Source organism: Flagellimonas halotolerans (assembly GCF_035818535.1).
Classification (GTDB): domain Bacteria; phylum Bacteroidota; class Bacteroidia; order Flavobacteriales; family Flavobacteriaceae; genus Flagellimonas; species Flagellimonas halotolerans.
Genome location: NZ_JAYKYV010000018.1, coordinates 494 through 50,699, shown reverse-complemented (window position 1 = coordinate 50,699; position 50,206 = coordinate 494). Strand labels below are relative to the sequence as shown.

Below are 50,206 nucleotides of genomic sequence, written 5' to 3'. Positions count from 1 at the left end.
ACAAAAAATCCAGCGAAGCTAGCTTCGCTGGATTGATTTAATTATTAAAAACTGTCAACCTATTTTAGGACGACTCAATTGCTATGTGGCAACTACATTTTTGCCCACTCTTTCAAAGAGTCCTTGTTCAATTTCACATAATCTTGGTTGCCTGCGGCTTGGGCAGCGGCCAATGACCTTTTGGCTGCTTCAATAGCTGCATCTTTATCGCCCAATTTTGCATAGATCAAAGACTGTGTGCGCATCATCCAATAAGCTTTTCCGTCACCCATTTCAACAGCTTTGTCCACCCATTCCTTAGCTTGTTCCATGTTCATGCCCTCAGAAAAATAATAAGAACCCGCTGCAAAATAGTCATTGGCTTTTAAATCCTCTTTGTTCGCCATGGTCTCTTCAATACTTTTGATGGCTTTTTTGGCTGTAGGGACTATAAAATCAACACCAACATAAGTGTTCTCCCACATAATGCCAAGGGTCCCTCCATTGTTATGAAGGTCATCTATGGTAATGGTAAAAGATTCAATTGGCATCGGTATTTCCATTGTTTCCACTTTTACCGTTGCCGCAACTTTGGATGCATCCCACTCTTGTGGTATACCCCAATTATCGGTATCAGTATAAAAGAAAACATCCCAAACGGCCTCATTGGGTCTTGTATAAATAGCGTAGGTACCTGCTTTTAGCGGCTTATCCTGTACGGTAACATCGTCACTAAAAGTAATGGTAGTGTTTTCATTGGCTCCTGTTCTCCAAATAGCATCAAAAGGAACCAAGTCTCCGAATATTTTTCTTCCCTTCATTGCAGGGCGCGAATATTTTACGGTAACATCGGTCAATCCCACCTTTTGCTCCAATGTTGAAGCTGGGCTGGGCGCTGGCGTCTGTATTTGTGCTTCCAAAGAAAAACACATGGACACCGCAAATAATAAGAGTGCAAATTTTTTCATAGTTGTTATTTATATTAATAGTTCAGCATAACAAAGCTAAATATAAAGCCTCCCTCAAACGTTAAGGAAACCTTAAAATAATAGCGTTAAAATCAATCAAATATACACATTTGTTTAATCTTTTTAATTTTTAATTAAACATTATCGTCTTATCTTTGTACAAAATGATTTTAATGCAGCTGTATCAACTAAAGTCCAAACAACTACTCCCCATAACTATAAAAGAAGCTTGGGATTTCCTTTCCAATCCAAAAAATCTGGCCCTAATCACTCCGAAACACATGGGTTTCCATATTTTGGCGGGTGCCGATAGACCCATGTTCCAAGGTCAAATAATACAATACATCGTAAAACCATTTCCCTTGGTTTCCACGAAATGGGTCACAGAAATAACCCATGTTCGGGAAGGTAAATATTTTGTTGATGAACAACGCTTTGGCCCATACGCTCTATGGCACCATAAGCATTTTTTAAAAGAAGTACCCGAAGGGGTCGAGATGGAAGATGTTATCGACTACAAATTACCCTTTGGGTTTTTAGGTCAACTAACCCATCCTATTCTAGTGAAAAAACAATTGCACAAGATTTTTGAGTTTCGGGAAAAAAAGCTAGCCGAGCTATTTGGTACAGTAGATGGGAAAGAAAACTTTTTAAGCATTAGAAAAATATAACATGAAAAAGAACATATTATTGATTGGCGGCTCCTACGGCATTGGGTTGGAAATGGCCAAAAAACTATCTACTGATCACAATGTATATGTAGCCAGCCGAAGTAGCGAACAACTTTCAAATTTGGATGTAACCCATATCCCTTTTGATGTTTTAACCGAGGACATCTCCGAAAAAGCAATTCCGGAAAAATTGGATAGCTTTGTATATTGTCCGGGTAGCATCAACCTGAAGCCATTTAAGACCATGAGTGTTGATACCATCCAAACGGACATGGAAATCAACTTTATCGGTTTGGTAAAAACGGTCAAATCCATCATAAACAGCATGAACGAAGGTTCGAGCATGGTATTTTTCAGCACGGTGGCCGTTGGAACGGGAATGCCTTTCCATACGAGCGTTTCTGCTGCAAAAGGAGCTATCGAGGGCTTCGCACGTGCGCTGGCGGCGGAATATGCCCCAAAAGTAAGGGTCAACGTGATTGCGCCATCCTTGGTGGACACCCCGTTGTCCGAAAGGTTGTTGAGCAACGATAAGAAAAAAGAAATGATGTCCGAAAGGCATCCCATGAAAAGAGTGGGCGTTCCAAAAGATATCGCAAACATGGCACTGTTTTTACTTGATTCCAATAACTCATGGATTACTGGACAGGTAATAGGCGTTGATGGAGGAATGTCAAGTTTAAATGTGAGTTAATGAAAGACAAAGTCATGCTTTTTTGGTTCAGGCGCGATTTAAGATTGGATGACAACGTTGGCTTTTATCAAGCACTTCAAAATAATGCTCCAGTATTACCGCTATTTATTTTTGATACCGAAATACTGGAAAATCTGCCCAAAACCGATGCGAGGGTAACTTTTATCCACGAACAGATTCAAAAAATAAACCATCAGCTAAGTGCCAGTTATGGCAGTGGCATTGTACAATTTCATGGTGCCCCAAAAGCTGTCTTCAAAAAATTGATGAAGGACTACGACATTGAAGCTGTATACGCTAATCACGATTACGAACCCTATGCCAAAAAACGTGACGCCCAAATAAAAGTGCTCCTAAACGAAAACGGTATCCCCTTCAACACTTTTAAAGACCAAGTTATTTTTGAAAAAGAAGAGGTTGTCAAGGACGATGGAGACCCATACGTGGTGTACACCCCGTACATGCGAAAATGGAAAGAAAACCTTGATCCATCCGTCCATTTGGTGGAATGCGATACCCTGAGTGACCTTAGCAAAAACCTGTATCGGACCAAGTCTTTACCACAACTTTCTTTGGAAGATATGGGTTTCGAAGAATCTTCCATTAAAGTTCCGGATTTCACGGTTTCTTCTGAGCTGATCCAAAAATACAAGGACACACGGGACTATCCTGCCAAAGAAAAAGGCACATCCCGATTGGGACCACATTTGCGTTTTGGCACCGTTTCAATCCGTAGGATGATTAAAAAAGCCATTGGTGAAAAGAACGAAACCTTTTGGAACGAGCTTATCTGGCGAGAATTCTTTATGCAGATTCTCTGGCATTTTCCGCATACCGTAAACGCATCTTTTCGACCTAAATACGATAGAATTGAATGGCGCAACAATCAAGATGAATTCGAAAAATGGAAAGCAGGAGAAACAGGTTACCCCTTAGTAGATGCAGGAATGCGCGAATTGAACGAGACGGGCTATATGCACAATAGGGTTCGTATGTTGGTGGCCAGTTTTTTATGCAAACACTTATTGATCGATTGGCGTTGGGGCGAAGCCTATTTTGCCGAAAAGTTGTTGGATTATGAGTTGGCCAGTAATGTGGGGAACTGGCAATGGGCGGCAGGTAGCGGTGTAGATGCGGCGCCATACTTCAGGATATTCAATCCTACCACCCAAATCAAGAAATTCGACAAAGACAAAAAATACATCAACATATGGGTGCCCGATTTACAAGAGTTAAGTTATCCAGAACCCATGGTCGATCATAAAATGGCTCGCGAACGATGCTTAAAAACTTACAAAGAAGCGGTAAGTTGATGCTTTTTCGTTAATTTTAGTTCCTGTTGATGCTGTTTTGCTTTATCCAAAAACAGAAAAAATCAATATCATTTAACTAACTCAAAACCTTTACAATGAAAAAACTTTCAACCTTACTCATTTTGGGCTTGGTATCGCTTAACCTATCCGCCCAAAAGATGACCAAGGACAAAAAAGCCGTTGTCGCTTCGGTAGAAAAGCACAAAGAAAACCTTATCAAAATCAGTGATTCCATTTGGGCACTGGCCGAAACTGCCTTTGAAGAATCCGTTTCCTCCAAATTACTAGCTGATTATGCAGAGGAAAACGGAATGACCGTGACTCGGGGCGTTGCAGATATCCCAACTGCATTTACTGCCACTTATGGGTCAGGTTCGCCCGTTATTAGTGTATTGGGCGAATTTGATGCACTTCCTGGACTTTCTCAGAACACAGTACCCACTAAAGACCCTAGAATTGAAGGCGAACCAGGTCACGGCTGCGGACACAATATGTTCGGTGCCGCTAGTTTAGGTGCTGCCATTGCCATTAAAGAGCAAATAGAAGCCGGAAACATAAAAGGAACCGTAAAATTCTTCGGAACCCCTGCAGAAGAAAAGTTTTTTGGCAAAGTGTGGATGGTAGAAGCAGGTCTTTGGGACGATGTAGATGTGAATGTAAGCTGGCACCCATCCGCAGAAATTGAGGCCGATGTACAGAGTGGACTGTCTTTAATTGACTTTATGATCGAGTTTTATGGTCAAGCCGCTCATGCTTCTTCCGATCCTTGGAATGGTCGTAGCGCTTCCGATGCATTGGAATTATATACTACTGGAATCAATTACTATCGTGAACACATCAAACCAACGTCGCGTATCCATTATCATATCCAAGATGGTGGGCAAGTGGTGAATGTTGTTCCCGATTATGCCCGCTTGTGGGTCAGGGTCCGCGATCCAAAAAGAGAAGTGATGCTTCCCACTTTTGAACGCGTAAAAGCCATGGCAGAAGGAGCTGCCATTATGGCCAATGTAGATTACAAATATTCATTGATTTCTGGTATTTATGAGACCTTGGTGAACCGTGAAGGAGGTAAAATCATGCAAAACAATTTAGAGCTTTTAGGTCCAATTACCTACACCGAAGAAGAAATTACCTATGGTAAAGCCATTCAAGAAGCTACAGGAAAACCACAGGTGGGCATGGACGGTGAGATACATCCATTGAAAGAAACCGAAGAGCTTCCAGGTGGAGGTTCCACGGATGTTGGCGATGTAAGCTGGAACGTTCCAAACATCAACCTTGGAGTAACCGTAGCACCAAAAGGCACTCCATGGCACTCTTGGGCCGTTGTTGCCTGTGGCGGAATGAGCATTGGACATAAAGGAATGATCTATGCATCCAAGGCAATGGGAATGACCATGTTGGACCTTTTTGACGACCCTAAATTGGTAGAAAAAGTAAAAGAAGAATATAACACCAGAAAAGGTGATGTAAAATATGAGGCCATGATTGATGGTCCACCACCAATTCCTGGTAAATAATTTTAATTATTGTTTGATTGAAAAGCCTGCCAAGAGCAGGCTTTTTGAACTACAAAAAGCACATGTCATTCCTGCGAAAGCAGGAATCCAATGTTAATTAAATATAAAACTTACATCGTGTGAGGAATGACAATAATAACTATTGAATAATGAAAAATCCCGTTCTACAAACCTTTCCATTAAGCACTCCATGGCAAACCTTGGACCCTTTTTTATTTAGTGTATACCATTTGGACCACTTCCCAAAAGGCAATGGGGAAATGGGACCGGATGAATCTTTACTAAAAGGAAGAAACTTGGGAAGTGATTTCAACCCCAACGAAAAATGGCGCATGTACCATGGACAGACCATTCCTGGATTTCCATCGCATCCCCATTGTGGCTTTGAGACCATCACCATTGTAAACAAAGGGTTTTGCGATCATTCCGATTCTTTGGGAGCTGCTGGTAGATTTGGTCAAGGCGATGTGCAATGGATGACAGCCGGAAGAGGTGTGCAACACTCCGAAATGTTTCCGTTATTAAAAGATGAGGAGGAGAATCCTTTGGAATTGTTCCAGATTTGGTTGAATCTGCCCAAAGCTGGAAAATTTGTAGCCCCTCATTTTAAAATGCTTTGGAATGAAGATATCCCGATCGTTGAAGAAGAAAACGCTAAAATTAAGGTAGTGGCGGGTACTTATAAAAATGTAGCACCAATTTCACCCGCTCCTGATTCTTGGGCTGCATCTCCTGAAAACGAAGTGGCCGTTTGGAACCTTCATGTCCATAAAGGTTCGGAATATATGTTGCCAAAAGCAAACAAATCGGTTAATCGTGTGCTATACTTTTATGAGGGCAGTGAAATTCATATTGGTGACAATAAAATCAATCCTAACTTTGGGATTGTGTTGGATCCTAGCGAAGCAGTGGGCATTAAAACTGGTTCGGAAACTGCTCATTTTATGTTATTACAAGGTAAACCCATTGGTGATCCTGTTGCCAAATACGGTCCATTCGTCATGAATACGCAAGCCGAAATCCAAAAAGTGATGGAGGAATACCGTCTTACCCAATTTGGTGGATGGCCATGGCCACACCCAGACAATGTCCATGATAAAAATAGAGGACGTTTTGCTCTTTATCCAGATGGAAAATTGGTAGAGAAATAATCTTCCTAAACATTTTCAAGATTACTTAATTACTCCATGAACGGCGTATTACTTGTACAATAACCAATTCAGCTCTTAGATTTTTTTACACATAAATTTGCGTAGCCATTTAACTACACTTATATTTGTAGCCATATACCTTCATATCTTATGAAATTACGACGAGATCCTTTCCAGGCAATTGCAGACCCTACCAGAAGGGCCATTTTAATGTTATTGGCTTCACAGGCCATGACAGCTGGGACTATAGCAGAAAATTTCGATGCTGCGCGCCCTACAATTTCAAAACATCTCAAAATACTTCACGAATGTGATTTGGTCTCTTATACCCAAAAAGGTCGTGAAGTCCGCTATGAATTAAAAATGGATAAAGTGAAGGAAATTGATCAATGGCTCTCGCAGTTTAAGAAGATATGGGAAGATCGTTTTAGTAAGCTCGACAATTATTTTACACAAATTCAGAATAAGCAAAAACAATAAAGATGAAACCTAGCCTATTATTTAATTTCACAGTAAACAAAGAAAACAATACAGTATTGGTGGAACGTGAATTTGTCGCCAAAAAAGACTTGGTCTGGGATGCCTTTACAAAGGCAGAAATCTTGGATCAATGGTGGGCTCCAAGCCCATGGGTCTCCAAAACAAAATCCATGGATTTTATAGTTGGTGGTTCCAGGTTTTATGCTATGTGCGGTCCCAATGGCGAGGAACATTGGTCCTTGATGCACTTTACGTCCATTTCTCCAAAGAACAACTTTAAATTTAAAGATGCCTTTTGCGACGAAAACAGGATTGTCAACAATGATTTCCCTCAATCTGAATGGAATTTGGATTTTGAGGACTTAGAAGATACCACCAAAGTAAATATTACCATTAAGCACAAAACATTGAACGATCTTGAAAAAATAATTGAAATGGGTTTCAAAGAAGGATTCACCATTGCATTAAACGGATTGAACACACTTTTAAACAAATAAATAACCAAAAAAATCAGTATGGAAACAATAAGCGTAGCATCCTCAATTTTCGTACCTGTCAAGAAAGTTTGGAACTACTACACTACTCCAGAGCATATAATCAAATGGAACTTTGCCGACCCCAGTTGGCATTGTCCCAAAGCTGAAAACGACTTACGTGTAGGGGGCAGTTACTTGGCCCGTATGGAAGCTAAAGATGGTAGTTTCGGATTTGATTTTGAAGCAGTTTACGATGATATAATCAAAGAAAAGAAAATTTCTTATACCATGGGAGATGGTAGAAAAGCTACTATCCTTTTTGATGGAAACGATAAAGTGACCAAAGTGACCATAACCTTTGATGCCGAAAGTAATAACTCTTTGGAAATGCAAAAAAATGGCTGGCAAGCCATTTTAAACAATTTTGCAAGCTATACAGAAGCCAATTAGTTAAACCCTAACAATATTGGCACCGATGGCACGCAAGCGTTCATCGATGTTTTCATAACCACGATCGATCTGCTCTATGTTGTGGATAGTGGAAGTACCCTTGGCTGAAAGTGCTGCTATTAAAAGGGATACCCCTGCCCTAATATCGGGAGATACCATGGTGGTGGCCTTTAATGTTGATTTAAAGTCGTGCCCAATAACTGTGGCCCGGTGTGGGTCGCAAAGAATAATTTTTGCCCCCATGTCAATGAGTTTGTCCACAAAGAACAAACGGCTTTCGAACATTTTTTGATGGATGAGAACTTCTCCCTTAGCCTGAGTGGCAACCACTAATATGATGCTCAATAAATCCGGTGTCAATCCAGGCCATGGTGCATCGGCAATGGTTAGTATAGAGCCATCTATAAAATTCTGGATCTCGTAGCCATCTTCGTGCTTCGGGATAAAGATGTCATCATCCCTTCGCTCCAAGTTTATTCCCAACTTTCGGAAAACCGTCGGAATTTGACCCAAATCGTCCCAACTTACATTTTTGATGGTAAGTTCGCTTTGTGTCATCGCAGCCAAACCAATCCAACTACCGATTTCAATCATATCGGGCAACATAGTATGTTCGGTTCCACCCAAGGAATCCACACCTTCAATAGTCAACAAATTTGAACCGATTCCAGAGATTTTGGCTCCCATTCGGTTCAACATTTTGCATAATTGCTGTAAATAAGGCTCGCAAGCGGCATTGTAAATGGTAGTCGTGCCTTCGGCCAAAACAGCAGCCATTACAATGTTGGCCGTACCGGTTACCGATGCTTCATCCAAAAGCATGTAAGTACCCTTCAGTTTATCGGCTTCTACTCCGTAGAAATACTCTTCTTTATTGTATCGAAACTTTGCCCCGAGCTTAATAAAGCCTTCAAAATGGGTGTCCAACCTTCTTCGGCCAATCTTGTCACCGCCTGGCTTTGGAATGTATCCCTTGCCAAATCTTGCCAATAATGGACCAACTAGCATAATGGAACCCCGAAGCCCCCTTCCATCTTCTTTGAACTTGGCAGATTGTAAATAATCCAAGTTGATATCGTCTGCCTTAAAGGTATAAGTGCCTTTGCCTTTTTTCTGGATTTTTACACCCAAATCTTCGAGAAGGGCAATCAGTTTATTGACATCGACAATGTCCGGTATATTGTTTATGGTAATTTTCTCTTCTGAAAGTAATACGGCGCAAAGAATCTGAAGTGCCTCGTTCTTTGCTCCTTGGGGAGTAATTTCACCATGTAGTTGGTGTCCGCCCTCTATTCGAAATGTACCCATCTATTCCCTTGGAATTTAATATCTTTTTTTGCGACTTCTTTGCCCTTTTTTACCTCTGTTATTGTTGCTGCTGGATCTAGTGCTGGGTCTATTTTTAAGGAACTGTCCACTTTCCGTTAAGCTTTCCTCACTTTTGGCCAAATCTATTTGTCCGTCACTAAGTTCTTTTAGGTGATTGAAGATTACGGAGTCTTCCACGGTATCCTTGTTCCAAACCAAGTAACATTTTTTCATGTGGTTGGCAATGGCGTATTCCAAACCAGACCTCATATCCCCTTCATCCCATTTCACAGCAACATCAATCATTCTTTTGATATTATTACCATAAAAACGGTATTTTGGGTGGTTTTGCGGGTATTCCAAAGGTTCTGGTCGTTGTTGCAAAACTTCTTTTGAAGTAATCGGGAAAGGTGAATCCACGTCCAATTTAAAATCGGCCATGATAAACAATTGGTCCCATAGTTTGTGCTGAAAATCCGGGACATCCCTTAAATGGGGCTGTAAATTCCCCATTACGCTAATAATGGATTTCGCCACTTTATTGCGTTCGTCTCGGTCTTCAATGGCAACAGCGTGATCTACCATTTTCTGAAAATGGCGACCATACTCGGGTATAAAGAGTTTTGGACGCTCTGTATTGTATTCTAAGTTGTATACTTCGTTCAAATTAATGTATTTAGAAACTTGATTATTGGAAAGTCAATCTGTTAACGACTGCAAATTAAGAAAATTATCGCAAACAATGGGCTTACAGGGAAATTACACCTTCTACCACGGAAACTTCTTTGTATTTTTTTATTACCTCGTCGGGGTTTTTTAAATGCACCATAACGGAAAGACTGGTGTACGTACCCTTTTTTGACTTTTTGGATTCAATAACCGCACCAGTGTTATCAAAAATCTTATTTATCTGGGCTATGCGCTTTTCATCCGTAGGCACTATAAATTTATAGAGATAATCGGATGGCCAATTTGTGGTCTCCAATAATTTTTCCCTAAGCTTTGTATAGAACTCCTCTGTACTCTTTTTATCCATGCCGCATTTTTCTACAAATATATGGCTTAACCTAGAATTTTTTTTCCTTCTGGCGTTTTCATTACTTTGTATAATTAATTTTAAGGTCTTTGGGCAAGAATAAGGTAGTTATCACGGGAGCACCCGGAACGGGCAAAACATCCATAGTAAATGGATTGGAAAGCAAGGGTTTTTATTGTTTTCACGAAATTATTCGGGATATGACCTCCAAAGCCAAGCAAGAAGGGCAGTCCGAGGAATATATTTCCAACCCTTTGGTGTTTGTTGACGATGCCATGCAGTTCAACAAAGATTTGCTTCAGGGCAGAACCGCACATTTCCAACAGTCCTTAAAAATAGATGTTCCCGTAAGTTTTTTTGATCGGGGCATCCCAGATGTGCTCGCTTATATGGACTTTTTTGGTCAGACCTACGACCAACACTTTATTTCCCATTGCGAGAACCACAGATATGATTCTGTTTTTATTGTTCCCCCATGGCAAGAGATATATGTTTCCGACAACGAAAGATTGGAAACCTTTGAGGAAGCCGAAAGCATCCATCATTCCTTGATGAAAACATACACCCAATTTGGCTATAACCCCATCGAAGTGCCAAAAGATGCAGTCCCAAATCGGATTGATTTTATTTTGGAAACACTTAATGAATTATAGTGCATAAGGACACCACAAGCATTTTAAAAAAATTTTGGGGTTATGATGATTTCAGAGGACCCCAAAAGGAAATTATAGATAACGTACTTTCGGGCAAAGACGTTTTGGCCTTAATGCCCACAGGTGGTGGTAAATCCATTTGCTACCAAGTTCCTTCATTGGCCATGGAAGGCATCTGTATTGTAATCTCACCTTTGGTGGCCCTAATTCAAGATCAAGTGGCGCAACTAAAGAAAAGGAACATTAAAGCTGTTGCCCTAACTGGCGGCATTCCCCCAGATGAGCTAAATGACCTTTTGGACAATTGCCTTTATGGCAACTACAAATTCCTGTACCTGTCGCCGGAAAGGTTACAACAACCCATTGTACAGGAGCGCATCCCACAAATGAATATCAACCTTATTGCTATTGATGAGGCCCATTGTATATCGCAATGGGGAAACGATTTTAGACCTGCCTATCTCGAATGTGCCATTTTAAAGGAACTGGTGCCCAATAAACCGATTATCGCCTTAACGGCAACGGCTACCCCACGAGTGGTAAACGACATTGTGGAAAACTTGGAATTGGAAAATGTGGTGATTTTCAAAGATTCTTTCTCCCGCTCCAACATTAATTTTAGGGTAAAGCGTTCCGAGGACAAATTGTATCAGCTTAAAAAATACATGGCCAAAGTCCCTGGAAGTGCCATTGTTTATGTTCGCTCCAGAAAAATGTCCATTTCCTTGGTCAATTTTTTAGTCAAGAATGGTATTTCTGCTTCATTCTTTCATGGTGGAATTCCAAAATCCGATAAAGAAGAAAAACTTAACCTTTGGTTAAGCTTTAAAGTAAGGGCCATGGTGGCCACCAATGCTTTTGGCATGGGGGTGGACAAACCCGATGTTCGTTTGGTAGTCCATTATCATATACCCGATAGTTTGGAAAGCTATTTTCAAGAAGCGGGAAGAGCGGGACGGGACGGTAAACCATCCACAGCCATTATTTTAACTTCAAAAGAGGACAAGGATAAAGCAAAGCAACAGTTCTTGTCCACCTTGCCCGATGTGGCCTTCGTTAAAAAAGTATATTCCAAACTCAACAACTATTTCCAAATATCTTATGGTGAATTGGTCTCGGAGCCTTTGGCCTTCGAATTCAATGCGTTTTGCAAACGGTACGAGTTTAACCCAAACTTGACCTTTAATGCCATCCGCATTTTGGATCAGAATTCCGTTTTATCGCTTGCTGAAAATTTTAAGGAGAAAACCACCCTTCAGTTTGTAGCCTCCAAATCCGGGATATTTGAATATTTGGACAAAAACAGGAAAACTGCCCCGATAATACAGACCATTTTGCGCACATACGGGGGCATTACCGAATACGATACAAAAATTAACCTGTACATGTTGTCCAAAAAAACTGGGGCGAGCGAGGAGTACTTAAAAAAAATTCTCCAACAACTCGCCGACGATGGCATTGTGGAATATCAAAACAATACAAGCGATTTAGAAGTTACTTTTTTGGTACCTAGGGAAGATGATCATACCATTAACCTATTTGCCAAAAAAATCAAGGATTTCAATCAGGTGAAGCAGAACAACATGGCGGCTATGCTAGGCTATGTTTCCAATAAAAAGGTATGCCGTAATATTTACTTACTGAATTATTTTGGAGAAAAGACTGCAGAAAAGTGCGGTACATGCGATATTTGTACCAAGAAAGAAAAGGTAGCATCTCCTTATGATTTGGAGAAAAGAATTATGGAGCTTTTGGAAATTCGCCCCCACAGTTCCCGGCAGTTGGAAAAAGCAATTGGGGCAAACGAAAAAGAACTTTTAAAAACATTGGAAAGACTGCTGGAAGATGAGCTGGTCTCCCTAAATTTTAAGAATGAGTACATCAAAAAATAATTCCCTGCGCATTGTATTTATGGGCACTCCGGATTTTGCCGTGGGTACCCTCAAAAAGATTTTGGAAGCCGATTTTAATGTAGTTGGTGTCATTACCGCACCGGACAGGCCCGCAGGCCGTGGCCGTAAGGTTCAAGAATCTGCCGTAAAGCAATTTGCGGTGCAACATAATTTAAAGGTATTGCAGCCCACCAACTTAAAGGACGCAGCTTTTTTGGATGAACTCAAAAGCCTCGACGCCAATTTGCAGGTGGTCGTGGCCTTTAGGATGCTGCCCAAAGCAGTTTGGCAAATGCCAGAGCACGGTACCTTTAACCTTCATGCCTCCCTCCTGCCCCAATATCGCGGTGCGGCGCCAATCAATTGGGCGATAATAAACGGAGAAACGGAAACAGGTGTCACTACCTTTTTTATTGATGAAAAAATTGACACGGGAAACATCGTACTTCAAAAAACAGAAAAAATACTGCCCAATGACAGTGCAGGAACCTTGCATGATAGGTTAATGGAGCTCGGTGCCGATTTAGTGGTGGATACTTGCAAACAGATTGAAGCCGGAACCGTAACAAGGCAAGCACAAGATGAAAGCTTGGAACTTAAACCTGCACCAAAAATCCATAAGGATACCTGCCGAATTGATTGGAATGCACCTATAAAGGATATTTATAATCATATTCGAGGATTGAGTCCCTATCCTGGAGCTTGGACACAATTTGTAAATGATGGAAAGGCCGACCAAATGAAGATTTTTAAAACCAAAACGGAACAGGCCGAACACGACTACAACGTTGGAAAGCTAGTGGTAGCGAAAAAATCGTTGAAAGTTGCCGTAAAAGAAGGCTATATTTCTTTATTGCAATTGCAACTTCCGGGAAAGCGAAGAATGCAAATAATGGAGGTTTTGAACGGGTTGAATCTTGATAAAGAAGCACATCTTCGCTAAAGCCTTGCCACGATTGGGCTGGGAAAAGTTGTCATTTTTTTCCGACTTTATCAACAAACGTTTCAAGTTATCAACAAAAACCCCTATTTCCCTTGGTTTTACTTGCGTGACTGGCAAATCCATATAAATTTGTTCAGCATTAAAATTATATTAACAACAATTAATTTAATTCCATTATGAACAAAACAGAATTAATCGATGCTATGGCAGCTGATGCTGGCATCACTAAGGCAGCAGCAAAAAAAGCATTGGAATCTTTCTTGGGAAATGTAGAAGGAACGCTTAAAAAAGGAGACAGAGTTTCCTTGGTAGGTTTTGGTTCTTGGTCAGTTTCCAAAAGAAGTGCTAGAGAAGGTAGAAATCCACAAACTGGAGCTACCATTAAGATTGCCGCTAAGAACGTTGTAAAGTTCAAAGCAGGTGCTGAATTGAGCGGTGCAGTAAACTAATCAATTATTTATTTAATATACGAAAGCACTCCTTTTTGGGGTGCTTTTTTAGTTTATATGGTATCTGTTTTTTTTGTATATGTTAAATAATATGTTAAATTTAAATACAAGAAATTACAAGAATGGTAAGTCAAAAGCCAAAAAAAGGAAATTTGCTTGTTGCGGAACCTTCACTTACGGGTGATATTTCTTTCAATAGGTCGGTAGTACTTATTGCTGAGCACAATAACGAAGGCTCGGTGGGCTTTATTTTAAACAAACCTTTAGACTATACCATTTGCGACCTTATTTCTGACATTACAATCCCTTTTCAAGTATTTAATGGCGGTCCAGTGGAGCAGGATAACCTATACTTTATTCATAAAGTACCAGAACTTATTGAAAACAGTATTGAGATTTCTGATGGTATTTTTTGGGGCGGTAATTTTGAAATGACCGTAGAACTTATCAATAGTGGAACAATTACCGAACAGGATATCCGGTTTTTCTTGGGATATTCCGGCTGGGGCACCAGTCAATTGGACCAAGAACTTTCTTCCAAATCGTGGGTAGTGCTCCCAAATGAGTACGAAAGCAATATTCTGGAAAAATCTGCCTATGCTTTTTGGAAAGAGAAAATGGTAGAATTGGGGGGAGATTATCTTCTGTGGTCGAATGCTCCTGAAAATCCCTCGCTCAACTAAACTATCCAATCCGAGCTTTGGCATTTAACTTTCCAACCAAACTCGTGGCCACTTTGGTATCAAATTTCTTTTTCCTGTATTTGCTGATAGGCTGTATGCCCACAATGGAATTGGTGATAAACAGTTCATCCACTTTTTGAAGTTCGAAAGGGGAAATGGATGCTTCTACCAAATCAAGTTCCTCGGTACCGGCGATGATTTTCATAAGGTTTTTTCGGATAATGCCATCCAAGCAACCATCGCTCAAAGGCGGTGTTTTTATCTCCTTGCCCTTCACTGAAAAAAGGTTTCCATTTATAGCCTCGACCACCTTTTTGTCGGTATTGACCAATAAACAGTTGGCATACCCATTTTCTTGGGCATAAACTCCTGCCACCACATTCAATATTTTGTTAGTGGATTTTAGATTGGAGAGCATGTCCTTGTTTACATAATAATCCTTGAACAATTCAACCTCGTAGTCTCCCTCTTCAATAATGTAAAAAGGGGACTCCATAGGGCTGGTCTCAATAAGGTAGGAAACATCATTGGTGCTTGGGGTATACAAGCCTCCCTCGTTTCTAAAAACCGTTAAGCGAACGCGAACCGCACCATTTTCCTGTGCGTTGGCTTTAATGGTATTCTTAATTTCCTCCTCCAAAAACTCCAAGGTAAATTCCATAGGAATTTCCATACGCAGGATACGCATGGAAGCCATTAACCTAAAGTAGTGATCTTCCCAAAAAAAAAGGGTTCCGTTCACATAACGAACCGTTTCAAAAAGGGCATCGCCATATTTGAGGGCTCTGTTGTTGTGGGTGAAAATTGCCTTGTCTTCCGCTAAAAGTGCTCCGTTATAATTGACCATAAAAAAGTCCCGAATTTTATCGGGACCAAAGATACGGTTTAGTTGAGAATCGGACTAGGTAGATCCAAGGACCTGTTTAAGGTCGGATACTTGGTTTTCCCACAGCATTTTAGATTCATCTACTTCGTCTTCCTCTGCAAAATCTGTTATAAATAGGGATACATCCTTTGTAATCTCATCAACTATTATACGCATTTCAAAAAAGGAATCATCCTCACTTTCTTCCCATGCCAATTTCACAAATTCCTCACTTTTACGCTTGAGCATTTTTGCTCTCTCTTCTGCACCATCCCAAATAAATGTGAACATTTCCCCACGGGAATTAACATTGTCGGCATACCATTCAGATAGTCCCGAGGGTGTGGAAATATATTGGTAAAGCAACTGAGGTGAAGCCTGGATCACAAACTCCAGTTCAAATTTAACCTTATCACTCATTGTCGTGTTCTTTAAATCGTTTTTCAACTTTAGTATAGTTTGGGAAGATATAAAAATAAATGTCAAATAATAAATTAATCCTGAATTTTGATTCAGCGAAAATTTAAACATATATTTGCACCCGCTTAGCAAAACCATGGCGAGGTAGCTCAGCTGGTTAGAGCGTCGGATTCATAACCCGGAGGCCGGGGGTTCAAGTCCCCCTCTCGCTACAAATTTCAAAGTCATTTAACTGTATTTCAGTTGGATGACTTTCTTTTTTTTTCCAATACTCTTTTTTTCCTAACTTCATCCATTTAAACCAACCTTGTAATGAATTACTTCAAAAAGTTAGGAACGGCCAATCTGTTGATGCTAATTTTATGCGCATTGATCATTTTTGTAGCAGAATACTTGTTCCTTAGTGGAAATCCCAAACATGGCCTATTTGTTGGCCTTTGGGCACCGACCCTTTTAGGGGTCATGATTTACTTAAAACTTGTGGACAATGACAGCAAATGATATCGTTTTATGGTTTTCCGTTGTTGTTATTGTACTTGTTGCTGTTTGGGCCATACTTATGATACGGGCTTATAACAAGGCTAGCGATAGGAAATAAAGGTGTTGGGGGTAACCAGTGTTAATTTATCTTGGACAGTATAATTGTTCCGATTATCCTTAATTTAAGCCTATCATGAAAAACACCATCTCCGAGCGCATTGCCGATTTTCTAAAAAACTATCCTCCTTTCAACGCTATGGAGGCAAAACAACTGGAGCAGTTGTCCGTAGAAGTGGTAATTGTCCATAAGGAAACCAATACCCTCGTGTTTTCACAGAATGAAAGTCCACACGCCCATTTTTATGTGGTAAACAAAGGTGCTGTGGCATTGTCCAAAGCTGGGTCCAGTCAAATTTTGGATATATGTGACGAAGGTGATGTTTTTGGACTTCGCCCCCTTTTGGCCAACGAAAGCTACAAATTGGAGGCAAAAGCTTATGAAGAGACCATTCTCTACGCCATTCCCATCAAGGATTTTAAGCCCTTGGCACTCGAAAACAAGCGTATCGGAAATTTTTTGATCGAAAGCTTTGCTTCCAATACAGGCAACCCCTACTCTATTAAACATCGTGGAAAATTGTATGGTGCCAGTAGCGATTCCAATCAATACTCTAGTGATAAAATATTGGATCTACAGCCCATAAAATATTCCACGGATTTAATCACTTGCAAAAAAGGCACAAAAATAAAGACCATAGCCAACAAAATGACCAAGCACAACGTGAGCAGTATTTTGGTGGAAAAGGATAACCTGCCCGTTGGTATCATAACCGATAAGGACATTCGCAAAAAAGTAGCCACGGGACTCTTTCCCATCACCGCTTCGGCGAAAAAAATCATGTCCTCCCCCATTATCACCTATCCTAAAGGGCTTACGTTGGCACAATCGCAAATGGCCATGATGAAGAGCAATATCAGTCACTTGGTGCTTACGGAAGATGGCACTACTGATACAAAATCAGTTGGAATCTTATCCAAACATGATATTATGGTGGCGGTCGGAAACAATCCTGCTGTGCTGATGCGAGCCATTAAAAGAGCAACCAGTGCCAAAAGACTGCGGGGTATTCGCCATGGCATCATGAATTTATTACAAGGGTATTTAGATCAAAATATACCTTTGGGATTGGTATCCAAAATAATTTCCGAACTCAATGATGCATCAACCAAGCAGGCAATACAAATTGCCTTGACCAAAATGGAAGAAGAACCTCCCGTAAAATTTGCGTGGCTCAGTATGGGTAGCCAGGGGCGTGGTGAGCAATTGTTGAACACCGACCAAGACAATGCCATTATTTTTGAAGATGTTTCCGAAGAACAGTTGGAATCTACCCGAAAATATTTTTTAAAACTGGGTGAACGCATTTCCAAAGGGCTGAACACCATCGGTTTTGAGTATTGCCCAGCCGATATGATGGCTTTTAATCCCTCCTGGTGTCATAGTTTGAATGAATGGAAAGAGGTTACCTCCCATTGGATTCATAATCCAGGCCCGGACGAGATACTGTTGTCATCCATCTTTTTTGATTATAATGTAACCTACGGCGATAAATCACTCGCGGATGAGCTTTCCATAAGTATTTTTGACCAAGCCAACCATTATCCGCAATTCTTTACCCATTTGGCCAGTGGTGCCTTGCAAAATCCTTCGCCATCAGGTTTTTTTAGGGATTTTTTGGTGGAACAGGATGGAGCACACAAAGATTTTTTTGATTTAAAATTACGTGTCCTTATGCCCATTATTGATGCCGCTAGGGTACTTATATTGTCACATTCCATCAAATCCATAAACAACACTGCTGAGCGTTACGAAAAGTTGGCAGAACTGGAACCGAACAACAAAGAACTTTACCTTGCGTGTTCCTATGCCAGCAAAGCTTTGCTCAAGTTCAGAACAAGACAGGGGCTGTTGCACAACGATTCGGGTCGGTATATTGCTTTGGATAAATTGAACAAGGAGGAGAAAATCAAACTAAAGCGAACTTTTAAAACGGTAAAAGAGATCCAATCTTTGATTGAGGTAAGGTTCCAGGTAAAAAATATGTTGCGCTGATGTGGCCCTTTTCCAAAAAGAAACCTTTGGAACTTCCCGATTTTTGGTGGGAGTACGAGGAGCATTTCAAAGAAAAGCTTCCAGATGATATCCATGCAAATACTTTTGTGGTGCTGGATACGGAAACAACAGGCTTTAGCTTAATCAAAGACCGAATGTTGTGTATTGGTGCTTTAAAATTATTGGACAACAATATAGTGGTAAAAGATAGTTTTGAAATATACGTTCAGCAGGAACACTATGATTCGGAAAGTGCTGAAATTCATGGGATTTTAAAGAAAAGTAAAAAGGACAGCATCTCGGAGCTTGATGCCTTAAAGCAGTTTCTGGTTTATGCCAAAAATCATATTTTGGTGGGGCACCATGTTATGTTTGATGTGAACATGATCAACGCTGCCCTAAAAAGAAATGGGCTGCCCAAGCTCAAAAACAAAACTTTGGATACCGAATCACTCTACATCAGAACATTGTTGGTATCTACCGTAGTTCAAAAAAAAGAAAGATACTCCCTTGATGATTTGGCCAAAAAGTTCAGTATTTCACGAAAGGATAGGCATACGGCTTTGGGCGATGCCTTTATCACTGCCATTGCATTTTTAAGAATTGTAGAAAAATTGAAGCCCAAAAAAACAAAGGATCTCCTTAAAAAATAAGAAGACCCTTTTTATTTAGAATTCATTTAAAGGCTTTCCTTTATAATGTTGTCCACCACTTCTGGATTCAACAAGGTTGAAGTGTCCCCCAAATTACTGGTGTCTTTGGAAGCAATCTTTCTAAGGATTCTCCTCATGATCTTGCCACTTCGTGTTTTGGGCAGTCCTTCGGTAAACTGGATTTTATCCAGTTTGGCAATCGGTCCAATATGTTCGGTAATCAATTGATTGATTTCCTTTTTCAGGTTATCACGGTTACGGGTTTCCCCGGTTTCTTTTAAAATAATGTACCCATACAAGGCATTTCCTTTAATCTCGTGCGGGAATCCAACAATTGCAGATTCTGCTACGGCCGGGTGCTCGTTAATGGCGTCTTCAATCGGTGCGGTACCCAAATTATGACCGGAGACAATGATGACATCATCTACCCTACCGGTAATTCGGTAATAACCGACCTCATCTCTCAAAGCTCCATCCCCTGTGAAATACTTTCCTTCGAAAGCTGAGAAATACGTGTCTTTATAACGCTGGTGATTGCCCCAAATGGTTCTGGCGATGGATGGCCATGGGTATTTGATGCACAATCTTCCATCTACTTGGTTCCCTTTGATTTCCTCACCATTTTCATCCATTAGCGCAGGTTGAATTCCCGGCATGGGCAAGGTGGCGTATGTTGGCTTTGTGGGTGTGGAAAATGGTATGGGAGAAATTAAGATACCCCCTGTTTCAGTTTGCCACCACGTATCCACAATAGGGCATTTTTTCTCACCCACATGGTCGTTGTACCAATGCCATGCCTCCTCGTTGATAGGTTCTCCAACAGTTCCCAAAACCTTCAAGCTGGAGAGGTCGTGATTGGTAACAAAGTCCAAGTTTTCCTTGGCCAAGGCCCTAATTGCCGTAGGAGCAGTATAAAACTGGTTTACTTTGTGTTTTTCCACTACATCCCAGAATCGTCCAAAATCTGGGTAAGACGGTACCCCTTCAAACATTACCGTAGTCGCTCCATTGGCCAATGGCCCATACACAATGTAAGAGTGTCCCGTAATCCAACCAATATCTGCCGTACACCAATACACATCTTCTTCGCGGTATTGGAATACGTTTTTAAAGGTATATGCGGTATAAACCATATATCCCCCGGTGGTATGCACCATTCCTTTGGGGCGGCCTGTTGAACCCGAGGTGTATAAAATAAACAATGGATGTTCGGCATCCACAATTTCGGGGACACAATCCGAATATGCCTTATCCAAAAGTGGCTGAATCCAGATATCGCGCCCTTCTTTCATAGTTACTTCACCACCCGTACGCTTGGTTACCAGTACGGTCTCAACATCTGGACAACTTTCCAAAGCTTCGTCCACAATGGATTTTAAGTCGATAACCTTGGTTCCCCTAAAAGAACCGTCGGAAGTAAGTACCATTTTGGCACCACAATCATTGATCCTGGTTGCCAGTGCCGTTGATGAAAATCCTGCAAAAACAATGGAGTGAATGGCTCCGATTCGAGCACAGGCCAAAAGTGCAATGGCCAAATCAGGAATCATAGGCAAATAAATAACTACCCTGTCCCCTTTTTCAACACCTTTTTCCTTAAGCACATTGGCATACTTACAAACGCGTTCGTGAAGTTGGCTGTATGTAATATGTTCTGCTTCTTCATTAGGGTCATTGGGTTCAAAAAGGATGGCTGTTTTATCACCTCGAATCCTTAAATGGCGGTCAATACAGTTTTCGGTAATGTTCAGCTTGGCTCCTTTAAACCAACTGATCTCTGGCTTGGTAAAGTCCCATTCCAAAACTGAATCCCATTTTTTACGCCAGTGAAAGTGTTCTTCGGCTATTTCTTCCCAAAATCCTTCGGGGTTTCTAACGGATTTGCGATAGACTTGAAAATATTCTTCCAAATGTTTGATGTGGTAGTTACTCATTGGGTTTGATAAATTTTTATGCGGCTTAAAAATAGGAAAAAGAGTGCAATTTCAGAGTCATTTCAATGATCTATTGCCTCACCTGCTTGGTTGGGAACGCGGATGTTCTCAACAATTTCTTGTACCTCTTCGGGCGGCTCGGCGGTAAAGCGGTTCACTACGATGGCAACGATAAAATTGACCAGCATGGCTATGCTTCCAAAACCTTCGGGCGAAACGCCAAACCACCAACTTTCCTGTAGGCCAGCGACAGCTTCTTTTCCTCCTTCAAAAATTCCGAATTTGAATTTCAGCATGTAGAAAAGCATTAGACAAAGACCCACGACCATTCCGGAAATGGCGCCTTTACTATTCATTTTTTTATAGAAAATCCCTAAAATAATGGCCGGGAAGAACGATGCCGCAGCAAGACCGAAAGCCAGGGCAACCACAGCCGCCACAAAGCCTGGCGGATTGATACCGAAATACCCCGCAACAACAACGGCAAGGGCTGCAGAAATCCGAGCTGCCCAAAGTTCTCCTTTTTCCGAAAGGTCCGGTTTAAGTACGTTCTTGATCAAATCGTGGGAAACCGAGGAGGAAATCACCAATAACAGTCCTGCTGCGGTAGATAAAGCTGCTGCCAGTCCACCAGCGGCAATCAAACCAATAACCCATGCGGGTAAATTGGCTATCTCAGGGTTGGCCAATACCATAATATCCCGATCAACCGTCAATTCGTTTACTTCTGGCGAGGCAACATACTGAATCTTACCATCTCCATTTTTATCTTCATGGGCTATCAATCCTGTTTTTTCCCATCGGTTGAACCATTCAGGCATATTGGCATATTCTTTACCGCTAACGGTTTCAATGAGATTTGTTCTTGCAAATACGGCAACTGCCGGTGCTGTGGTATACAAAATAGCGATAAACAACAGGGCCAAACCTGCCGATTTTCTGGCATCGCGCACTCTTTTTACGGTAAAAAAGCGAACAATTACGTGAGGTAATCCTGCAGTGCCCACCATTAAAGCCAAGGTAATGGCAAACACATCAATCGTACTTTTTGAACCATCGGTATAGGCTGCAAAACCGAGTTCTTCAGATAAACCGTCCAATTTATCCAAAAGATAAGTTCCAGAACCATCGGATAAGGTATCGCCAAAACCAAGTTGTGGAATTGGGTTTCCTGTCATCTGAATGGAAATAAAAATGGCGGGCACCATAAAGGCGAATATCAAAACGCAATATTGTGCCACTTGGGTATAGGTGATCCCCTTCATTCCACCGAGTACGGCATAGAACAGCACAATTACCATTCCGATAACAACACCTGTATTGATATCAACTTCCAAATATCGTGAAAACACAATGCCTACACCTCGCATTTGGCCGGCCACATAGGTAAAGGAAACGATAAGGGCACAGATGACCGCCACAACACGGGCTGTTTTGGAATAGTAACGCTCTCCGATAAAATCGGGCACCGTGAACTTTCCAAATTTCCTCAGGTAGGGTGCCAACAGCAGTGCCAAAAGCACATAGCCACCTGTCCATCCCATTAAATACACGGCACCATCATACCCTGCAAAAGAAATAATTCCTGCCATGGAAATAAAAGAGGCCGCTGACATCCAATCCGCTGCCGTAGCCATACCGTTGGCCAATGGGGAAACCCCTCCACCAGCTACGTAAAATTCTTTTGTTGAACCGGCTCTAGACCAGATGGCAATCCCTATATAAAGTCCAAAGGATAGTGCGACCAGTACATAGGTCCAAATTTGTACATCACTCATTAGTTGTGGTTTTATTCAGTTGGTTGATTTATTCCTCGTCGTAGCCGTATTTCTTGTCCAATCTGTTCATTAGGCGTACGTAGACAAAAATGAGGATGACAAACACATAGATGGCTCCTTGCTGTGCGAACCAAAATCCGAGTTTAAATCCGCCCATACGAATGTTGTTCAAAGCATCTTTAAAAAGGATTCCTGCTCCGTAGGAAACCAGAAACCATATCATCAAAAGAATGACCAAGTATCTTAGGTTCTCTTTCCAATAGGCGGTGGCCTTTTTTTGTTTTTCTGACATGTTATATTGGTTGGTTTAGTTATTCAAAATTGTGCGGTATGAATATATCAAATTAGATTCAACAATTATGAATGAACAAGCAACAAAAAAAAGGGAATTCACAGAAATCCCTTTTGATTATTGGTTAGATAACAAGTATTTGGCGGTTATTTTGACAAATATGCTTTTACATTTGTTAAGATTCGTTCCTGAAAATTGGTAACATCTGCTTTCACAAAAGTATCTCCTGTAATATTCTCAAAAAGCTCAATGTATCGGTTGGAAACCGACTCAATATACTCGTCCGACATTTCGGGAACCGATTGCCCTTCCAAGCCTTGAAAACCATTGGAAATAAGCCATTGTCTCACAAATTCCTTGGACAATTGTTTTTGGGGTTCGCCTTTGGCTTGGCGCTCATCGTACCCATCGGCATAAAAATATCGTGATGAATCGGGGGTATGGATTTCATCGATCAATACGATTTTCCCGTCTTTGGTCTTACCGAATTCATATTTGGTATCCACCAAAATAAGTCCCCTTTTAGCCGCTATTTCGGTTCCGCGTTGAAAAAGGGCCCGTGTATATTTTTCCAAGACCTCGTAATCCTCTTTGGAAACAATACCTCGCTTTAAAATATCTTCTTTGGAAATGTCTTCATCATGATCTCCTTTTTCGGCTTTGGTTGCTGGGGTGATGATGGGTTCCGGAAACTTATCGTTCTCCTTCATCCCTTCGGACATTGGAACACCGCATAACAATCTTTTTCCTGCTTTGTATTCACGGGCAGCGTGGCCGGACATATATCCTCTGATTACCATTTCCACTTTAAATGGTTCACAAGCTTTGCCCACAGTGACGTTGGGGTCGGGAGTCGCCATCAACCAGTTGGGAACTATATCCGCTGTGGCCTCCATCATTTTGGTGGCTATTTGATTCAATATTTGACCTTTATAAGGAATTCCCTTTGGCATTACCACATCAAAGGCGGACAAACGGTCCGTGGCCACCATCACCAAAATATCATCTTCCAAGGTATAAACCTCTCTTACTTTTCCTTTATAAACAGATTGTTGCCCAGGAAAATTGAAATCCGTGGACATTAGCGTATTCATTCCCATATTTATGTTAGAATTGATTCTGGTGCTCTATATTTTGATAGGCATCAATCACCTTTTTCACCAATTTGTGTCGGATCACATCTTTATCGTCCAAATAAATAATACTGATGCCATCCACATTCTTCAAAATAAGCAAAGCTTCTTTAAGCCCTGATATTACCCTTCTTGGCAAATCAATCTGCCCTGGATCGCCCGTTAATAAAAACTTGGCATTCTTGCCCATCCGGGTCAGGAACATCTTCATTTGAGCATGGGTAGTATTCTGTGCCTCGTCCAAGATTACAAAAGCATTGTCCAACGTTCTACCGCGCATAAAGGCCATCGGAGCAATTTGTATGGTACCGTCCTCAATGTATTTTTCCAATTTTTCAGCAGGAATCATATCCCTAAGGGCATCGTACAAAGGTTGCATGTACGGGTCCAGTTTTTCCTTAAGGTCGCCCGGCAGAAAACCAAGGTTCTCTCCTGCCTCTACCGCAGGACGCGTTAAGATTATGCGCCTTACCTGCTTTTCTTTTAAGGCTTTTACGGCCAAAGCTACTCCTGTATAGGTTTTTCCCGTTCCCGCAGGGCCAATGGCAAAGACCATATCATCCGTTTTGCAGGCATCTACCAAACGTCGTTGGTTAGCGGTCTGGGCTTTTATCAACCTGCCGCTCACCCCATGTACCAAAACATCTCCACTGCTTGAAGATGAGGTATAATCGGCTTTGCTGGTACTGGTGAGTATCCGCTCGATCATGTTCTCATCCAGCTTGTTGTATTTGGCAAACTGACTGGTCAACTCATCGAAGCGCTTATCAAACTCTTCCAAAAGTTCTTCATCGCCGAATACCTTTATCTTGTTCCCCCGTGCCACAATCTTAAGCTTTGGAAAATATTTTTTCAGCAGCTCAATATTGGCATTTTGTTGCCCAAAAAATTCTTGGGGGCTAATCTCCGTAAGTTCAATTACAAGTTCGTTCAAAAATTGTGAGGTGTTACAGTTGTTTTTGAAGAATTTTATTCTTTCTTTTTTGACTAATTTTACAAACAAACTTAACTAAAAATCAATTTGAACACGGAAAAACATATCAACAGTATTGCATGGCCATAATAACCTTGACTACAGATTTTGGATATAAGGACCACTTTGTGGGTGCTGTGAAAGGGGCAATACTGAGCAATCTCCCCGATATTTCCGTTGTTGATATTTCACATGCTATCAGTCCTTTTAACATTCAGGAATGTGCCTATATCCTTAAAAATGCCTACCAATCGTTCCCAAAGGGAACGGTCCATATAGTTGGGGTCGATTCGGAAATTTCGCCAGAAAACGAGCATATTGTAGTGCAGGTGGACAGGCACTATTTTGTAAGTGCCAATAGCGGGGTTATTTCCTTGATAACTTCTGAAGTGGAACCCGAAAAAGTCGTGGAAATCAATATACCCAATGCCGAATCCGGTTCGTTTCCCGTTCTTAACATATTTGTTCAAGTAGCCTGCCATATTGCGCGTGGCGGTAAGTTGGAGGTAATTGGCAAACCTTTGGAACGTTTGAAAGAGCTACGTGATTTTGAACCACGAATCAGCAACGAAGGCAAAACCATTACAGGTAACGTTATATATATTGATAACTACGGAAACGTGGTCACAAATATTCAGAAAAGCCTGTTTGAAGCTTACCGAAGCGGGCGTGATTTTGAAATCATTGCACGGACCACCAAAATACGGCAAGTGCATCAAAGCTATAATGGCATCATCAATTATAATTTAGAGCGAAACCAACGCAAAGGTCCGGGCGATGCCTTGGCCCTGTTCAACTCTGCGGGTTACATAGAGCTTGCCATTTACAAAAGTGATCTGAATTCCGTTGGGGGGGCTTCCTCCCTGCTTGGACTGAATTACAGGGATACCGTAACCATAAATTTCCTGTAAATGTTGATACGCATTGTAAAACTGACTTTTAAACCCGAAAATATTGCTAGTTTTGAGCGAATCTTTGAAGAATCGAAAAATGGCATCTTGGCTTTTGAAGGATGTAATATGGTAGAGTTATATCAAGACATTACTAATTCCAATATATTTTTCACCTATAGTTTTTGGGATACGGAATCGCATCTGGAAAATTATAGAAATTCCGATTTCTTCAAAAGGGTGTGGAGCAATACAAAAAAATTGTTCTCCGGTAAGCCCGAAGCTTGGAGTGTTCATAAAATTCAATCAACAAACCCATCTTAATGTTCGCAATTTTTAAGAGAGAGGTACGGTCCTTTTTTACATCGCCCATCGGTTATTTAATCGTAGGTTCGTTTTTACTGCTCAATGGACTTTTTCTGTGGGTGTTCAAGGGCGAATACAACATTTTTGATTACGGCTTTGCCGATTTGAGCAACTTCTTTTTACTGGCTCCTTGGATTTTTATCTTTTTGGTGCCCGCCATTACCATGAAAAGTTTTTCCGAAGAGCGTAAAATGGGCACTCTCGAATTATTGTTGATCAAACCCATCTCTATCTGGAAATTGGTTGTCGGTAAATTTTGGGGAGCCTTCCTTTTGTGTGTCATTGCCGTGGTTCCGACCATAGTATATGTTTTTGCCATCTCAGGATTGGGCATGGTAGAGGGCAATTACGACCTCGGGGTGGTATTGGGCTCTTACTTTGGATTGCTATTTTTGATGGCTTGCTATACCTCCATCGGGATATTTGCTTCTACGCTGTCGGATAATCAAATCATTGCTTTTTTAGTTGGGGTCTTGGTCTGTTTTCTGATTTTTAATGGATTTGATGCAGCTTCTTCCTTGTTTTCGAACGGAGAAACCCAACAAACCATTCAAGAATTGGGGGCAAAATCGCATTTTGATAGCATTGCAAGAGGCGTGATAGATACCCGAGATTTGGTCTACTTTATCTCATTGACATTATTGTTTTTGTATCTCACTTTTCAACGTTTAAAACAATTGCCAAGGTAATGGGGGAGTTTTTTGTATCCATAGTAAAAGTGATTGTGGCCGTGGTGGTCATCAACCTATTGGCCAGTTTTGTGTACACCCGTTTTGACCTTACCGAAGATAAAAGATATACCATTTCTGAGCCTGCCGTAGCGGTGGCTCAAAAATTTGAAACACCCGTTATTGTGGATGTGTTGTTGGATGGCAACATTCCTGCAGAGTTCTCTAAACTCAAAACGGAAACCATTCAATTATTGGAATCCTTCGGGTCAAAAAACAGCAACATCAAGTATAATTTGGTGGACCCTTTGGAGGACAGCGAAGATCTAGAAGAAACGATTGCCCAATTGCAAAGCTTGGGGTTACAGCCCGCCAATGTTACCGTAGAGGAAAACGGAAAGGTTTCCAATGAGCTGGTTTTCCCTTGGGCCATGGTCAATTACAACGACCAGACCGTAAAAGTACCATTGCTGAAGAATAAATTGGGCTCTACGGCAGAGGAGCGCATCAACAATTCGGTACAACAATTGGAATATGCCTTTGCAGATGCCTTTACCAAACTCAGCATTGAAGAGAAAAAGAGCATTGCCGTCATCAAAGGAAATGGCGAACTGGATGATATTTTTATTGCGGATTACTTGACCACCATTCGTGATTATTACAACATTGGCGCCATTACGTTAGATTCAGTGTCCAGCGATCCGCAAAACGTTTTTAATCAACTCAAAGGGTTTGATTTGGCCATCATTGCAAAGCCAACGGAGGCATTTACCGACCAAGAAAAATATGTGATGGACCAATATATGGTTCAAGGAGGTAAATCCATTTGGATGATGGACCAAGTAAATATGGAAATGGACAGCATTTATGCTGGCGGTGGAAAAGCCATTGCTGTTCCCAGAGATTTGAATTTAAAGGATATGTTCTTTAAATACGGGGTTAGAATCAATCCTGTTTTGGTGAACGACCTTTATTTCACTCAAATAGTTTTGGCTACGGGCGAAGGAAACGATTCGCAATACAATCCCTTACCCTGGTTTTATTACCCCATGGTTTTTTCGCAGAACAATCATCCCATCAACACAAATATTGAGGCGGTACGATTTCAGTTTGCCAGCCCTATGGACGTTTTGGAAAACGATTATGAGAAGACAATCCTGTTGCAGAGTTCTCCGCTTTCCAAAACCGATGGAATACCCAGAGTTGTGAGTTTGGATATGATCAACCAACAGCCCGATCGAGAATTATATAACAACGGAAAACAACCGTTGGCCGTTTTGATCGAGGGCAATTTCACATCCATGTACCAGAACAGGGTAAAACCATTGAAGCTACAAAACACGATGGAAGAAGGCCCCGAAAACAAAATGATCGTAATTTCGGATGGGGACATCATCAAAAACCAATTACGCAAAGGCAGACCCTTGGAATTGGGTTACGATAAATGGACCAACAGCTTTTATGGCAACAAGGAATTCTTGGTGAACAGCACAAATTACCTATTAGACAATAGTGGGCTTATTAACATTCGGAACAAGAAAGTGTCCATCCCGCTCTTGGATGTCAAAAAAATAGCAGAACACAAAACCAAGTGGCAGCTTGTAAACATTGGATTGCCAGTTGTTTTAACCTTGTTGTTCGGCTTGTTTTTCAGCTACTACAGAAAGCGTAAGTTTACCGCCTAACTGTTGATAAATTTGTTTCTCTGCTAAATCCATTTGGGATATATTTGTTTTTATTGATTTTATATGCCCTTTTTGAAAGGAAATCTGCTAAAAGAGCAACTATACTAAAGTATTTCGTTGATGAAATTTATTGTATCCAGTACATATTTATTGAAACAGCTTCAGGTTTTGGGAGGAGTTATCAACAATAGCAACACCTTGCCCATCCTGGACAATTTTTTGTTCGACCTTAAAGAAAGTAAATTGACCGTTTCCGCATCGGACTTGGAAACTACCATGAGTACCGTTTTGGAAGTGGATTCCGATTCGGAAGGTACCATTGCCGTGCCAGCACGTTTGTTGTTGGATACCCTAAAAACATTCCCGGAACAACCTTTGACTTTTGTTGTTGAGGACAACAACACGGTAGAAATCAGTTCCAACCACGGTAAATATGCTTTGGCGTATGCCGATGGAGCGGAATTCCCTAAAGCGGTCGAAGTCTCTAATCCGAGCTCCACTACCCTATTGGGCGATATTTTGGCTACAGCCATCAACAAAACCATTTTCGCTGCAGGAAATGATGATCTTCGCCCAGTAATGAGCGGGGTGTTTTTCCAGTTCTCTCCAGAGAATCTGACTTTTGTGGCCACAGATGCCCATAAATTGGTGAAATACCAGCGACAAGATGTAACTGCTTCCGAAGTGGCGGAATTCATCATGCCCAAAAAACCATTGACATTGTTAAAGGGTATTTTGGCAGGTTCCGAATCCGAAGTGACCATAGAGTACAATGACAGCAATGCCAAGTTCTATTTTGACAACACTGAATTGATATGTCGGTTGATAGATGGCAAATACCCGAACTACGAAGCGGTGATTCCGAAGGAAAACCCAAACAAGTTGACCATAGCGAGAAATCAATTTTTGAGCTCGGTAAGAAGGGTTTCCATTTTCTCTAACAAGACCACGCACCAGATACGTTTAAAGGTTGCCGGTGCCGAACTTAATATTTCTGCTGAGGATGTGGATTACAGCAACAAGGCAGAGGAAAGATTATCGTGTTCTTATCAAGGTGACGATATGCAAATTGGTTTCAACTCCAGATTTTTATTGGAAATGCTGAACAATTTGTCCTCTGATGAAGTTTCTTTGGAAATGAGTTTACCCAACAGGGCAGGTATTCTTACCCCTATCGACGGTTTGGATGAAGGCGAACATGTGACCATGTTGGTGATGCCCGTGATGCTGAATAACTAGGTAAATTCTTACAAAATTCCTTAAAAATCAAGGGGTTACCTCTACTTTCATACTATTAATCGACTAATTTGCTCGTTTATCGTTTAAAAGATTTAAGATTATCCTATTTGCATAATTTTAACAAATCTTTATTTAAACCTTAAACTATTGAATATGAAAAAATTAACACTAGCTATTCTTGCGATATTCGCATTAATCTTTTTTGCTTGTGATGTAGAGCCTGCAGGTGAAAACTTGGAGGCTATAGCAGGAAAAAGCAACCTCAAAGCCCCAAAAAACAATAACTCTATTGAATTTGATTTTTCTGAAGAATGTCTTAAGTCAGAAGCCATTCTTTATGCAGGACAAAACATTGAAGTAGGGAAAGTGACCGTATCCGAAGCTGAGGGAAACTATTTAATCACCTATGAAATTACAAATGATGAATGGTGTATTACTGAAACCCACTTATCTGTGGTAAATGCGCCCGAAGAGTTTCCAATCACCAATGCCGGAAATCCTAAAAATGGAGATTTTGAGTACTCTGATGATTTCGAGTGTGAAAAAACTATTACGTATGAGGTGCCTGTCGAAAAAGGGCCCTACATTGCTGCACATGCAGTTGTGGAATGCGTCTCGAACTCACCTGAAACCATTGTAGCCAATCTACCGGAAACTATAGAGTTTTGTACTATTGATCAAGGACCAGATGCCTATCTTAACATTACAATAGGTGATGGCTTGCTCTCTGGATTATACGGCGCTTGGTGTATTGATAACGACTCCCCTATCCAACTAAATAATTGTTATACCGCAGATGTTTATTCTTTAAATGAAGAACTTCCTGATGGTGCTTTTGAATATCCAGAAAATTTTGATTTAGTCAATTGGTTATTGAATCAAAATGTTGTTGGTGAACTGAGTCCATCCAGTGGGGAAGCCTATACTTACGGAGATTTACAATTTGCTATTTGGAAACTTTTGGATGACATTGAAGATGAATCCTGTGAAGAGTGTAGCCTTGGGTCATTTACCCCTGACCACGTTGATGAATTGGCAGCACTAGCTCAAGATAATGGAGTTGATTTTACTCCCGAATGTGGTGATGTAACAGGCGTTATTTTATTCCCTGAAGCAGTTCAACCATTAATTATCCCTATATCTTTGGAGTGCAGCCCTTGTGAAGAAACAGCTTGGGCTGATGGATGTGATTTCCCTGGAAACAACTGGGCTACATATTTTGAGTATACAAATTAATAAAGTCGTAATTAGACAAAAAAAGGGGCATTTTATAATAAAATGCCCCTTTCTTAATAGCAAACTTTCTTTGATTGTCAAACCAAATTGATAGCTAATCTCTTTATGGGAATTCCTAAAATCAAAAGCCATAGTTTTTATTTTGACTTTTTTGAAAAAGGTAGAGTACCTGAATTTTATGATAAAATAGACGGCATTCCTAAAGTATATTTCCAAAATAATAATTCTTTAGAAAACCAAAAAAAACATGTACATGTTGTCAATTGCATTCCACCATTTTTATTAAATAATGAAGGTAATTTTAAAGACTCATACCTTAGTTTTACAAAAACATACCGTTTAGGATACGCCATGTACCTCTCTGAATTTACATCCTCACGTGAATATTTGAGAGTTCAACTAGGTAAAAAAAAATTCAAAAACCTTCGACAGGATTATCAAAGACTTCAGCGCGACCATAACGTTTATTCAAAAATATTTTATGGTAAAATTGATAAAAAAACTTACAGTTTACTTTTTGAAAAACTCGAAGAGTTCATCAAAAATCGATTTGACAAACTAGACAAAAACCATTTTGCATTGACCAAGTGGTCATTTTATAAAAAAACTGTTTTTGAAAAAATTAAAGAACGTAAAGCATCCTTCCTTGTACTTTATAAAAACTCTATACCAATAGGAATATCCCTTAGTTACCACTATGGGAATATAATGTTTGCTGCTGTAGCTTCTTTTGACAACCATTACCATAAGTATAGCTTGGGCAAGCAAATGTTTGCAAAACAATTAGAATGGTGTTTTGAAAATAATGTTCAATTATTGGATACTGGATGGGGAGAGTTTGACTATAAAATCAAGTTTTCCAATGCCGTATACAAGTATCATACACAAACATTATATTATAAATACAATTTAGCAAATAAGACTATAGCGTTTTTCATAAGTTGGGCATTAATGTTAAAGAACATGGCATCAATCTTAGTTTATTTAAAATTTAAAAGTCCAAAAACATATTTTAAAGATAGGCTTTCCAAACTAGATGAATTTCAGGTTATACATCCTTAAAATTAATTTTTTCTAATGAATTGAATCGTCATAAAATGCGATGGAGATTCGCCATTTGCAGCCTTGACCGCATTAACAATAGGCAGTATAAACCCAAGGATTCCCGCTCCTATCAAGCCCAGTATTCCCAAGCCCAAAAGAAGGATGGCAGGAATACTAATGATGATGTAAAGTATCAGACTAATCTGAAAATTGATAATGGCCTTTCCATGCTCGTTCATTCCTTCCACCTTGTCTTTTGAGGACAACCAAATGATTAAGGGTATAATCAGGCTTCCAAATCCTGTAACATACGATAAAAGTTGTGTAAGATGAGTCACGGCCAACAAGGTATTGTCCGTTCTAACTGCTTTTTGATTGATGACTTCCATTTTTTGATTTTGATGATTCACTTTATAAGTATACAAATCACTAAAAATGTTACAAACACCAGCTAATTTGTACTTTTGCATCCATGTCGTACACAGATAATATTGTAGCCTTGGCAACAGCCTCGGGAACAGGGGCCATTGCCGTAATTCGGGTTTCAGGACCAGATGCCATAACCTTGGTGGATACTCTTTTTAAATCAATCAGGGGGAAAAAACTGGCCCAACAAAAAAGCCATACCATTCATTTGGGCCATATTGTGGACCAAGAAAGGATTTTGGACGAAGCTCTTGTTTCTATTTTTAAAGGACCACACTCTTATACCGGTGAAAATGTTGTGGAGATTTCCTGCCACGGATCCCCTTTTATCCAACAACAGATTATTCAGCTTTTGTTGAGAAATGGTTGTCGTTCAGCATCGCCAGGAGAATTTACGCTAAAGGCATTCTTAAACGGTAAAATGGACCTGAGTCAGGCTGAAGCTGTGGCGGATTTAATTGCAAGTGATAGTGAAGCGGCACACGATATTGCCATGCAGCAGATGCGCGGTGGATTCAGTAATGAAATCCAAGAACTGCGGCAAGAACTGCTGAACTTTGCTTCGCTTATTGAACTGGAACTCGATTTTTCCCAGGAAGACGTGGAGTTTGCCGATAGAACCCAATTCAACAAACTGCTCAACCGAATCAGTGAGGTGCTAAAAAAACTGATTGATTCCTTCGCACTCGGAAACGTGATAAAAAATGGAATCCCCGTAGCCATTGTGGGTCAACCGAATGTGGGGAAATCAACCTTGCTCAATGTACTGCTCAATGAAGAAAGGGCTATTGTTAGTGAAATTGCGGGAACGACAAGAGATACGGTCGAGGATCATATAAGTATAAAAGGCATCAATTTTAGGTTTATTGATACGGCAGGAATCCGCGAAACCGTGGATGTGGTCGAGAAAATAGGGATTGAGCGAACTTTTGACAAAATTGAAAAGGCTAGGCTCATTATTTACCTATTTGATGGAATGGATTTTGACAAAACGGAATTGGAACAAATTCAGACTCGATATCCCAATAAACAGTTGTTGCCTATTTGTAATAAAATGGATCTTTTAAATCTAAGTCAAAAGGAAAAAATCCAATCAGAAATACCGGATGTGCTCTTCCTTTCCGCAAAGCATAAAGGAGGTATTTCTGAACTGGAAAGTAGGCTACTTGCTTTGGTGGATTCAGGAGCATTGAGTGGCGACACCACAATCATCACCAATAGCAGGCACTACGATGCGTTGTTGAAGGCTTTGGAAGAAATTCAAAAGGTCAAAGAAGGGTTGGATATGGAACTGTCCAGCGATTTGATGGCCATCGACATCCGTCAAGCCCTTTATCACTTGGGAGAAATTACAGGAAGCGTCACCACAGATGATTTATTAGGCAATATTTTTTCTAACTTCTGTATCGGAAAGTAATTTCAATTTTAATTAGGCTTAAGAAAAAAGTAGAATTTTATCGGATTTTTAGTATTTAGAAGTTGGTAGAATACAGGATTTCCCCATTATTTTTAAACGATACATGCTGGACCGTTCCGGCTCCTTCAAAATGGATGCTGAGACCGACGATTTTTTTTGGAATATCAGGCACTTCAAATGAGAATATGGGTTGTTTGTCCATTACAATATCCAATTTCCCGTCCTTTGAAATGCACTTCACTTCGACAAAGTCGGTAAAATCCACACCGAAACCGGAAAGATCTGTTTTCTTTCCATCAATGGTCTTATTAAATGCGTACAACATAATATCGGAAATGCACCCTTTGTCGGCAAGCATAATACTTATTGGTCCATCTTCGTGAACAATCACCAATTGGGCAGTTTGACATTGACTCTTACCGGATTTGAAATCATTCCGGATTGAGGCTGTCATTTCAAAATTGGTAGTATATAATTCCCCAAAGTCCCTGATTTGATAGAATCCGACAGGAGTTCTTGATGCTCGTGGGTCCACCCCATATTTCTTCAACGAGCTGGCTTTAATGGATAAGGCTTTTTTCGAACGGTAATCCTTCCTGTCCAAATAAATAGGTATAGAATCCGTCTCAATGACCCCCACCCAATCCGATGTTGGAATCAAGATACCCTTTTCCTTCACAATGGTTTCATCAACCACGAGTTTGGATTTGAAATAACCTGGTCGGTAATAAATGCTGGTGGAAACACTGTCGTTTTTATTGACGAGTACCCGCTTGCTCTCGTCCCAATCCTGCTGGATCTCTATTTTCGCTTTTTCATCTGCCGCAGATGCATCGTACCTGAAAACAACGGAATTTGGAAGCCCCATAGTGACCGACTTGCCGTTAAAAGCGAAATCATCAGGATTATAGATGGTATCATTTTTCCTTGCCGTCAAAAATACGGATGAAAAAAGCGCGATACCAAGCAATAAAAAGGCTATTAAAGGTTTCATCGGCAAATTCGCTTTGCCCTCTTTTTTCCCTTTCACAAACTTACCATCACAATAATTGGAAAATGCGCCCCAGTCCTTGAAACCGATATAGTTCGCCAGTGCATTCAAAGTAGTCTTGTTCGGGTGAGATGCATAGTTCACTTTCCCACTAAGTCGTTTTAGTGTGGATACGCTCAATAATGTGCCCGTTTCTTCCTGAATGTTCTCGCTGAGAGTCTTAAAATCATGGGTGTCCCACTTGTTGCAAGGTCCTTTGCCCAATTTTTCCTCTACCCGTTTAAAACAGGCTTTGATATGTTTCCTAAACTTCTCCATTTATAAATCCATGCCGACTATGAACAAACTTGAACAAAGATGAACAACCAATTCACCTCAAAACTTTGCAGGTAACTTTACATTGGTATACCGTAAGTCGATTATATCAAAAATAGATCATAATATGAAAAACAGCATCCGAAACTTCTTGATACTTGTCGTGGCCATTGCTCCAGTATCATGCCTTCAAGAAAACAAAAAAAACATTCCTGCCCAAGAATTGGCCTTTACCAAAAATAATTGGCGGATTGAAAATGTGGACGGTTCTACGGATACGTTGAAAGTTGTGGACCATCAGGGAAAGTACGCAATGTTTCTGGAACCAAGTCAAAAGGCTTATCTCAATGGCAAAGAATTCAAGAACTTTCAACTGGAGTTTCATTGTAATGGCCAAGTTCCTGGATTGGGCTTTAGGGTTCGGGATAAAGAAAATTACGAATACCTGTACCTGAGAATGATGATGAGCGGAAAAAAGGATGCGCTGCAGTACATTCCCATTTATAATGGCAGCTTGCCTTGGCAGCTCTATAATTATCCCAAATATGAAGGCAGTGCCGAATATCCGAGAAAGGAAGTGGCCATCTTACCACCTTTTCTGGAGAATCAACTGGTTCATGGAAAAGTGAGCGATAAGCTTTTAAAGGTACTGGAGGAGGAAGGCATCATATTCTCGGAGGAATCGTTCTTGGACTTTCCCGATGAAACCATTTCCTATATTTACGATCCTCAAAGCAATAAAGCGCTGCTTTTCGAGAAACGGGAAGATGGCATCGTATTCTTGGACATAAGTACTTGGGTCCATGTAAAGGTGGAGGTCATTGAAGACAAAATGTCCGTTTATGTTGAGGATATGGATACCCCTACCTTTGTGGTTGATAACCTAAAGCGCGATTCCAATAAAGGCGGTATAAGCCTGTACAGCAACTTTGGCCAAGTTTACTTTAGCGATGTATCCATTCGGGAAATTGAAAGTTCCAATGCGCCAAAACAACGGGATACCAAAAAAATGATTTCTCCAAACTATTTGACCAAGTGGCAAATATCGGAACCCTTTGCCAAGGACTCCGTGAACTTTATCTCCCAAGTGGATTCCCTATTCGATTACAAGGAAAAATTTAAAACGGTAACGGCCGATATGGATGGGCTTTTGAACATCAGCCGTTTTTATGATGATATGAACAAAACGGTCGCCCTGACCTGTACCATAGTATCTGATTCCGATAGGGATGTCAAACTAAATTTTGATTATGCGGACCACCTGGTGGTCTTGTTGAATTCCGAAATCCTGTTCGATGGGGGAATGAACTTTAGGCCACCTCCGGAAAAGGGCATGGAAGGCAGGGTTTTCGTGAATGATGAACAAACCGTGCTGAAGTTATCCAAAGGCTCCAATGAACTGACCTTTGTGCTGTCGGGCGATAAACGTCAGAAATATAATTGGGGATGTGTGGCCAAGTTGGAAGATTTGAATGGGGTTTCAATAGAATGAGCCATTATGTTTCCTTATGTGAACCCCTAAATGGACTTTTGGGAAACATTGGATGTTGACTGCCTTACCTGAACCTGTTTTTGTCTATGTATATGGTAGAGCTTGGAAAGCTATAATTTATAAAAGACAAATTCAAACATGAGTTGAACCATATCATGAAAAGTGGATGGTACACCTATAATGAAATGGTGGTCGATCTTTGCTTCTTGGGCAAGACCATGGGAAAAAACAACGGTTACCGCCCATTTCATTAGCAGTTCTATTAATAGGCATTATAGCAACGACAGCCTATTCTTTAGCAACCCTAACGGAACCGTTGTCTTCTCATGATCAAAAAAGTATCCTCCAGAATTGGTTAACCCAAATATAATACTCCGTTCCTCGATAATTTTCAGTGATGTAACTTACCCTTAACCCTATGCATTTTTCTTAATGTAGGAGGTACATGCTTCAAAATCATCGAATATTTGATCCTCAGGAATTAAGGAAGGTATCAATTTAACCCGTTCCATCATATACTTGGGCTGCTCCAAAACATGCACAAAAAGTACGGTAACACCTGTATTTTTAAGGTCCATCAAAACATCTTCAAGAGTATAAAGTCCAGATTGATCTAAATACTGCATGCGATCCATTCGGATGACCACCGTGGAGGCCGTTTTTGGGATTTGCTTGGCCAATTGTTGAAACTCGCTTGTAAACCCAAAAAACAAGGGGCCTTTCAAATGTTTAATAAAAACTTCCTTTTTAAGGTCTTCCGGAAAATTGACCTCATCCGCCCATCCCTTTTCCTCTTTCAAGGTTTTGACATCAGATCGTTTGGCCGTTAAGTCTCCCATTTTTTTCATAAACATCAAGGAAGCGATTACCAAACCGATACCTACGGCATAGACCAAGTTCCAAATAGAGGACAACACCATGACCACCAACATTATCAACACTTCAGAACTTAACTTGAAAGGTCCGAACTTGACATCCTTGGGCAAATAAGGTACGGCCCTCAGTCCTTTGTAATCTATTACCCCGATACCTACGGTCACCAAAATCCCGGCAAGTACCGCTGCGGGTATTTTGGAGGCTATCGGCCCCAAGGCCAATAATACGATGAGCAAAAGAATACCTGCAATCATCCCTGATAACCTTGTTTTCCCGCCTGCATTGATATTGACCACGGTACGAATGGTGGCTCCTGCACCAGGTATTCCCCCAAAAACTGCAGCAATGCTATTTCCAATACCCTGCCCCATCAATTCTTTGTTAGGTTTATGTTGGGTCTTGGTCATATTATCTGCAACCACGGAAGTTAATAGCGAATCTATGGCTCCCAAAAGAGCCAGGGTCAAGGCCGTAAAAATATAGGGGGTTACCGAGCTCAATTTAAATTCACTAAAGATGTCCAAATGGGGCACAGGAAAACCGCTGGGTATTTGTTGGATAGGCCTGTAATCCAGTCCAAACCCATAGGCCCCTCCTGAAACGACCAACAAAGCCACCAGGGCACTGGGAATGGCGGTTGTAATTCTTTTAAATCCATAGATGATCACAATAGTGGCCAATGCCAGAGCAAGTTCCAACCAATCTATCCGTTGTAGAGCCCTGGGCAAGACCTTGATCGTACCTATGACTCCAGAAGCATCTTTATTGGCCAAGGTTTGAGCTTCCTTCCGGATACTTTCCTCCGAGACCTCCCCTGCCCTATCCAGAGTTTCTTGAAAATCCTCAAGTACCAATATTCCTTCGTTCGATTCCTCATTGAGAATATTCTTAAGAATAACCTCTTCCGCACGAGGTCTGAATTGATCCACAAAAGCGGCATCTTCTTTGGGGTAATAACCCATCGAAGGCAACATTTGGGTAACAAGGATGATTACTCCAATGGCCGTCATAAAGCCTGAGACTACAGGATACGGGATATAGCGAATGTATTTTCCAAGCCCAGCAAGGCCCAATATGATCTGCATTAGCCCTGCCAATAGAAACACCAGTAAAATGGCCGGCAATGCTTTCTCGAGATCACCATCGTTCATAGCCACAATACCAGCAACGACAACCATACTAACAGCGGTCATAGGTGCCGTAGGTCCGGATATCTGGGTATTTGTGCCCCCAAACAAGGCTGCAAAAAAACTAATGAATATGGCACCGTACAACCCAGCACTTGGACCCATACCCGAGCTGACACCAAAGGCCAAGGCCAAGGGAAGGGCTACAATGCCCGCTGTAATGCCACCAAATAAATCTCCTTTAAAATTAGAAAAAAAATGCTTCATAAATATTTTGATTGTTTTTTGGATCGACACATTAGTGGCTGATCAACATACTAAAGGATACCGGTTCATAAATTATCAAACATTGATAATCAAATGACCTTCAAACGTATTCAAGGTTTCTAATCCTTTATTTTGAATAAATTGATATGACTACTGATGTGGACCTGTTATTAAGGTTTCGCTCAGAAACGTTCCAAGATCTTGGATAGCAACGTTAGCTTAAGCGCTGTATACGTTTTGATATGGTCCATAAAACCATCTCGATTTTTCTCATGGGCATGGAGGTAATAGGCGTCACATTCCGTTGTATCGTACTCAATTGCATTTATCATTGTCCTTTCATACCTATACAGGGTGCCCAATCGAAGTTGGTTTTCCCGTTGGACTGTCAAAAGGCTTTGGTTTACCGCAGGTGCTCCCAATAGGCGTTTTTCCAATGGAATCAAATATTGCAGTTCATTGCTGATCAACTCCATGGTTTCGATCCAATTGGCAATCTCCAACTTATCCTTTTTAACTATAATCTGGTTTAAGGACTCATGAAGATGGGGTCTGTTCACCTGCTTCATAATACCATGTTTAGGTTTATGGGTTCATTCTCCTGTTCTACATTTTCAATGGTCAATTTTTGGTTTCCAAAAGGAAACTCCCAAACCAGTGAATCCCCCTTGGCATATCCCATGACCGCTGCTCCCATAGGGGTCAGGATTGAAATATGGTTATTTTTCACATCACTTCGGCTAGGAAGTACCAATTTGAACTTTTTGTGCCATCCATTATCGGAATTTATGGTCACCATGGCATTGAACCGGATGACATCATCCGGCATTTGTGCTTCATCCAATATCCGTGCTGTTTCCATTTCACCCACGAGCTTTTTCACCGAACTCTTAAGGGTATTGTCTTTATAGAATCCTGATAGGTTCATTAACCGTTTTAAAAGGACATATTCTTTTTTTTCAATTACTAAACTACCGTACTTCATAATTTCTTTTTTTATATTTTAAAGTCTCCAGTACATTCATGTGGAAACCTAATTATGACATTGGATTATGGAAAAATACCCCTTTGGATATAGGTGTCCTCAAGTCGCTCTATGGCGATGACAAAGGCGGCCGTACGCATATCCAGGTTCTTTGTTTCTGTTTTGTGCGCGACCTTGTTGAAGGACTCTCTCATTTTTCTTTCCAGTTTCTCCAAAACCTCGTCCAAATGCCATATTTCTCCGTTGCGGTTTTGCAACCATTCAAAATAACTTCCTATAACGCCACCTGAATTGCATAGGATATCCGGTATAATATCAATACCTCGTTTTAAAAGGATTTCCTCCGCCTGAACGTCAGTCGGCCCATTGGCCCCTTCGGCAATCAGGCTAGCCTTAATTTTATGGGCATTGTCCACAGTAATCTGGTTGCCCAGGGCAGCAGGAATACAGATATCGCAGTCCAAACCAAAAAATTCGTTGTTGTCGAGGGGACTTGCCCCCGCATAGCCCGATATACTGCCTTTATTGGCCCTTGCATAGTCCAAAAGGTCTTCTGGTGAAATGCCCTCATCATTATGGATACTTCCATAAGCATCCTGTACAGCAGTAAGTATGGCTCCTTCATTTTTTAGAAAATGGGCGGCCCAATAGCCTACATTACCAAAACCCTGTACAATGAATGTTTTGTTCTTTAGATCAATCCTTTTGTGTTCCGCCCAAAATTTGATGGTCAGGAAAACCCCATAGCCCGTTGCCCGGTCTCTCCCTTCGGAACCTCCGGCACCAATGGGCTTGCCCGTAACCACATGCAGGTTCTTAGAACGTTCATTGGGCGATTTGGTAGACATATAGGTATCCAAGATCCAAGCCATCGTCTGAGGATTGGTGTTCACATCCGGTGCTGGGATATCCAGTTCCGGTCCAATATTGTCCCCAAGAGCATAGGTAAACCTTCTCGTGATTCGTTGCAGTTCGTCCTGGGAATATTTGGTAGGATCTAATTGTATTCCTCCCTTGGCCCCACCATAGGGCAATCCGGCCAAAGAGGTCTTCCAAGTCATCCACATGGCCAAAGCTCTGGCCGCGTCGATGTCCACAGTGGGGTGGTAACGTAATCCACCCTTATAGGGACCCAGTGCATTGTTGTGCTGAACGCGGTAGCCCTTAAAGATCTCTACCTCCCCATTGTCCATGCGTACTGGAAAATGCACTACGAATTCAGTGTTGGTGACTTCCAGTATCTTTCTAATGTTGGCATTCAGTTCAATAATATCCGCTGCATTATTGAACTGGCGCATAACGTTGTCCAACATGCCTTGTTTTGGCTGCTTTCTTTTTGATGTTAACGTTGTTGTCATAAAAAATTATTTATTGGGTACGCCGTACCTACTACTTGTTTGTTAATACATTTCATCCGAAACCACTATGGTAGGTTCCTTACCATCATCCATATATTGGCGATATTCGTTACATAAGTTGATATTTGACCTATTACTGCTCAAAGCACAATACGATTGGTGAATACAGGTGGAGCATAAACTCCGTACAAATTCCTTCATGGGACTGTTTTTTTATGTTATATTTTTTCATCAATGAATGGGATACAGTGTTTTGATTGGCTGAAAAACCAACATCAGTATGGACAGCCCAATGATAATCATAAAACCGATTTCCAAATTGGACAACATTCTATTGACACTCAATGATTTTTCTGAGATTCGCGTCAGATGTCCACTTTCTTCAATTTGAATTTCCTCAAGAGCATCCAAGGTTTTCTTTGTACTATGGATGTGCTCCAAAATTTTTGATTTATCCCCTTTCCCATATACGCTCGACAAGCCTGACGGGCCATAAAATTGTTGACGCAAGCGCTTTAAAAATGCAGCTTCCTCCCGAATCAGATCGGTCGCAGCAAAATCATCAAGGATGGCCGTGATTTGCCCAAAATGTTCATTGTTTTTTTCAATGTTTCCGGTTTCCAAAACCTCCACTTCCCTATCGTGCAGAAAATTTCTCAACTGATAAATATAATCCTGTACCACCACACGATCATCATGGATCGATTCAATCGTTTTTTGTATCGTCGAAAAATGTCTACGGTCCACCAAATTGGATCCCAGCACCAAGAAAAAGGCCAACGCTAGTACAAACCCTATCAGTATGCGTTGTTTTAATGTTAGTTTTGTATTCATATCTTTTTTATTTGGCTAACTTTATGTTTCTAGTATCGACATCCAAATAACCCTAGGCTGATTCCAGCTCCAGTTCATCGAACATCTTTTCCATTAAATTCCGTTTGAATAAAGTGCGTAACTCCTTCTCTGAGATGGCCAGTCTGGTCTTGGTATCAACTTGCTCAACCTTTGCCAAACGCAAGGAAACAAAATCACTGGGCACACCATACCTAATGATGTCCCCTTGCGATAGTCCAAGAACTGAACAGCCCAAATTGCTGAGCGCAGATATCCGGCCCTTTGCCAAATCGACTTGATCCGGTGGTACCAATTGAAAACACTCTTCCATACCCGAGGAGCTGATAACCGAAACGGTAGAATACAGTCTTACAACCTCTGAGGGCATATTCTTTTCATACACAACAACGGCATCCAATAAATTTTCCTCCAACAAGGCCAATGCATTTTCATGGGTATAATCTTCCAAACCCAGTGGACCTTGCATGTACTTTTTAATCATCAAGAAATCATATCTTTCCAAAACAAGGTTTCCGTATCTCAAAGAGTGTCTTACCATCCTTAGCGTTTTCAAATTATAGTGGTTCGGTCGGTTTTATCTCTGCCCGACCGACTCAAAACCATTCGGAACACTAAATGGCAAATGCCATGCCCTAAAAGGCAAAAAGAATAGAATTCAAAGTATGCCACTGATTAACAGCAACTAACATGTGTAAATGAGAAAGATTGAAAAATTAGAATCGGTAAGTTTCTGACCAGTTGGTAAGAATTTGACCAAATCAATCGAGCTTGTCGCGCAGCGTTTTTCGACTGATCTTTAAAATTTCAGCTGCTTTGGTCTTGTTCCCTTTGGTATGGAGCAGCACCCGCTTGATATACTTTCTTTCCATGTCCCTTAAGGGTATTAACTCCTCGTCCGGAAAGTCTATCTCATATTTTAAAAAGTCCGGTAAGTCTTTGGTACCAATCGGGCCATCCGCCATAATAACCGCTCGTTGTACCACATTTTCAAGTTCCCTTATATTTCCCGGCCAAGGATAACGTTCCATAATTTTCAAGGCCTCGGAATCGATTCGCAACAAACGGTCCCTATATTCCATGCCGTATTTTTGGAGGAATCGATCAACAAGTAAGGGAATATCGGACCTTCGTTGGCGCAGCGGGGGTACCCTTATCTCAACGACGGTCAAACGATAATAGAGGTCCTCCCTGAAGTTTTTTTTCTTGATTTCCTTCAAGAGATCCATATTTGTGGCCGCAACAATACGAAGGTCGACTTTTTCCAAGGTTCTGGAACCGACCTTTGTAATTTCCTTTTCCTGCAGTGCTCTCAATAATTTGGCCTGTACATCCAAACAGGCGTTACCTATTTCGTCCAAAAAGAGCGTACCCCCGGATGCCGCCTGAAAAAAACCATTCCGGTTTTGGTCTGCCCCTGTAAAGGCCCCCTTGGTATAACCAAACAATTCCGCCTCTTGCAGATTGTCCGGAATGGCTCCGCAGTTCACCGCAATAAAGGGCCCTTTGCTGTATTTTCCTGAATAATGTATGGCCCGCGCCACCAATTCCTTTCCAGTGCCGCTCTCACCATGTATCAATACCGTTGCCCGGTTGTTCTTTACCCTGTCTATAATGGTAAGTACTTGTTTGAAGGCTGTGGAATTGCCCACCATCTCCTTGAACGGTAGGTTTTGCGTTCGGGATGGAACATTTGCAATGGATGCTTGGTCCGCTCTCCCATGTTCCAACGCCCTTTCCACGGCCATTTTGAGTTCTGCTTTTGTAAAGGGCTTGGCCATATAGTCCATGGCACCCGACTTGATCACTTCCAAGGCACCGTCAACAGATGGGTATCCGGTAACCACCAATTTTGGTATGTTGGGATAATGTTCCTTGGCATACTTCAATAATTGAATGCCATCGACTTCCGGCATTTGAATATCCGTTATCAACAGATCTATTGAAGTATCCTTTAGTATAAACAAGGCTTCCTTAACGGATATCGCCTTAAAAACATGGTAGTTAAACTCTTTGAGCCTTCTTGCCAATAGTTCCAAGATCTTGATATCATCATCTACGATGAGAATGTTCTCTTTGTTCAATGGCATGGCGTCAATTTGGAAACTCGATGGTAAAAATAGTACCTTTTGGCACATTGGGCCTATGTGTAATGGTGCCCTTATAACTTTTGATGATTCCATGAACGACACTTAGACCAAGACCAGTCCCTTCCCCGATTGGTTTGGTGGTATAAAATGGTTCAAATACCTTGTTTTCCTGATCAGGTGCAATGCCCTCCCCTTGATCAATGATATTAATGATAATCTTTTGTTCCCCGTTAAGTATCTCTACCTTTATTTCTCCGTGTACAGGTGAGTAGTAGGCCGCGTTCATAATTAGGTTGAACATGACCTGGGTCAATTGGACCGTATTGGCCCGAATCCGGAAATCATCATTGTCGTAGGATTTGATGACCGATAATTGTTTTGCCCTAAGGGATGGCCCCATCAGACGTATCACACTGTCCACTACCTTATTTAGCTCGATCAATTCCATTTGTTGTGGCATTTCACAGGTAAAGAACATCAGTTTCTTTACGATTTCCCTACTGAAAATGGCATTGTCCAAAATCGTTTGTAAATCACTTCTGGTTCTCGTATCGGTAGTTTCATCCAGCAACAATTCTGCAAATCCCAAAATATTGGCCAAAGGAGTATTGAGTTCATGGGCTATTCCGGCAGTAATCTCTCCCATGATATGCAAACGATCGTTACGTTCCATTTGTCTTTTAGTTTCCTCTTCGCTATCATGGATCTGCTTGCGTTCCATAAAGTTACCGACGGCCAGACATACATTTTTCAGTAGGGTCTGCTCTTCTGGAAGAAAGTCTTCAAGAGTGTAGGATGAAGCTGGATAACCTACGGATATGGTTCCTTCTACTTTATTGAATACAATGACATCACAAGATAGGCAGATCATTTGCTCCTTGAATCCACTGGTCTGTACCTGGTATGCACCAATGGACACTGCTGCCTCGCCTTCTTCAGGAAACCGCCACCCCCTTTTTAAACAATAGGCGATGGCTTCCAGGGAAGTGGACAGTTCGTCGTATCCGGAATTCACGATGATTGAAGTGACCTCATAGAGACAGGTCAACTCTTTGACCCGTTCCTTTAATCTTTGATCGGTATTTATCATGGGTATCTAAAAATTTTGGTTGATAATGGTACATGGGTACCAAGACTGCTGTCCAATAGTTACGAAAATGTAATCAAAAAACTTTGTAAAATATGAACTATAGTATTCGCATTGGATCGGAACTTAGGTTCAAATAGGATAATCACATTATTTTGGTTATCCATGTTTGCGCATACAATGAGTAACAAAAATAACGATAAAAGACTTTTTTATCCTTTATGAGGCCAAAAGGATGTTTGACCAGTCATTTGAAAACCCTATTTTTAAAAGGTAACTCAATGTTGCTTTGTTTTTTGTTTATAAACCGATAACGGCCTTTGTTCATCGGTAAACTTGAGGGTTCCCTTTTCAGGGAAACCGTTCTCCCCGTATTTTTTTGGCCGCCCTGCGCCAACGCCCCAATACCGAAGGGTTCAGTTCCAGTTCCCTGCATACCGCTGCTGCGTCACCCCTGACATAGTTCAGTGAAATATAGTATGTGCAAGTAAACTGTCCCCGTTTTTTATGCAACAGACTAATAAATAATGGAATACATAAAAATGTAAGATATGGAGATAGAATATGATGGTTTCAGAATTGGTGAATACAAAGCCGACTTACAGCCAGTTCCAATTTTTTGTATTCAAACAATAATATTTAACAATATTAAGCCTACAAAACATATCAGCTTAAGCATCATAATTATCTAGATTCACAACATTTATATGTAGGAAAAAGTATAATGTTATAGTATTGCCCTGTTTTAAAAAAGCTTAACACTTTTCCTTCATGAAAATAACGGCCCACTCTATTTTATTTCTATTATTTTTTGGTATCACTTCATCAATTGTTCATGCTCAGGCACCTTCGGATGAAAATTTTGATGATAACACCAGCTTTGATTTAATCAGTAACGATTTTACACTTGATGGAGTGCGGTATCAGATTTCAGGAAATGGGTCAACCTATCGCCATGCCACATTTAATGATACCTTTAATTTATCAGAGGGTGGAACAAGTGATTATGCACTTCAATTCGATAAAAATGCTAATGGAGGAATAAATAGTGTTACTATAAGTGCAAACAACGGTAGTACATTTCAGATAACTGGTATGTCGATGGATATTTTGTCTGATACTCCTGTTCAGTTTACGTCTGATAATGGTGGAAGCTTTAGCTTGAGTGCCAATGATGGAACTTATGTATTCTACCAAAACTATGACTTCACAGCACAATCAGGCTTTGATAATATAACGACATTGACCATCTCTGGTACAAACATGATGGCGGATATTGACGATTTGAATTTTGAACAAGCCGTTTTACCAGCAACTGCCCCAACGGTAACCACCTCAGCCACCTCATCCATCACCGCCACAGGAGCCACTTTAAATGGCGATGTAACCTCTGACGGCGGCGCAACTCTAACCACACGAGGTTTCGTCTATTCCAGTTCCGACAATACCCCAACCCTTGGTGAAGGTGGAGTAACTGATGTGCCTGATGGTAGTGGCACAGGTGTTTTTAATGAAGTCATTTCAGGACTGAGTGCTTCCACTACCTATTATTACCAAGCCTATGCCACCAATACTGAGGGAACAACTTATGGCGGTGTAGTGAATTTTACAACAAGTGCTCCCAATGCAGCTCCAATAGTGGATGCCAATACTGGATTAACGGTAACAGAAGGAGAAACAGGAAACATAGACAGTGGTAAATTACATTTTAATGATGATGAAACTGTGGATGATGCCCAACTGACCGCAACTATTACCAGCGCCGTTGCCCATGGGACATTGTTTCTTGACGCCAATCTTAACAATACGTTCGATTCCGGGGAAGAAGAACTTTTGGTAAACGCAACATTTACACAAGATGATATTAACAATAACAGACTCAGGTATACCAATACAGTAGGTAATCAGACCTCGGATAGTTTTGGGTTTACGCTGAGCGACCCAGACGGTGGGGAATTGACCAATCAGACGTTTACAATAACCATCAATTTGCTTGAAGTACCAACCGTAACTACCACAACTGCCTCAGGCATTTCCCATACCGCAGCTACCCTTGGTGGTAACGTAACCGACAACGGTGGGGCATCCGTAACCGAACGCGGTATTGTTTACAACACCACAAGCACACCAACAACGGCTGACACCAAAGTGCAAATTGGTTCAGGAGATGGTAGTTTTACGCAGGAAATCACAGGGCTTACCGAGGGAACAACATATTACGTTCGTGCGTATGCCATCAATAGCGAAGGGACGAGCTATGGTAGTGAGGTTTCTTTTACGACCACATCCAACGATACGCCTTCAGGTTCTGTGATAACAAACCAGTCTGAATGTATTAATGGTTCGGTTTCGGGACTTGCTTTAACGATCACGGATACTTTTCCGGGGGACAATAACTTTATGGTTACCGCAGCCTCATCAAATACAAGTGTGGTTGCAAATGCGAACATTAAAATTACGGGAAGCGACAATACCCGTTCCTTGGCAATAACACCTGTATTGGATGCGGCAGGAACAAGCACAATTACAATTTCAATTAAGGATAGTTTGGGTGAAATAGGGACACAAACCTTTGATGTAACCTTTAATGATCTTATCCCGCCAACATTGACAGCGGTATCTGATAGAGAGGAAAATCTGGATGCCAATTGCAACTTTACCGTTCCAGATTATACGGGATTGACGACCGCAACGGATAATTGTGGAACGACGACAGTCACCCAATCCCCGATTGCGGGCACCGTGATCAGTGGGCACGGAACACTACAAACAATAACATTAACGGCCGATGACGGGAACGGGAATACCGACAGCACCACTTTTGATGTTACATTGGTGGACGTGACGGCTCCGACTTTGACCGCCGTATCGGATAGAGAGGAAGATCTGGATGCCAACTGCAATTTTACCGTTCCCGATTATACGGGATTGACGACCGCAACCGATAATTGTGGAACGGTGACAGTCACCCAATCCCCGATCGCGGGCACCGTGATCAGCGGGCACGGAACGGTACAAACAATAACATTAACGGCCGACGATGGCAACGGGAATACCGACAGCACCACTTTTGATGTCACATTGCTGGACGCGACTGTGCCAACATTGACCGCCGTATCGGATAGAGGGGAAGATCTGGATGCCAGCTGCAATTTTACCGTTCCCGACTATACGGGGTTGACAATCGCAACGGATAATTGCGGAACGGCGACGGTAACCCAATCACCGATTGCGGGAACCGTGATCAGTGGGCACGGAACACTACAAACCATTACGCTTACTGCCGACGATGGCAACGGGAATACCGACAGCACCACTTTTGATGTCACATTGGTGGACGCGACAGCTCCTACATTGACCGCCGTATCGGATAGAGAGGACGATCTGGATGCCAGCTGCAATTTTACCGTTCCCGACTATACGGGGTTGACGACCGCAACGGATAATTGCGAAACGGCGACGGTCATCCAATCACCGATTGCGGGCACTGTGATCAGTGGGCACGGAACGGTTCAAACAATAACATTGACGGCCGACGATGGCAACGGTAATACCAATAGCACCACTTTTGATGTTACATTGGTGGACGTGACGGCTCCGACTTTGACCGCTATAACGAGTATAGAGGAAGACTTGGATGCCAGCTGTGATTTTACCATTCCCGATTATACGGGGTTGACGACCGCAACGGATAATTGTGGGACAGTGGCAGTCACCCAATCACCGATTGCGGGTACCGTGATCCGTGGGCACGGAACACTACAAACCATTACTCTTACTGCCGATGATGGGAACGGAAATACCAATAGCACCACTTTCAATGTTACATTAAAGGACGTGACTGAGCCAACAATAACAGTACAGGATGTTGCAATCCAATTAAATGACACGGGGTCGGTCAGCATCACAGCAGAAGCCTTTGTAGTTGACAGTTATGACAGTTGCGGTATAGCAAGCATAAGTATTGACCGTACGGATTTTGACTGTGCCGATTTAGGGGATTATACCATCATGATAGCAGCAACGGACATTAATGGCAATGTTAAAATGGAAACAGCAATACTTACCTTGACCGGAGAAGATACGGATGGAGATTCCATAGCTGATTCTTGTGACACCGATAATGACAACGACGGTACTCCGGATAACGAGGATGCCTTCCCCTTGGATGAAACCGAGGATACGGACACGGATGGCGATGGAATTGGCAATAATTCCGATACTGATGATGACAACGATGGTACCCCGGATAACGAGGATGCCTTCCCCTTGGATGAAACCGAGGATACGGACACGGATGGCGACGGAATTGGCAATAACTCCGATGCCGATGATGACAACGACGGTACTCCGGATAACGAGGATGCCTTCTCCTTGGATGAAACCGAGGATACCGACACGGATGGTGATGGAATTGGCAATAATTCCGATACTGATGATGACAACGATGGTACCCCGGATAACGAGGATGCCTTCCCCTTGGAT

49 protein-coding genes and 1 tRNA gene are annotated in these 50,206 nt (G+C 41.3%); 27 read left to right on the top strand and 23 right to left on the bottom strand.

Going from position 1 to position 50,206, the window contains the following annotated elements:
• Window positions 1-92 precede the first annotated feature (92 nt).
• Window positions 93-947 carry a DUF2911 domain-containing protein gene (locus tag VM932_RS15490; protein WP_326279992.1) on the bottom strand — a complete coding sequence of 285 codons (855 nt, stop codon included), beginning with the start codon at window positions 945-947 and terminating at the stop codon, window positions 93-95.
• A gap of 173 nt (window positions 948-1,120) precedes the next feature.
• Here VM932_RS15490 and VM932_RS15485 point away from each other — a divergent pair, with 173 nt between their 5' ends.
• From VM932_RS15485 to VM932_RS15450, 8 genes are all read left to right on the top strand, one after another.
• The gene (locus VM932_RS15485) at window positions 1,121-1,618 is read left to right on the top strand and encodes an SRPBCC family protein (protein WP_326279990.1); all 498 of its coding nucleotides are present in this window, start codon (window positions 1,121-1,123) and stop codon (window positions 1,616-1,618) included.
• Between the two features lies 1 nt (window position 1,619).
• Complete coding sequence (locus VM932_RS15480) at window positions 1,620-2,312, top strand: SDR family NAD(P)-dependent oxidoreductase (protein WP_326279988.1); 693 nt, start codon at window positions 1,620-1,622, stop codon at window positions 2,310-2,312.
• Entirely contained in the window at window positions 2,312-3,625 is a 1,314-nt protein-coding gene (locus VM932_RS15475) for a cryptochrome/photolyase family protein (protein WP_326279986.1), read from the top strand. Before VM932_RS15480 ends, VM932_RS15475 begins: the two co-directional genes overlap by 1 nt.
• Before the next feature lie 95 nt (window positions 3,626-3,720).
• Window positions 3,721-5,148 (top strand): amidohydrolase, encoded by a 1,428-nt coding sequence (locus VM932_RS15470; protein WP_326279984.1) that lies wholly within the window; start codon window positions 3,721-3,723, stop codon window positions 5,146-5,148.
• A gap of 149 nt (window positions 5,149-5,297) precedes the next feature.
• Window positions 5,298-6,299, top strand: a complete 1,002-nt coding sequence (locus tag VM932_RS15465) for a pirin family protein (RefSeq protein WP_326279982.1) — start codon at window positions 5,298-5,300, stop codon at window positions 6,297-6,299.
• Between the two features lie 150 nt (window positions 6,300-6,449).
• Window positions 6,450-6,779 carry an ArsR/SmtB family transcription factor gene (locus VM932_RS15460; RefSeq protein ID WP_326279980.1) on the top strand — a complete coding sequence of 110 codons (330 nt, stop codon included), beginning with the start codon at window positions 6,450-6,452 and terminating at the stop codon, window positions 6,777-6,779.
• Between the two features lie 2 nt (window positions 6,780-6,781).
• On the top strand, window positions 6,782-7,276 hold the full coding sequence (locus tag VM932_RS15455) for an SRPBCC family protein (RefSeq protein ID WP_326279978.1): 495 nt from the start codon (window positions 6,782-6,784) through the stop codon (window positions 7,274-7,276).
• An 18-nt stretch (window positions 7,277-7,294) separates the two neighbouring features.
• Entirely contained in the window at window positions 7,295-7,705 is a 411-nt protein-coding gene (locus VM932_RS15450) for an SRPBCC family protein (RefSeq protein ID WP_326279976.1), read from the top strand.
• On the opposite strand, the gene murA is transcribed toward VM932_RS15450, so the two are convergent.
• From murA to VM932_RS15435, 3 genes are all read right to left on the bottom strand, one after another.
• Window positions 7,706-9,013: a UDP-N-acetylglucosamine 1-carboxyvinyltransferase gene (gene murA / locus VM932_RS15445; protein ID WP_326279974.1), complete on the bottom strand. Its 1,308-nt coding sequence runs from the start codon at window positions 9,011-9,013 to the stop codon at window positions 7,706-7,708.
• 15 nt (window positions 9,014-9,028) lie between these two features.
• Entirely contained in the window at window positions 9,029-9,679 is a 651-nt protein-coding gene (locus VM932_RS15440) for a DUF4290 domain-containing protein (protein WP_326279972.1), read from the bottom strand.
• A gap of 82 nt (window positions 9,680-9,761) precedes the next feature.
• Window positions 9,762-10,049 (bottom strand): DUF493 family protein, encoded by a 288-nt coding sequence (locus VM932_RS15435; protein ID WP_293162717.1) that lies wholly within the window; start codon window positions 10,047-10,049, stop codon window positions 9,762-9,764.
• An 89-nt stretch (window positions 10,050-10,138) separates the two neighbouring features.
• Between VM932_RS15435 and VM932_RS15430 the strand changes: the two genes are divergently transcribed.
• The 5 genes from VM932_RS15430 (at window position 10,139) to VM932_RS15410 (ending at window position 14,669) form a co-directional block, all read left to right on the top strand.
• Window positions 10,139-10,702: an AAA family ATPase gene (locus tag VM932_RS15430; RefSeq protein WP_326279970.1), complete on the top strand. Its 564-nt coding sequence runs from the start codon at window positions 10,139-10,141 to the stop codon at window positions 10,700-10,702.
• Window positions 10,702-12,594 carry a RecQ family ATP-dependent DNA helicase gene (locus VM932_RS15425; RefSeq protein ID WP_326279968.1) on the top strand — a complete coding sequence of 631 codons (1,893 nt, stop codon included), beginning with the start codon at window positions 10,702-10,704 and terminating at the stop codon, window positions 12,592-12,594. The genes VM932_RS15430 and VM932_RS15425 overlap by 1 nt, the downstream gene beginning before the upstream one ends.
• Window positions 12,575-13,537: a methionyl-tRNA formyltransferase gene (gene fmt, locus VM932_RS15420; RefSeq protein WP_326279966.1), complete on the top strand. Its 963-nt coding sequence runs from the start codon at window positions 12,575-12,577 to the stop codon at window positions 13,535-13,537. Before VM932_RS15425 ends, fmt begins: the two co-directional genes overlap by 20 nt.
• A 176-nt stretch (window positions 13,538-13,713) precedes the next feature.
• On the top strand, window positions 13,714-13,986 hold the full coding sequence (locus VM932_RS15415) for an HU family DNA-binding protein (protein ID WP_014034238.1): 273 nt from the start codon (window positions 13,714-13,716) through the stop codon (window positions 13,984-13,986).
• Between the two features lie 122 nt (window positions 13,987-14,108).
• On the top strand, window positions 14,109-14,669 hold the full coding sequence (locus tag VM932_RS15410; protein WP_014034237.1) for a YqgE/AlgH family protein: 561 nt from the start codon (window positions 14,109-14,111) through the stop codon (window positions 14,667-14,669).
• Window position 14,670: 1 nt separating this feature from the next.
• Here VM932_RS15410 and VM932_RS15405 read toward each other — a convergent pair whose 3' ends face one another.
• On the bottom strand, window positions 14,671-15,516 hold the full coding sequence (locus VM932_RS15405) for an aminotransferase class IV (RefSeq protein ID WP_326279961.1): 846 nt from the start codon (window positions 15,514-15,516) through the stop codon (window positions 14,671-14,673).
• Between the two features lie 54 nt (window positions 15,517-15,570).
• On the bottom strand, window positions 15,571-15,954 hold the full coding sequence (locus VM932_RS15400) for an START-like domain-containing protein (RefSeq protein ID WP_326279958.1): 384 nt from the start codon (window positions 15,952-15,954) through the stop codon (window positions 15,571-15,573).
• Window positions 15,955-16,092: 138 nt separating this feature from the next.
• Here VM932_RS15400 and VM932_RS15395 point away from each other — a divergent pair.
• The 4 genes from VM932_RS15395 (at window position 16,093) to VM932_RS15380 (ending at window position 19,200) form a co-directional block, all read left to right on the top strand.
• Window positions 16,093-16,166, top strand: a tRNA-Met gene (locus VM932_RS15395).
• Window positions 16,167-16,266: 100 nt separating this feature from the next.
• A complete protein-coding gene (locus VM932_RS15390; protein ID WP_326279956.1) occupies window positions 16,267-16,455 on the top strand; it encodes a hypothetical protein in 189 nt (62 codons plus the stop codon).
• Between the two features lie 172 nt (window positions 16,456-16,627).
• On the top strand, window positions 16,628-18,547 hold the full coding sequence (locus VM932_RS15385) for a DUF294 nucleotidyltransferase-like domain-containing protein (RefSeq protein ID WP_326279954.1): 1,920 nt from the start codon (window positions 16,628-16,630) through the stop codon (window positions 18,545-18,547).
• A gap of 26 nt (window positions 18,548-18,573) precedes the next feature.
• Window positions 18,574-19,200: a 3'-5' exonuclease gene (locus VM932_RS15380; RefSeq protein WP_326279953.1), complete on the top strand. Its 627-nt coding sequence runs from the start codon at window positions 18,574-18,576 to the stop codon at window positions 19,198-19,200.
• A 26-nt stretch (window positions 19,201-19,226) separates the two neighbouring features.
• Here VM932_RS15380 and acs read toward each other — a convergent pair whose 3' ends face one another.
• From acs to VM932_RS15355, 5 genes are all read right to left on the bottom strand, one after another.
• Entirely contained in the window at window positions 19,227-21,134 is a 1,908-nt protein-coding gene (gene acs / locus VM932_RS15375; RefSeq protein WP_326279951.1) for an acetate--CoA ligase, read from the bottom strand.
• 62 nt (window positions 21,135-21,196) lie between these two features.
• Window positions 21,197-22,912, bottom strand: a complete 1,716-nt coding sequence (locus VM932_RS15370; RefSeq protein ID WP_326279949.1) for a sodium:solute symporter family protein — start codon at window positions 22,910-22,912, stop codon at window positions 21,197-21,199.
• 28 nt (window positions 22,913-22,940) lie between these two features.
• Complete coding sequence (locus tag VM932_RS15365; RefSeq protein ID WP_326279947.1) at window positions 22,941-23,204, bottom strand: DUF4212 domain-containing protein; 264 nt, start codon at window positions 23,202-23,204, stop codon at window positions 22,941-22,943.
• Window positions 23,205-23,350: 146 nt separating this feature from the next.
• Entirely contained in the window at window positions 23,351-24,298 is a 948-nt protein-coding gene (locus VM932_RS15360; RefSeq protein ID WP_326279946.1) for a phosphoribosylaminoimidazolesuccinocarboxamide synthase, read from the bottom strand.
• 13 nt (window positions 24,299-24,311) lie between these two features.
• Window positions 24,312-25,271: a PhoH family protein gene (locus VM932_RS15355; RefSeq protein WP_326279944.1), complete on the bottom strand. Its 960-nt coding sequence runs from the start codon at window positions 25,269-25,271 to the stop codon at window positions 24,312-24,314.
• Window positions 25,272-25,390: 119 nt separating this feature from the next.
• On the opposite strand from VM932_RS15355, the gene VM932_RS15350 reads away from it, so the two are divergent.
• From VM932_RS15350 to VM932_RS15320, 7 genes are all read left to right on the top strand, one after another.
• Entirely contained in the window at window positions 25,391-26,221 is an 831-nt protein-coding gene (locus tag VM932_RS15350; RefSeq protein ID WP_326279942.1) for an SAM hydrolase/SAM-dependent halogenase family protein, read from the top strand.
• Entirely contained in the window at window positions 26,222-26,524 is a 303-nt protein-coding gene (locus tag VM932_RS15345) for a putative quinol monooxygenase (RefSeq protein WP_326279940.1), read from the top strand.
• Window positions 26,524-27,255: a gliding motility-associated ABC transporter permease subunit GldF gene (gldF, locus tag VM932_RS15340; RefSeq protein WP_326279939.1), complete on the top strand. Its 732-nt coding sequence runs from the start codon at window positions 26,524-26,526 to the stop codon at window positions 27,253-27,255. Before VM932_RS15345 ends, gldF begins: the two co-directional genes overlap by 1 nt.
• The gene (gldG, locus tag VM932_RS15335; RefSeq protein WP_326279937.1) at window positions 27,255-28,919 is read left to right on the top strand and encodes a gliding motility-associated ABC transporter substrate-binding protein GldG; all 1,665 of its coding nucleotides are present in this window, start codon (window positions 27,255-27,257) and stop codon (window positions 28,917-28,919) included. The genes gldF and gldG overlap by 1 nt, the downstream gene beginning before the upstream one ends.
• 120 nt (window positions 28,920-29,039) lie before the next feature.
• Window positions 29,040-30,158, top strand: coding sequence for a DNA polymerase III subunit beta (dnaN, locus tag VM932_RS15330; RefSeq protein WP_326279935.1), 1,119 nt, complete (start codon window positions 29,040-29,042; stop codon window positions 30,156-30,158).
• A gap of 153 nt (window positions 30,159-30,311) precedes the next feature.
• Entirely contained in the window at window positions 30,312-31,394 is a 1,083-nt protein-coding gene (locus VM932_RS15325; protein WP_326279933.1) for a hypothetical protein, read from the top strand.
• 87 nt (window positions 31,395-31,481) lie between these two features.
• Window positions 31,482-32,456, top strand: a complete 975-nt coding sequence (locus VM932_RS15320; protein WP_326279931.1) for a GNAT family N-acetyltransferase — start codon at window positions 31,482-31,484, stop codon at window positions 32,454-32,456.
• A 2-nt stretch (window positions 32,457-32,458) separates the two neighbouring features.
• Here VM932_RS15320 and VM932_RS15315 read toward each other — a convergent pair whose 3' ends face one another.
• The gene (locus tag VM932_RS15315) at window positions 32,459-32,827 is read right to left on the bottom strand and encodes a DUF4870 domain-containing protein (protein ID WP_326279929.1); all 369 of its coding nucleotides are present in this window, start codon (window positions 32,825-32,827) and stop codon (window positions 32,459-32,461) included.
• An 83-nt stretch (window positions 32,828-32,910) separates the two neighbouring features.
• Here VM932_RS15315 and mnmE point away from each other — a divergent pair, with 83 nt between their 5' ends.
• Entirely contained in the window at window positions 32,911-34,281 is a 1,371-nt protein-coding gene (gene mnmE / locus VM932_RS15310; protein ID WP_326279927.1) for a tRNA uridine-5-carboxymethylaminomethyl(34) synthesis GTPase MnmE, read from the top strand.
• Window positions 34,282-34,336: 55 nt separating this feature from the next.
• Here mnmE and VM932_RS15305 read toward each other — a convergent pair whose 3' ends face one another.
• Window positions 34,337-35,590, bottom strand: a complete 1,254-nt coding sequence (locus VM932_RS15305; protein WP_326279925.1) for a hypothetical protein — start codon at window positions 35,588-35,590, stop codon at window positions 34,337-34,339.
• A gap of 124 nt (window positions 35,591-35,714) precedes the next feature.
• Here VM932_RS15305 and VM932_RS15300 point away from each other — a divergent pair, with 124 nt between their 5' ends.
• Window positions 35,715-37,079, top strand: a complete 1,365-nt coding sequence (locus VM932_RS15300) for a hypothetical protein (protein WP_326279923.1) — start codon at window positions 35,715-35,717, stop codon at window positions 37,077-37,079.
• 416 nt (window positions 37,080-37,495) lie between these two features.
• Here VM932_RS15300 and VM932_RS15295 read toward each other — a convergent pair whose 3' ends face one another.
• From VM932_RS15295 to VM932_RS15250, 10 genes are all read right to left on the bottom strand, one after another.
• A complete protein-coding gene (locus VM932_RS15295; RefSeq protein ID WP_326279921.1) occupies window positions 37,496-39,349 on the bottom strand; it encodes a SulP family inorganic anion transporter in 1,854 nt (617 codons plus the stop codon).
• Window positions 39,350-39,531: 182 nt separating this feature from the next.
• Window positions 39,532-39,918, bottom strand: a complete 387-nt coding sequence (locus tag VM932_RS15290; RefSeq protein ID WP_326279919.1) for a hypothetical protein — start codon at window positions 39,916-39,918, stop codon at window positions 39,532-39,534.
• Window positions 39,915-40,334, bottom strand: a complete 420-nt coding sequence (locus tag VM932_RS15285; RefSeq protein WP_326279918.1) for a GreA/GreB family elongation factor — start codon at window positions 40,332-40,334, stop codon at window positions 39,915-39,917. Before VM932_RS15285 ends, VM932_RS15290 begins: the two co-directional genes overlap by 4 nt.
• A gap of 65 nt (window positions 40,335-40,399) precedes the next feature.
• On the bottom strand, window positions 40,400-41,692 hold the full coding sequence (locus tag VM932_RS15280) for a Glu/Leu/Phe/Val family dehydrogenase (protein WP_326279916.1): 1,293 nt from the start codon (window positions 41,690-41,692) through the stop codon (window positions 40,400-40,402).
• 42 nt (window positions 41,693-41,734) lie between these two features.
• Window positions 41,735-41,893 (bottom strand): hypothetical protein, encoded by a 159-nt coding sequence (locus VM932_RS15275; RefSeq protein ID WP_326279913.1) that lies wholly within the window; start codon window positions 41,891-41,893, stop codon window positions 41,735-41,737.
• A 30-nt stretch (window positions 41,894-41,923) separates the two neighbouring features.
• A complete protein-coding gene (locus VM932_RS15270; RefSeq protein WP_326279911.1) occupies window positions 41,924-42,526 on the bottom strand; it encodes a hypothetical protein in 603 nt (200 codons plus the stop codon).
• A 52-nt stretch (window positions 42,527-42,578) separates the two neighbouring features.
• Window positions 42,579-43,085 (bottom strand): GreA/GreB family elongation factor, encoded by a 507-nt coding sequence (locus VM932_RS15265; RefSeq protein ID WP_326279909.1) that lies wholly within the window; start codon window positions 43,083-43,085, stop codon window positions 42,579-42,581.
• 220 nt (window positions 43,086-43,305) lie between these two features.
• Window positions 43,306-44,634, bottom strand: coding sequence for a sigma-54-dependent transcriptional regulator (locus VM932_RS15260; protein WP_326279907.1), 1,329 nt, complete (start codon window positions 44,632-44,634; stop codon window positions 43,306-43,308).
• 4 nt (window positions 44,635-44,638) lie between these two features.
• Window positions 44,639-45,724, bottom strand: a complete 1,086-nt coding sequence (locus VM932_RS15255) for a sensor histidine kinase (protein ID WP_326279905.1) — start codon at window positions 45,722-45,724, stop codon at window positions 44,639-44,641.
• 348 nt (window positions 45,725-46,072) lie between these two features.
• Complete coding sequence (locus tag VM932_RS15250) at window positions 46,073-46,234, bottom strand: hypothetical protein (protein ID WP_326279903.1); 162 nt, start codon at window positions 46,232-46,234, stop codon at window positions 46,073-46,075.
• 258 nt (window positions 46,235-46,492) lie between these two features.
• Between VM932_RS15250 and VM932_RS15245 the strand changes: the two genes are divergently transcribed.
• Window positions 46,493-50,206 (top strand): cadherin-like domain-containing protein (locus VM932_RS15245; protein ID WP_326279901.1); only part of this gene is annotated, 3,714 nt, incomplete at its 3' end.

Excerpts from the sequence above, each read along its gene's own strand:
- VM932_RS15490 (WP_326279992.1), bottom strand. The coding sequence starts at position 947 with ATGAAAAAATTTGCACTCTTATTATTTGCGGTGTCCATGTGTTTTTCT.
- VM932_RS15485 (WP_326279990.1), top strand. The coding sequence starts at position 1,121 with ATGCAGCTGTATCAACTAAAGTCCAAACAACTACTCCCCATAACTATA.
- VM932_RS15480 (WP_326279988.1), top strand. The coding sequence starts at position 1,620 with ATGAAAAAGAACATATTATTGATTGGCGGCTCCTACGGCATTGGGTTG.
- VM932_RS15475 (WP_326279986.1), top strand. The coding sequence starts at position 2,312 with ATGAAAGACAAAGTCATGCTTTTTTGGTTCAGGCGCGATTTAAGATTG.
- VM932_RS15470 (WP_326279984.1), top strand. The coding sequence starts at position 3,721 with ATGAAAAAACTTTCAACCTTACTCATTTTGGGCTTGGTATCGCTTAAC.
- VM932_RS15465 (WP_326279982.1), top strand. The coding sequence starts at position 5,298 with ATGAAAAATCCCGTTCTACAAACCTTTCCATTAAGCACTCCATGGCAA.
- VM932_RS15460 (WP_326279980.1), top strand. The coding sequence starts at position 6,450 with ATGAAATTACGACGAGATCCTTTCCAGGCAATTGCAGACCCTACCAGA.
- VM932_RS15455 (WP_326279978.1), top strand. The coding sequence starts at position 6,782 with ATGAAACCTAGCCTATTATTTAATTTCACAGTAAACAAAGAAAACAAT.
- VM932_RS15450 (WP_326279976.1), top strand. The coding sequence starts at position 7,295 with ATGGAAACAATAAGCGTAGCATCCTCAATTTTCGTACCTGTCAAGAAA.
- murA (WP_326279974.1), bottom strand. The coding sequence starts at position 9,013 with ATGGGTACATTTCGAATAGAGGGCGGACACCAACTACATGGTGAAATT.
- VM932_RS15435 (WP_293162717.1), bottom strand. The coding sequence starts at position 10,049 with ATGGATAAAAAGAGTACAGAGGAGTTCTATACAAAGCTTAGGGAAAAA.
- fmt (WP_326279966.1), top strand. The coding sequence starts at position 12,575 with ATGAGTACATCAAAAAATAATTCCCTGCGCATTGTATTTATGGGCACT.
- VM932_RS15415 (WP_014034238.1), top strand. The coding sequence starts at position 13,714 with ATGAACAAAACAGAATTAATCGATGCTATGGCAGCTGATGCTGGCATC.
- VM932_RS15410 (WP_014034237.1), top strand. The coding sequence starts at position 14,109 with ATGGTAAGTCAAAAGCCAAAAAAAGGAAATTTGCTTGTTGCGGAACCT.
- VM932_RS15405 (WP_326279961.1), bottom strand. The coding sequence starts at position 15,516 with ATGGTCAATTATAACGGAGCACTTTTAGCGGAAGACAAGGCAATTTTC.
- VM932_RS15400 (WP_326279958.1), bottom strand. The coding sequence starts at position 15,954 with ATGAGTGATAAGGTTAAATTTGAACTGGAGTTTGTGATCCAGGCTTCA.
- VM932_RS15390 (WP_326279956.1), top strand. The coding sequence starts at position 16,267 with ATGAATTACTTCAAAAAGTTAGGAACGGCCAATCTGTTGATGCTAATT.
- VM932_RS15385 (WP_326279954.1), top strand. The coding sequence starts at position 16,628 with ATGAAAAACACCATCTCCGAGCGCATTGCCGATTTTCTAAAAAACTAT.
- acs (WP_326279951.1), bottom strand. The coding sequence starts at position 21,134 with ATGAGTAACTACCACATCAAACATTTGGAAGAATATTTTCAAGTCTAT.
- VM932_RS15370 (WP_326279949.1), bottom strand. The coding sequence starts at position 22,912 with ATGAGTGATGTACAAATTTGGACCTATGTACTGGTCGCACTATCCTTT.
- VM932_RS15365 (WP_326279947.1), bottom strand. The coding sequence starts at position 23,204 with ATGTCAGAAAAACAAAAAAAGGCCACCGCCTATTGGAAAGAGAACCTA.
- VM932_RS15360 (WP_326279946.1), bottom strand. The coding sequence starts at position 24,298 with ATGAATACGCTAATGTCCACGGATTTCAATTTTCCTGGGCAACAATCT.
- VM932_RS15350 (WP_326279942.1), top strand. The coding sequence starts at position 25,391 with ATGGCCATAATAACCTTGACTACAGATTTTGGATATAAGGACCACTTT.
- VM932_RS15345 (WP_326279940.1), top strand. The coding sequence starts at position 26,222 with ATGTTGATACGCATTGTAAAACTGACTTTTAAACCCGAAAATATTGCT.
- gldF (WP_326279939.1), top strand. The coding sequence starts at position 26,524 with ATGTTCGCAATTTTTAAGAGAGAGGTACGGTCCTTTTTTACATCGCCC.
- gldG (WP_326279937.1), top strand. The coding sequence starts at position 27,255 with ATGGGGGAGTTTTTTGTATCCATAGTAAAAGTGATTGTGGCCGTGGTG.
- dnaN (WP_326279935.1), top strand. The coding sequence starts at position 29,040 with ATGAAATTTATTGTATCCAGTACATATTTATTGAAACAGCTTCAGGTT.
- VM932_RS15325 (WP_326279933.1), top strand. The coding sequence starts at position 30,312 with ATGAAAAAATTAACACTAGCTATTCTTGCGATATTCGCATTAATCTTT.
- VM932_RS15315 (WP_326279929.1), bottom strand. The coding sequence starts at position 32,827 with ATGGAAGTCATCAATCAAAAAGCAGTTAGAACGGACAATACCTTGTTG.
- mnmE (WP_326279927.1), top strand. The coding sequence starts at position 32,911 with ATGTCGTACACAGATAATATTGTAGCCTTGGCAACAGCCTCGGGAACA.
- VM932_RS15305 (WP_326279925.1), bottom strand. The coding sequence starts at position 35,590 with ATGGAGAAGTTTAGGAAACATATCAAAGCCTGTTTTAAACGGGTAGAG.
- VM932_RS15300 (WP_326279923.1), top strand. The coding sequence starts at position 35,715 with ATGAAAAACAGCATCCGAAACTTCTTGATACTTGTCGTGGCCATTGCT.
- VM932_RS15295 (WP_326279921.1), bottom strand. The coding sequence starts at position 39,349 with ATGAAGCATTTTTTTTCTAATTTTAAAGGAGATTTATTTGGTGGCATT.
- VM932_RS15290 (WP_326279919.1), bottom strand. The coding sequence starts at position 39,918 with ATGAAGCAGGTGAACAGACCCCATCTTCATGAGTCCTTAAACCAGATT.
- VM932_RS15285 (WP_326279918.1), bottom strand. The coding sequence starts at position 40,334 with ATGAAGTACGGTAGTTTAGTAATTGAAAAAAAAGAATATGTCCTTTTA.
- VM932_RS15280 (WP_326279916.1), bottom strand. The coding sequence starts at position 41,692 with ATGACAACAACGTTAACATCAAAAAGAAAGCAGCCAAAACAAGGCATG.
- VM932_RS15275 (WP_326279913.1), bottom strand. The coding sequence starts at position 41,893 with ATGAAGGAATTTGTACGGAGTTTATGCTCCACCTGTATTCACCAATCG.
- VM932_RS15270 (WP_326279911.1), bottom strand. The coding sequence starts at position 42,526 with ATGAATACAAAACTAACATTAAAACAACGCATACTGATAGGGTTTGTA.
- VM932_RS15265 (WP_326279909.1), bottom strand. The coding sequence starts at position 43,085 with ATGGTAAGACACTCTTTGAGATACGGAAACCTTGTTTTGGAAAGATAT.
- VM932_RS15260 (WP_326279907.1), bottom strand. The coding sequence starts at position 44,634 with ATGCCATTGAACAAAGAGAACATTCTCATCGTAGATGATGATATCAAG.
- VM932_RS15255 (WP_326279905.1), bottom strand. The coding sequence starts at position 45,724 with ATGATAAATACCGATCAAAGATTAAAGGAACGGGTCAAAGAGTTGACC.